Annotated in this window: 53 protein-coding genes and 2 pseudogenes (1 of these 55 running past the window's edge); 29 read left to right on the top strand and 26 right to left on the bottom strand. The window is 70.7% G+C overall.

The window, feature by feature from the left end; all coding sequences use genetic code 11:
- Positions 1-2,328: the 5' portion of a DNA topoisomerase (ATP-hydrolyzing) subunit A gene (locus GVL05_RS10280; protein ID WP_159573090.1), read on the bottom strand. Its footprint begins 159 nt before the window's first position; 2,328 of the gene's 2,487 nt are visible here — the first part of the coding sequence; the start codon lies at positions 2,326-2,328; the stop codon falls past the left edge of the window.
- Positions 2,329-2,389: 61 nt separating this feature from the next.
- Here GVL05_RS10280 and GVL05_RS10275 point away from each other — a divergent pair, with 61 nt between their 5' ends.
- A complete protein-coding gene (locus GVL05_RS10275; protein ID WP_159573089.1) occupies positions 2,390-3,556 on the top strand; it encodes an alkaline phosphatase family protein in 1,167 nt (388 codons plus the stop codon).
- 48 nt (positions 3,557-3,604) lie between these two features.
- Here the strand turns inward: GVL05_RS10275 and sepH are convergent, their stop codons facing one another.
- Complete coding sequence (gene sepH / locus GVL05_RS10270; RefSeq protein ID WP_159573088.1) at positions 3,605-4,630, bottom strand: septation protein SepH; 1,026 nt, start codon at positions 4,628-4,630, stop codon at positions 3,605-3,607.
- 276 nt (positions 4,631-4,906) lie between these two features.
- Here sepH and GVL05_RS10265 point away from each other — a divergent pair, with 276 nt between their 5' ends.
- A complete protein-coding gene (locus GVL05_RS10265; RefSeq protein ID WP_031263038.1) occupies positions 4,907-5,206 on the top strand; it encodes a DUF4193 domain-containing protein in 300 nt (99 codons plus the stop codon).
- Positions 5,207-5,305: 99 nt separating this feature from the next.
- On the opposite strand, the gene GVL05_RS10260 is transcribed toward GVL05_RS10265, so the two are convergent.
- Positions 5,306-7,408 carry an acyltransferase family protein gene (locus GVL05_RS10260; RefSeq protein ID WP_268839437.1) on the bottom strand — a complete coding sequence of 701 codons (2,103 nt, stop codon included), beginning with the start codon at positions 7,406-7,408 and terminating at the stop codon, positions 5,306-5,308.
- A gap of 29 nt (positions 7,409-7,437) precedes the next feature.
- Positions 7,438-7,875 carry a DUF3093 domain-containing protein gene (locus GVL05_RS10255; RefSeq protein ID WP_123938171.1) on the bottom strand — a complete coding sequence of 146 codons (438 nt, stop codon included), beginning with the start codon at positions 7,873-7,875 and terminating at the stop codon, positions 7,438-7,440.
- 66 nt (positions 7,876-7,941) lie between these two features.
- On the opposite strand from GVL05_RS10255, the gene dut reads away from it, so the two are divergent.
- The 6 genes from dut to GVL05_RS10225 all read left to right on the top strand — a co-directional run bounded on the left by dut (position 7,942) and on the right by GVL05_RS10225 (position 15,885).
- Positions 7,942-8,433 carry a dUTP diphosphatase gene (gene dut, locus GVL05_RS10250; protein ID WP_111086382.1) on the top strand — a complete coding sequence of 164 codons (492 nt, stop codon included), beginning with the start codon at positions 7,942-7,944 and terminating at the stop codon, positions 8,431-8,433.
- The gene (locus GVL05_RS10245) at positions 8,430-9,167 is read left to right on the top strand and encodes a DUF3710 domain-containing protein (protein ID WP_228505736.1); all 738 of its coding nucleotides are present in this window, start codon (positions 8,430-8,432) and stop codon (positions 9,165-9,167) included. The genes dut and GVL05_RS10245 overlap by 4 nt, the downstream gene beginning before the upstream one ends.
- A 46-nt stretch (positions 9,168-9,213) precedes the next feature.
- Entirely contained in the window at positions 9,214-10,005 is a 792-nt protein-coding gene (locus GVL05_RS10240; RefSeq protein ID WP_159573086.1) for a DUF3159 domain-containing protein, read from the top strand.
- Positions 10,006-10,134: 129 nt separating this feature from the next.
- Positions 10,135-12,951 (top strand): aconitate hydratase AcnA, encoded by a 2,817-nt coding sequence (gene acnA / locus GVL05_RS10235; RefSeq protein ID WP_159573085.1) that lies wholly within the window; start codon positions 10,135-10,137, stop codon positions 12,949-12,951.
- A gap of 199 nt (positions 12,952-13,150) precedes the next feature.
- A complete protein-coding gene (dxs, locus tag GVL05_RS10230; RefSeq protein WP_159573084.1) occupies positions 13,151-15,082 on the top strand; it encodes a 1-deoxy-D-xylulose-5-phosphate synthase in 1,932 nt (643 codons plus the stop codon).
- Between the two features lie 68 nt (positions 15,083-15,150).
- Positions 15,151-15,885: a hypothetical protein gene (locus GVL05_RS10225; RefSeq protein WP_131846896.1), complete on the top strand. Its 735-nt coding sequence runs from the start codon at positions 15,151-15,153 to the stop codon at positions 15,883-15,885.
- 7 nt (positions 15,886-15,892) lie between these two features.
- Here GVL05_RS10225 and GVL05_RS10220 read toward each other — a convergent pair whose 3' ends face one another.
- From GVL05_RS10220 to GVL05_RS10200, 5 genes are all read right to left on the bottom strand, one after another.
- Positions 15,893-16,255 (bottom strand): hypothetical protein, encoded by a 363-nt coding sequence (locus GVL05_RS10220; protein ID WP_159573083.1) that lies wholly within the window; start codon positions 16,253-16,255, stop codon positions 15,893-15,895.
- A 131-nt stretch (positions 16,256-16,386) separates the two neighbouring features.
- Positions 16,387-18,531, bottom strand: a complete 2,145-nt coding sequence (locus GVL05_RS10215; RefSeq protein WP_159573082.1) for a 3-hydroxyacyl-CoA dehydrogenase NAD-binding domain-containing protein — start codon at positions 18,529-18,531, stop codon at positions 16,387-16,389.
- Positions 18,528-19,748 carry a thiolase family protein gene (locus tag GVL05_RS10210; protein WP_159573081.1) on the bottom strand — a complete coding sequence of 407 codons (1,221 nt, stop codon included), beginning with the start codon at positions 19,746-19,748 and terminating at the stop codon, positions 18,528-18,530. The genes GVL05_RS10215 and GVL05_RS10210 overlap by 4 nt, the downstream gene beginning before the upstream one ends.
- Before the next feature lie 127 nt (positions 19,749-19,875).
- Positions 19,876-21,057 carry an HRDC domain-containing protein gene (locus GVL05_RS10205; protein ID WP_159573099.1) on the bottom strand — a complete coding sequence of 394 codons (1,182 nt, stop codon included), beginning with the start codon at positions 21,055-21,057 and terminating at the stop codon, positions 19,876-19,878.
- Positions 21,058-21,128: 71 nt separating this feature from the next.
- Positions 21,129-21,710: a DUF3000 domain-containing protein gene (locus tag GVL05_RS10200; protein WP_123938166.1), complete on the bottom strand. Its 582-nt coding sequence runs from the start codon at positions 21,708-21,710 to the stop codon at positions 21,129-21,131.
- A 23-nt stretch (positions 21,711-21,733) separates the two neighbouring features.
- On the opposite strand from GVL05_RS10200, the gene GVL05_RS10195 reads away from it, so the two are divergent.
- The gene (locus GVL05_RS10195; RefSeq protein WP_159573080.1) at positions 21,734-22,957 is read left to right on the top strand and encodes an alpha/beta fold hydrolase; all 1,224 of its coding nucleotides are present in this window, start codon (positions 21,734-21,736) and stop codon (positions 22,955-22,957) included.
- 129 nt (positions 22,958-23,086) lie between these two features.
- On the opposite strand, the gene GVL05_RS10190 is transcribed toward GVL05_RS10195, so the two are convergent.
- From GVL05_RS10190 to GVL05_RS10145, 10 genes are all read right to left on the bottom strand, one after another.
- Entirely contained in the window at positions 23,087-23,620 is a 534-nt protein-coding gene (locus tag GVL05_RS10190) for a hypothetical protein (protein ID WP_134193712.1), read from the bottom strand.
- A complete protein-coding gene (locus tag GVL05_RS10185; RefSeq protein WP_159573079.1) occupies positions 23,617-24,342 on the bottom strand; it encodes a hypothetical protein in 726 nt (241 codons plus the stop codon). Before GVL05_RS10185 ends, GVL05_RS10190 begins: the two co-directional genes overlap by 4 nt.
- Entirely contained in the window at positions 24,339-24,755 is a 417-nt protein-coding gene (locus GVL05_RS10180) for a DUF6188 family protein (protein WP_134193716.1), read from the bottom strand. The genes GVL05_RS10185 and GVL05_RS10180 overlap by 4 nt, the downstream gene beginning before the upstream one ends.
- Entirely contained in the window at positions 24,752-25,162 is a 411-nt protein-coding gene (locus GVL05_RS10175; protein ID WP_159573078.1) for a DUF6188 family protein, read from the bottom strand. Before GVL05_RS10175 ends, GVL05_RS10180 begins: the two co-directional genes overlap by 4 nt.
- On the bottom strand, positions 25,152-25,751 hold the full coding sequence (locus tag GVL05_RS10170) for an Imm26 family immunity protein (protein ID WP_159573077.1): 600 nt from the start codon (positions 25,749-25,751) through the stop codon (positions 25,152-25,154). The genes GVL05_RS10175 and GVL05_RS10170 overlap by 11 nt, the downstream gene beginning before the upstream one ends.
- 210 nt (positions 25,752-25,961) lie before the next feature.
- Positions 25,962-26,426, bottom strand: coding sequence for a hypothetical protein (locus GVL05_RS10165; protein ID WP_131846886.1), 465 nt, complete (start codon positions 26,424-26,426; stop codon positions 25,962-25,964).
- 48 nt (positions 26,427-26,474) lie between these two features.
- On the bottom strand, positions 26,475-26,822 hold the full coding sequence (locus tag GVL05_RS10160) for a hypothetical protein (protein ID WP_159573076.1): 348 nt from the start codon (positions 26,820-26,822) through the stop codon (positions 26,475-26,477).
- 13 nt (positions 26,823-26,835) lie between these two features.
- Positions 26,836-32,175, bottom strand: coding sequence for a DUF6531 domain-containing protein (locus tag GVL05_RS10155; RefSeq protein WP_159573075.1), 5,340 nt, complete (start codon positions 32,173-32,175; stop codon positions 26,836-26,838).
- Positions 32,176-32,320: 145 nt separating this feature from the next.
- Positions 32,321-32,779, bottom strand: a complete 459-nt coding sequence (locus GVL05_RS10150) for a SufE family protein (RefSeq protein WP_111086363.1) — start codon at positions 32,777-32,779, stop codon at positions 32,321-32,323.
- Positions 32,776-33,681, bottom strand: coding sequence for a sulfurtransferase (locus GVL05_RS10145; RefSeq protein ID WP_131846882.1), 906 nt, complete (start codon positions 33,679-33,681; stop codon positions 32,776-32,778). Before GVL05_RS10145 ends, GVL05_RS10150 begins: the two co-directional genes overlap by 4 nt.
- A 136-nt stretch (positions 33,682-33,817) precedes the next feature.
- Here GVL05_RS10145 and zapE point away from each other — a divergent pair, with 136 nt between their 5' ends.
- The 3 genes and pseudogenes from zapE to GVL05_RS10130 form a co-directional block, all read left to right on the top strand.
- Positions 33,818-34,837 (top strand): cell division protein ZapE, encoded by a 1,020-nt coding sequence (gene zapE, locus GVL05_RS10140; RefSeq protein WP_159573074.1) that lies wholly within the window; start codon positions 33,818-33,820, stop codon positions 34,835-34,837.
- Positions 34,838-35,042: 205 nt separating this feature from the next.
- Positions 35,043-36,317: an ammonium transporter gene (locus GVL05_RS10135; protein WP_111086361.1), complete on the top strand. Its 1,275-nt coding sequence runs from the start codon at positions 35,043-35,045 to the stop codon at positions 36,315-36,317.
- Positions 36,318-36,371: 54 nt separating this feature from the next.
- Positions 36,372-36,998, top strand: a pseudogene (locus GVL05_RS10130) (tyrosine-protein phosphatase); the annotation flags it as partial.
- 139 nt (positions 36,999-37,137) lie between these two features.
- Here the strand turns inward: GVL05_RS10130 and GVL05_RS10125 are convergent.
- A complete protein-coding gene (locus GVL05_RS10125) occupies positions 37,138-38,109 on the bottom strand; it encodes an aldo/keto reductase (RefSeq protein WP_123338347.1) in 972 nt (323 codons plus the stop codon).
- A gap of 166 nt (positions 38,110-38,275) precedes the next feature.
- Here GVL05_RS10125 and GVL05_RS10120 point away from each other — a divergent pair, with 166 nt between their 5' ends.
- Positions 38,276-39,244: a beta-ketoacyl-ACP synthase 3 gene (locus GVL05_RS10120; RefSeq protein WP_159573072.1), complete on the top strand. Its 969-nt coding sequence runs from the start codon at positions 38,276-38,278 to the stop codon at positions 39,242-39,244.
- Between the two features lie 78 nt (positions 39,245-39,322).
- On the opposite strand, the gene GVL05_RS10115 is transcribed toward GVL05_RS10120, so the two are convergent.
- Entirely contained in the window at positions 39,323-40,216 is an 894-nt protein-coding gene (locus GVL05_RS10115; protein ID WP_200849196.1) for a hypothetical protein, read from the bottom strand.
- A gap of 38 nt (positions 40,217-40,254) precedes the next feature.
- Here GVL05_RS10115 and GVL05_RS10110 point away from each other — a divergent pair, with 38 nt between their 5' ends.
- On the top strand, positions 40,255-40,884 hold the full coding sequence (locus tag GVL05_RS10110) for a hypothetical protein (RefSeq protein ID WP_159573071.1): 630 nt from the start codon (positions 40,255-40,257) through the stop codon (positions 40,882-40,884).
- A 35-nt stretch (positions 40,885-40,919) separates the two neighbouring features.
- On the opposite strand, the gene GVL05_RS10105 is transcribed toward GVL05_RS10110, so the two are convergent.
- From GVL05_RS10105 to GVL05_RS10085, 5 genes are all read right to left on the bottom strand, one after another.
- Entirely contained in the window at positions 40,920-41,843 is a 924-nt protein-coding gene (locus tag GVL05_RS10105; protein WP_159573070.1) for a hypothetical protein, read from the bottom strand.
- A 279-nt stretch (positions 41,844-42,122) separates the two neighbouring features.
- Entirely contained in the window at positions 42,123-42,491 is a 369-nt protein-coding gene (gene fliW / locus GVL05_RS10100) for a flagellar assembly protein FliW (protein ID WP_111086356.1), read from the bottom strand.
- Positions 42,488-43,369, bottom strand: coding sequence for a flagellar hook-associated protein FlgL (gene flgL / locus GVL05_RS10095; RefSeq protein WP_123292714.1), 882 nt, complete (start codon positions 43,367-43,369; stop codon positions 42,488-42,490). Before flgL ends, fliW begins: the two co-directional genes overlap by 4 nt.
- Positions 43,370-43,371: 2 nt before the next feature.
- Positions 43,372-44,793 carry a flagellar hook-associated protein FlgK gene (gene flgK / locus GVL05_RS10090; RefSeq protein WP_159573069.1) on the bottom strand — a complete coding sequence of 474 codons (1,422 nt, stop codon included), beginning with the start codon at positions 44,791-44,793 and terminating at the stop codon, positions 43,372-43,374.
- Positions 44,794-44,797: 4 nt separating this feature from the next.
- On the bottom strand, positions 44,798-45,283 hold the full coding sequence (locus GVL05_RS10085) for a flagellar protein FlgN (RefSeq protein ID WP_159573068.1): 486 nt from the start codon (positions 45,281-45,283) through the stop codon (positions 44,798-44,800).
- A gap of 455 nt (positions 45,284-45,738) precedes the next feature.
- On the opposite strand from GVL05_RS10085, the gene GVL05_RS10080 reads away from it, so the two are divergent.
- The 15 genes and pseudogenes from GVL05_RS10080 to GVL05_RS10010 form a co-directional block, all read left to right on the top strand.
- Complete coding sequence (locus tag GVL05_RS10080; protein ID WP_123938152.1) at positions 45,739-46,557, top strand: sigma-70 family RNA polymerase sigma factor; 819 nt, start codon at positions 45,739-45,741, stop codon at positions 46,555-46,557.
- Between the two features lie 117 nt (positions 46,558-46,674).
- On the top strand, positions 46,675-47,514 hold the full coding sequence (locus tag GVL05_RS10075; RefSeq protein WP_181437623.1) for a flagellin: 840 nt from the start codon (positions 46,675-46,677) through the stop codon (positions 47,512-47,514).
- Between the two features lie 92 nt (positions 47,515-47,606).
- Positions 47,607-49,007: a flagellar filament capping protein FliD gene (gene fliD, locus GVL05_RS10070; RefSeq protein WP_123671884.1), complete on the top strand. Its 1,401-nt coding sequence runs from the start codon at positions 47,607-47,609 to the stop codon at positions 49,005-49,007.
- A 10-nt stretch (positions 49,008-49,017) separates the two neighbouring features.
- Positions 49,018-49,491, top strand: a complete 474-nt coding sequence (gene fliS / locus GVL05_RS10065) for a flagellar export chaperone FliS (protein ID WP_123671835.1) — start codon at positions 49,018-49,020, stop codon at positions 49,489-49,491.
- Positions 49,481-49,837, top strand: a complete 357-nt coding sequence (locus GVL05_RS10060) for a hypothetical protein (protein WP_159573067.1) — start codon at positions 49,481-49,483, stop codon at positions 49,835-49,837. Before fliS ends, GVL05_RS10060 begins: the two co-directional genes overlap by 11 nt.
- A 219-nt stretch (positions 49,838-50,056) precedes the next feature.
- Entirely contained in the window at positions 50,057-50,401 is a 345-nt protein-coding gene (locus GVL05_RS10055) for a flagellar basal body protein (RefSeq protein ID WP_123292719.1), read from the top strand.
- The gene (locus GVL05_RS10050; RefSeq protein ID WP_235035933.1) at positions 50,398-50,793 is read left to right on the top strand and encodes a flagellar basal body rod protein FlgC; all 396 of its coding nucleotides are present in this window, start codon (positions 50,398-50,400) and stop codon (positions 50,791-50,793) included. The genes GVL05_RS10055 and GVL05_RS10050 overlap by 4 nt, the downstream gene beginning before the upstream one ends.
- A complete protein-coding gene (fliE, locus tag GVL05_RS10045) occupies positions 50,793-51,128 on the top strand; it encodes a flagellar hook-basal body complex protein FliE (protein ID WP_123338355.1) in 336 nt (111 codons plus the stop codon). Before GVL05_RS10050 ends, fliE begins: the two co-directional genes overlap by 1 nt.
- Positions 51,128-52,801: a flagellar basal-body MS-ring/collar protein FliF gene (gene fliF, locus GVL05_RS10040; protein ID WP_131879951.1), complete on the top strand. Its 1,674-nt coding sequence runs from the start codon at positions 51,128-51,130 to the stop codon at positions 52,799-52,801. The genes fliE and fliF overlap by 1 nt, the downstream gene beginning before the upstream one ends.
- Before the next feature lie 8 nt (positions 52,802-52,809).
- A complete protein-coding gene (gene fliG / locus GVL05_RS10035) occupies positions 52,810-53,868 on the top strand; it encodes a flagellar motor switch protein FliG (RefSeq protein ID WP_132100467.1) in 1,059 nt (352 codons plus the stop codon).
- Entirely contained in the window at positions 53,861-54,523 is a 663-nt protein-coding gene (locus GVL05_RS10030; RefSeq protein WP_131920274.1) for a hypothetical protein, read from the top strand. The genes fliG and GVL05_RS10030 overlap by 8 nt, the downstream gene beginning before the upstream one ends.
- Entirely contained in the window at positions 54,520-55,863 is a 1,344-nt protein-coding gene (locus GVL05_RS10025; RefSeq protein ID WP_159573066.1) for a FliI/YscN family ATPase, read from the top strand. The genes GVL05_RS10030 and GVL05_RS10025 overlap by 4 nt, the downstream gene beginning before the upstream one ends.
- Positions 55,863-56,294, top strand: coding sequence for a flagellar FliJ family protein (locus tag GVL05_RS10020; RefSeq protein ID WP_123292724.1), 432 nt, complete (start codon positions 55,863-55,865; stop codon positions 56,292-56,294). The genes GVL05_RS10025 and GVL05_RS10020 overlap by 1 nt, the downstream gene beginning before the upstream one ends.
- The gene (locus GVL05_RS10015; RefSeq protein WP_159573065.1) at positions 56,291-57,025 is read left to right on the top strand and encodes a C40 family peptidase; all 735 of its coding nucleotides are present in this window, start codon (positions 56,291-56,293) and stop codon (positions 57,023-57,025) included. Before GVL05_RS10020 ends, GVL05_RS10015 begins: the two co-directional genes overlap by 4 nt.
- Positions 57,022-57,671 (top strand): annotated as a pseudogene (locus tag GVL05_RS10010) (hypothetical protein); the annotation flags it as partial. The gene GVL05_RS10015 and the pseudogene GVL05_RS10010, both read left to right, overlap by 4 nt.

Here is a 57,671-nt window from a genome sequence, read left to right as displayed (position 1 = left end):
CGCCCAGCCCACGGTGAGCCCGTCCTCGCCCTTCAGGAACGCGTGCGCCCGGACACCCTGGGTCGCCCGGCCCTTGGCGGGGAACTCGGACAGGGCGGAGACCTTGGCGCGACCGGAGTCCGTTCCGGGCAGTGCCGTGGAGGTCGTGGACACGGTGGCGACCACGGCGTCGTCGGACCGGGCGACGGACCCGAACCAGATCACCGAGGACCCGGACGCCAGCGCCATTCCCGCGACACCGCCGGCCGGCAAGCCCTGGGCACGGACGCCGGACGCGGGGAAGCGCAGGAGCTGGGCGTTCGAGCTGATGAACACCAGGTCGTCGGACTCGGGTGCCTGGGCAGCGCCGATCACCGCGTCGCCGGGCTTCAGGCCGATGGCGACGAACTCGGGCTTGTCGGGCCAGGCTCCGGGGACGACGCGCTTCACGACGCCCTGCGCGGTACCGATGGCGAGGGAGTCCGACGACGCGCCGGACAGGTCGACGAGTGCAACGACCGTCTCGCCCTTGGTGAGCACCAGGAAGTCGGTGACCCGTACGCCGGCGTCGAGCCGGACCGCGGCGGGCGGCACCGCCGGGACGTCGACGGGGGAGAGCCGCAGGACCCGCCCGGTCGAGGTCAGCGCGCCGACCTGGCCCCGGACGGTGCTCACCACGGCGGACCGGACGGCGTCGTGCTTGGAGCGCTTCGGCACGCGGACGATGCTGAGCTCCGACGTCGGGATGTCGACGCGGATGAGTCGTCCGGTCGTCGAGAGCAGCACGCGGCACGGCGAGTCGGCGACCTGGAGGGACTCCGGGTCGACCGCGGCCTTGCGCCCGCCCTTGACGGGGGCGTCGGCCTCGGTGAGCAGCGTGCGGCGCGGGGTGGCGAACTTGTCGGAGACCTCGGTGAGCTCGAGTGCGACCTGGGCACGGAGCCGTTCATCGGACGCCAGGAGTTCCTCGAGGGCAGCGATGTCGGCGAGCAGCTGGTCACGCTCGGCCTCGAGCTCCATGCGCGAGAACTTCGTCAGGCGTCGGAGCCGCAGTTCGAGGATGTACTCGGCCTGCACCTCGGACAGGTCGAACACGTCACGGAGCCGGCTCCGTGCGGCTTCGGAGTCGTCCGAGGTGCGGATGACCTGGATGACCTCGTCGATGTCGAGGATCGCGATGAGCAGTCCCTCGACCAGGTGCAGCCGCTCGCGACGACGCGCGAGTCGGTACTCCGACCGCCGGGTGACGACCGACAGCCGGTGCTGCACGTAGACGTCGAGCAGCTCGCGCAGCCCGAGCGTGCGCGGGGACCCGCCGACGAGCGCGACGTTGTTGATGCCGAATCCGTCCTCGAGCGGGGTGTGCTTGTACAGCTGCTCGAGCACCGCGGTGGGGTTGAAGCCGCTCTTGATGCCGATGACGAGCCGGAGACCGTGGTTGCGGTCGGTCAGGTCGTTGACGTCCGAGATGCCGACGAGCTTCTTGGACTGGACGCCGTCCTTGATCTTCTCGATGACGCGCTCGGGGCCGACCAGGTACGGCAGTTCGGTGACGACGAGCCCGACCTTGCGCGGGGTGAGGTTCTCGACGCTCACCTTCGAGCGGGTCCGGAACGTGCCGCGCCCGGTGGCGTAGGCGTCGCGGACCCCGGAGAGCCCGACGATGGTGCCACCGGAGGGCAGGTCCGGCCCCGGGACGAACTCCATCAGCTCTTCGAGGGTCGCCTGCGGGTTCATCAGCAGGTGCTTCGCGGCCTCGACCACCTCGCCCAGGTTGTGCGGCGCCATGTTCGTGGCCATGCCGACCGCGATGCCCGACGCACCGTTGACGAGCAGGTTCGGGAACGCCGCGGGCAGGACGCCGGGCTGCATGATCTGGTTGTCGTAGTTCGGGACGAAGTCGACGACGTCCTCGCCGAGGCCCTCGGTCATCGCCATCGACGGTTCGGCCAGGCGGGCCTCGGTGTACCGGGCGGCAGCGGGACCGTCGTCGAGCGACCCGAAGTTGCCGTGGCCGTCGACCAGCGGCACGCGCATCGTGAACGGCTGCGCCATCCGCACCAGCGCGTCGTAGATCGCGCCGTCGCCGTGCGGGTGCAGCTTGCCCATCACCTCGCCGGTGACGCGGGCACTCTTGACGTGCCCCCGGTCGGGCCGCAGGCCCATCTCGGCCATCTGGTACAGGATGCGCCGCTGGACGGGCTTCAGGCCGTCGCGCGCATCGGGTAGCGCCCGCGAGTAGATGACGGAGTACGCGTACTCGAGGAAGGAGCCCTGCATCTCCTCGGAGACGTCGACGTCCTCGATGCGCTCACCGTCGGGCAGGCCGACTGCGTCCGTGCGTGCCATGGCACCTTTCTGGAAGACCGGAGTCGTCTAGGAGACTCTGTCGTCTGGGAGACTCTGTGGAATGGGAACAAGCGTACCGACGGCCCCCGACGCCGCCGCGAACCTCGCCGACGTCTTCCCGAGTTGCCTCGTGGCGCTCGGGGCTGCGGACGGCGCGTGGTCGCGTGACCACGGCCTGGAGGCCCGGATCGCCCTCCGTCCCGCCCGTTCCGCGATCGTCGTCCTGGTCGACGGCCTCGGGAGCGTCGCGCTGTCGGCTCGCGCCGGACACGCCCGCTGGCTCACGGCCGCCAAGGGGTCCGGCACCGCGAAGAAGCTACGCAGCGGGTTCCCGACCACGACAGCCGCGGCGCTGAGCACCCTGACCACCGGACGGTCGCCCGGCACGCACGGCGTCGTCGGCTACAGCGGCTGGAACCCGGACACCGGCGCCGTGATGAACCTCCTGGGCGGGTGGGACACCGAGGTCCCTGCGGACTGGTTCCTCACCGAGACGCTCTTCACCCGTGCCGCGGAGCTCGGCGTCGACCCCGTCGTCGTCGGCCCCGACCGGTACCGGGCGTCGGGCATGACCGCGAACGTGCTCGGCGGCGCGCGGTACGTGTCGGCGGACACGATCCCGGAGCGCATCGACGCCGCCGTGGCCGAGACCGCCACCGGTCGGTCACTCGTGTACCTGTACGTGCCGGAGCTCGACTCGATCGGCCACAAGTCCGGGTGGCAGTCCGACCGGTGGACGGCCACGCTCGAGCTGCTCGACGGTGAGCTCGCGCGCCTCGATGCCCGCGGTGCGTCGGACGTGGGTGTCCTGGTCACCGCGGACCACGGTGTGCTCGACGTGCCCGACCACGCGAACATCGCCATCGACCCGCTCCTGTTGACGGACGTCGTCGGGGTGGCGGGCGATCCGCGGTGCCGCCAGCTCACGGTGGCACCGGGCACCGACGTGCGCGGGCTGGTCGGGGCGTTCCGGGCGCGCTACGGCAAGAAGGCGTACGTCGCGAGCCGCGACGAGGCGATCGCCGCCGGGTGGTTCGGTGCGGTCTCGCCGCAGGTGGTCCCGCGCATCGGCGACGTGATCGTCGTGGCGCGCGGGTCGTGGGCGTTCAACGACGACCGCGCGCTGCGTGACGGCGAGGTGCCGAAGCGCATGATCGGCCAGCACGGCGCGATGACCGACGAGGAGACGTTCGTCCCGCTGCGGCTCGCCGGGGCGTTCGCGCAGTAGCAGCCGGCCGCGACCGACCACGCGGTCAGCGCCAGCCGGACGGTCGGCTCAGGCCGGGTCCTCCGGGCGGGTGCCGAAGACGATCTCGTCCCAGCTCGGCATCGACCGACGGTTGCGCTTCTTGCGCTCCGCACGGCCCTCGGCTTCGGGCGCCGATGCCGGACGGGCGTCGGCGGACGGCGGGACGGTGTCGCCCTCGGGCTCGTCGTCGAACCCCTGCAGCGGGATGTCGACGACGCTGATCGAGGTGCCGCGGGCCGGCTCGTCGCGCTGCTCGCCGAACGAGGCGGCCTCGCGCTCCCCGCGGCGGCGACGGAGGGCCTCGAGCAGGTCGGCGGTCTCGTTGCCGGGTGCGCGCTCCTCGACGGCCGCCTGGCCGATCCGGGGCAGCGGTGCTCGGAGCGGCGCGCGGTCGGGGACGTCGGGGTTCGTGACTGCCTCGTCCTCTTCCTCGACGCGGAAGGCGCCGGAGTCGAAGCGGGTGCCGTCGTCGTGCTGCTGCTCGTACTCCACGGCACGCAGTCGGGGAGCGATGCCCTCGTCGTCGGTGTGCGAGAGCCGGTGCGCGTCGCCGTTGTCCGGCACGAGCGTCGAGGTCTTCGGGTCGAACCGCCACTGGGCGTCGTGCTCGACCTCGGCCGCGGTGTAGCGGACCCGGACCTGCCAGCCGCTCTCCGGGTGCTTCCACGAGCCCCAGCTGATCGCGGTGGCCTCGCCGGCTTCGAGCTTCGCGGTGATCGCCGCGCCGAACGTGTCGGGGGCCTCGTCGTCGACCGGGGTCACCGGGACGCGGTGCGAGGCGTCGAGGACGAACGCGCGCTCGGCGAGCACCGGGCCCTCGAAGCGTCGGACGTACTCGACGTCGACGTCGAGCGCGGCCGCGACGTCGGCGGCGTCGGCACCACCACGGATGCGGGCCTGGACGTCCTTGGGGGAGACCCGCTTCTGCGGACCGGCGTCCGGGTTGGCCTGACGCACCTGCCCCGGCAGCGAGGACGTGACGGGCAACCGGAACTCAGTACCGCCGTCGGTCGCCAGGAGGAGTGCGCCTGCCTCGACTCCGATGACTCTCACGTCTTGCATGGTCCAGCCTTCCCAGCGTCGCGTACGGTCGTGCGTCGTACCCCGTGAGTATGCAGTGGTCGCGGACGGTTTCCACGGAGGCGCACGGGCGTGCCGCGGAGTCTGCGCATCAGTGGCGACGGGTGTCGGGAATGTCCCGATCCGGTCACGGGTTGCAGCGCCGTGACGACCCGCCGCAGATCTCGGTTTGCACTCTGGCGGGACGTAGTGCAAACTGTCGCCGCCGATCACCCGGCGACGACCTCTCGATACGAGAAATGGATGGGCATGGCCACCGATTACGACGCCCCCCGGAAGACCGATGACAACTCCGATTCGGAGTCGATCGAGGCCCTCAAGGAGCGCGTTCCCGACAAGATGTCGGGGGTCGTCGACGATGATTCGGACAACCCCGGCAGCTTCGAACTCGCCGGGCAGGACCTGAGTGACGTCGACCTCGACGTCGTGGTGCTGCCCCCGCAGGTCGATGAGTTCACCTGCGTCGAGTGCTTCCTCGTGAAGCACCGCTCCCAGCTCGACCACGAGTCGAAGCTCGGGCCGGTCTGCGCGGAATGTGCAGCGCTCTAGACGCACTGATGACCGAAGGCCCCGCATCCTCCAGGATGCGGGGCCTTCGTCGTACGGTGCGGTGCGGACGCGCGCCGGGCCTCCCGTCAGCTGTGCGTGTCAGCGTCGCAGCAACGCGTCCCAGTCGACTGCGCGACGCAGCACCGGGACCAGGCGGTCCGCGAACGCTCTCGTGGTGTGCACCTGGTCGACCCGGACGAGCGTGTCGTCGATCACCGCGGGGCACGACGAGCCGTCGCTGCTGCACGACCACGCGGCCATGTCGACGTACGCCGCGCCCGGCCCGCTCGAGCGGACCGCGGCGGCCTCCGCGGTGCGTTTCGCTCGGGCGTCCGGGGTGACCGAAGCGGCGCACGGTCCGAACCCGTGGATCCGGTCGGGGCACGTGGATGTGTCCGGACCGTACTGGGGTGCGCTGAGCACGAGCACGCGGCGGTGGTCGCGGCGGAACGCGCGGATCGTCTCGGCCATCGACCGTTCCCAGAGCGCGGCTGCACGGCCCGCTGGGAGGTCGCCGAGGTGCTCCCGGTACTCGCCCGTGACGGCGCTGATGACCACGAGTCGGGGGTCAGCCGCTGTGACCGCCCGGTGGAGGGCCCGTTTGGCCGTCAGACAGGCATCGGACCACCGGTGCCGCACCGCGCGTGTCGGGATGACGGCGCTGCAGCTCGCCACGCCTGTCACGCCGATGGCGGTACCCGTCGGTAGCGCTCCGACGACGGTCGGCGACCACGCGACGGTGGTGGAGTCGCCGACCACGAGCACATCGGCCCCGGTCGTCGTGCCGCACGTCCGGAGGGGCTCGCCGACGCCGACGAGGCAGCCGCGGTCCCGCATGGCGGGCGGCAGGGAGGCGCGGGTGGCACCGGCGGCGAGTGCTGTGGCGTCCGGGTGCCCGTCGACGGCCACGGCGGTGCGGAGTGCGCGAGCGTCCGCGAACGGGAGTCGCTCGGGGGCGTTCGTGGGTGGTCGCTCGAGCAGCCGCGCCGCGGAGGCCGGATCCCCGACGGTCATCGTGGCGACCGACAGTGTGACCACGATCGCCGGGACCACCAGTGGGAGCCGTCGGAGCCGTCGGAGGCGCTGTCGGTGTCGTGGCCGGTGCCCGACGGGACGTCGGGTCCGGAGCGGCTCCTCGACGTACCGCGTCGAGAGGGTGGCGAGCACGAGTGTGACCGTCACCGCAGCCGCCGTGCCCATCGCCCCGGGGGCGACGACGGCGGCGAACACCAAGAGCGGCCAGTGCCAGAGGTACGCCGAGTAGGAGACCCGACCGAGCGCGACCACGGGCCGGACCACCCACCGCACCGCGGGGAGCCGGAGCTGCAGGTCGCCGGCCACGAGCACCAATGCGGTCCCGACGACGACCGGGACCGTCGGGAACGGCGACACGGGGGCGAGGAGCACCCCGATGATGACGCCACCCGCGCCGACCGATCCGAGCCCGACGGTGACGGCTGTCGGCAGTGCCCGCGGCGTCGGGTGCGCGGTCACGGTCGACCGCGTCGCCACGGTCGGCAGCGTCGCCACGGTCGCTCCGAGGAGGAGCTCCCATGCCCGGGCCCAGGTCTGGAAGTAGGCAGAGTCCGTGACGGGACCGGCACCGACGGCGACGACGGTCCCGACGGCCGTGAGTGCGGCGACCACAACAGGGACCAAACGAGCGCGCCGACGTCCGCAGACCGCCAGGACGGCGAGCAGGAGCACCGGCCACACGGCGTAGAACTGCTCCTCGACGGCCAGCGACCAGAAGTGCCGGAGCGGCGAGGCCGCGGTCTCGGCGAAGTAGTCGGCATCCTGGCGGACGAGATGCCAGTTCATCGTGCCGACGAGCGCCGCGAGGGCGTCGCCGAGCACGGACACGAACCTGGGCCGGAACCAGAGCGCCGCCGAGACCGACATGGTGACGACGACGACCACGAGCGCGGCGGGGAGGAGACGCCGGATCCGACGCACCGCGAACCCGACGAGGTCGATGCGGCCGGTGCGGACGTGCTCAGCGAGCAGGCTCCGCGTGATCACGAACCCGGAGAGGACGAAGAACACGTCGACTCCGAGCCACCCGCCGGCAGGCATGCCGAGCGCGTGTTCGGCGATCACCAGGGCGACCGCGACGCCGCGCAGGGCCTCGACATCGATCCGCTTCGTACTGGGTGGTTTCGTACGGGGTGGTTTCGTACGGGGTGGTGGAGAACGATCCATCACCCCAGACTGGCATGTGAGATACCAGGTCAGCGCGTATGTTGCATGGCCTCGACCACCTTCGTGGGCTGCCGGACGCTGACCAGCCAGTAGGGCGTCGGGTCGGCGTCGTCGCGGACCTCGACCTTGACGACCCCGCGCACGTAGCCGCGGAAGAGCGTCCACGCTCGTGCGTCGAGCTTCGGGCCGCGCTGCGTGGTCGCCTCGGCGCCTTCGAACGCCTCAACGCTGCCGACGAGTGCGCGGGGGAGGTGCGCCTTGCCGGCGCGGAACTCGCTGTCCGTGACCTCGATGGTGGGTGCGAGTGCCCACAGGAGCACGAGGACGCCGAGCTCCATGCCGATCGCCACGAGCACACCGGCGAGCACGCTGATGGGCAGGAACACGAGCAGGGTGGCGGGGATGACGAGCGCCGTCGCCAGGTACAGGGCGGGCGGGGCCCAGAGTCGTTCGCGGTACAGGGTCACGGGTCCATTCGACCACGACTCGGAGCAGGTCACGGTCGGGTCACGTCTCTGCACTACCCTCGACACGTGACCGAACCAGTCGACGTCCTCTGGACCGGGGAGAACCGCCCCGGACACGCCCACCCCGGCGACGCCGGTGCCGACCTCGTCTCGACCGAGGCCTTCGTGCTGCAGCCGGGCGAGCGCCACCTGGCCGCGACCGGGCTGCGGATCGCGCTCCCCGAGGGGTACGCCGCGTTCGTGGTCCCGCGCAGCGGGCTCGCCGCCAAGCACGGCATCACCATCGTCAACAGCCCGGGCACGGTCGACTCCGGGTACCGCGGTGAGATCAAGGTCTCGCTGCTCAACACCGACCGGTCCGAGCCGTACGAGGTGCACGTGGGTGACCGGATCGCACAGCTGATCGTCATGCCCGTGCCGCGGGTGACGTACACGCACGTCGAGGAACTCCCCGACAGCGTCCGGGGCCAGGGTGGCTTCGGCTCGTCCGGCTACGGTGACCGGAGCGGTGCCGTGACCGGCGCCGCCGATGATGTTCAGGAAGGAACGCGCGCATGAAGTTCGGTCGACGCAAGCGTGACGAGGGCGAGGTGGCCGAGGTCGAGGTGGCCGAGGCCGTCGCCGACGAGGTCGAGATCGCGGACACGACCCCCGAGGTCGACATCGCGACGGACGCCGACGCGGACCTCGACGAGGTCGACGGGGTCGCCCCGACGGACAAGTCCGCACCCGAGGACCGTGCCGAGAACGGCCCGCACGACGAGACCGAGGCGAACCTGGTCCGTCCGTACGTCGACCTGGGCGGCGTGAAGGTCCTGCCGCGCGAAGGCCTGCACCTGCGCCTCGAGGTCGAGGAGGGCTCGCAGCGCGTCGTCGCGGTCGGGCTCGACTACGACGATTCGACGCTGCAGGTCCAGCCGTTCGCCGCACCCCGCTCGACGGGGCTGTGGCACGAGATCCGCGCACAGATCGCCGAGCAGATCGAGCGCCAGGGCGGTGTCGTGACCGAGGTCGACGGCCCGTTCGGCCCCGAGCTCCGCGCGTCCGTGCCGGTCGCGGTCGACGGCGACGGCGGCACCGCCGGCGTCCGGCCGGCCCGCTTCGTCGGCGTCGACGGCCCGCGCTGGTTCCTGCGCGGCGTGATCGCCGGCAAGGCCGCCGAGCAGCCCGACGACGCGAGCGAGATCGAGGAGCTGTTCCGCAGCGTCGTCGTCGTGCGCGGCACGACGCCGATGCCGCCGCGCGACCTCATCCCGCTGCACATGCCGAAGTCGACGCAGACCGCGATCTGACCAGCGGCCGCCTGACGACCTGACGACCGACCTGCCTGGAGGCACGGTGCCGGAACACGACGACACCCACCGACCCGAAGCGGCCGGGTCCGAAGCCGTGCCCGCGTCCGCTGGGATCCCTGACAATGCGTCGGCTGCGCCGTCGTTCTCGGCGCAGTTCCGCGACGCGGTGCAGAACGCGGGCATCGCCCGCGTCGCCCCTGGCGAGGCGCCCTCCGGGCGCGCGCTGCTCGGAGCGGTCGGCGGGATCCGTGGGCTCGCCGAGTCGGTGCTGCCCGGGTTCGCGTTCCTCGTCGTCTACGCGATCACGAAGGAGCTCGTGCCGAGCGTCGTGATCCCGGTGGTCGTCGGCCTGGTGTTCGTCGTGCTCCGCCTGGTGCAGCGACAGTCGCTGACGATGTCCTTCGCCGGGATCCTCGGCGTCGCGGTGTCGGCCGGCCTCGCCCTCATCACCGGACGCGCCGAGAGCAACTTCATCCCGGGGATCATCATCAACTCGGTGTGGTTGGTCGGGCTCCTCGTGTCGCTGGCCGTCCGCTGGCCGCTCATCGGTCTGGTCGTCGGGTTCCTGCTGCCGGCGAACGAGGACGGCTCGCACGTCGACTGGCGCGCCGACCCGGTCAAGCGCCGCGTGCTGACGGTCGCCACCTGGATCTGGGTCGGGCTCTTCGCCCTCCGCCTGGCCGTCGAGGTGCCGCTCTACCTCACCGCCCAGGTCGAGCTGCTCGCCGGCCTCAAGCTCATCCTCGGCGTCCCGCTCTACGCCGCCGTGCTCTGGGTCACCTGGCTGCTGGTCCGCACCGTGTTCGTGCGGAGGGACGACGCCGCCACGGTGTAGAGTTGTCTCGACATCAAGAGACTTTCCCGTCCGGCGCTCCGGCGTCAGCGGGATTAGGTTTGCCTTGCTGGTGGGACGGACCACGGCCCGCGATGATGAGGGCAAACCGATCAGTAGGGAGGCGGCACGGTGGCTGCAGTCAATAGCTTCGGCTCGAAGGACACACTGTCGGTTGGGGGTGTCGACTACGCGATCCACCGGATCGACACGGTGCCCGGGCACGAGAAGCTCCCGTACAGCCTGAAGGTGCTGCTCGAGAACCTCCTCCGCACCGAGGACGGCAAGAACGTCACCGAGGCGCAGATCCGCGCGCTCGGCTCCTGGCGCCCCGACGCCGACCCGGACACCGAGATCCAGTTCTCGCCGGCGCGCGTCGTCATGCAGGACTTCACGGGCGTGCCGTGCATCGTCGACCTCGCCACCATGCGCGAGGCGATGGCGGACATCGGCGGCGACCCGAACAAGATCAACCCGCTGTCCCCGGCCGAGATGGTCATCGACCACTCGGTCATCGCCGACCTGTTCGGCAGCACGGACGCACTCCAGCGCAACACCGACCTCGAGTACGAGCGGAACGGGGAGCGCTACCAGTTCCTCCGCTGGGGCCAGACCGCGTTCGAGGACTTCAAGGTCGTCCCGCCGGGCACCGGCATCGTGCACCAGGTCAACATCGAGTACCTGGCGAAGGTCACCTACACGCGTGACTTCGACGGCGAGACCTACGCCTACCCGGACACCCTCGTCGGCACCGACTCGCACACCACGATGGTGAACGGGCTCGGCGTGCTCGGCTGGGGCGTCGGCGGCATCGAGGCCGAGGCAGCGATGCTCGGCCAGCCGGTGTCGATGCTCATCCCCAAGGTCGTCGGCTTCAAGCTCTCCGGTGAGATCCCGGCCGGCGTGACCGCGACCGACGTGGTGCTCACCATCACGCAGGAACTCCGCAAGCACGGTGTCGTCGGCAAGTTCGTCGAGTTCTACGGCGAGGGTGTCAGCGCCGTCCCGCTCGCGAACCGCGCCACCATCGGCAACATGTCGCCCGAGTTCGGCTCGACCGCTGCGATCTTCCCGGTCGACGACGTCACGCTCGACTACCTGCGCCTGACCGGTCGTGACGAGGCGCAGATCGCCCTGGTCGAGGCGTACTCCAAGGCCCAGGGCCTGTGGCACGACGCCTCGGTTGAGCCGGCGTACTCCGAGTACATGGAACTCGACCTCTCCACGGTCGTGCCGTCGATCTCGGGGCCGAAGCGTCCGCAGGACCGCATCGAACTGTCCAAGGCGAAGGACCAGTTCGAGGTCGACCTGAACAACTACACGACCCCGAGCGAGCAGACCGACCTCGACGACGCGGTGGAGGAGACCTTCCCGGCCTCCGACCCGATCGCCGCGGGCTCGACCAACGAGGACACCAACCTGCACGAGCACGTCTACGTGTCGAGCGCCCCGTCGACGGCCTCGGCCCCGACGAAGGTCGCGATGGACGGGGCCGACCCGTTCACGATCGACCACGGTGCCGTCGCGATCGCCGCGATCACCTCGTGCACGAACACGTCGAACCCGTCCGTCATGATGGCGGCCGGCATCCTCGCGCGGAACGCCGCCGCCAAGGGCCTCACCTCGAAGCCGTGGGTCAAGACGACGCTCGCGCCCGGGTCCAAGGTCGTCACCGACTACTACGAGAAGGCCGGTCTCACGACCTACCTCGAGCAGCTCGGCTTCTACACGGTCGGCTACGGCTGCACCACCTGCATCGGCAACTCGGGCCCGCTGCCCGAGGAGATCTCGCAGGCCGTGCAGGACAACGACCTGGCCGTCACCGCCGTCCTGTCGGGCAACCGCAACTTCGAGGGGCGCATCAACCCCGACGTCAAGATGAACTACCTGGCGTCTCCGCCCCTGGTCATCGCGTACGCCCTCGCCGGGTCGATGCACTTCGACTTCGACAAGGACGCCCTCGGAAAGGACCAGGACGGCAAGGACGTCTACCTGCAGGACATCTGGCCCGACGCGGCCGAGGTCCAGCAGGTCATCGACGAGTCGATCGACACCGAGATGTTCACCCACGAGTACGGCTCCGTGTTCGAGGGCGACGACCGCTGGAAGAACCTGCCGACCCCCACGGGCGACACCTTCGAGTGGGACCAGGAGTCGACCTACGTGCGGAAGCCCCCGTACTTCGAGGGCATGACCATGCAGCCCGACGCGGTGTCCGACATCTCCGGCGCCCGCGTGCTGGCGAAGCTCGGTGACTCGGTCACGACCGACCACATCTCGCCCGCCGGCTCGATCAAGGCGGACAGCCCGGCCGGCAAGTACCTGGCCGAGCACGACGTGGACCGCAAGGACTTCAACTCCTACGGCTCGCGTCGTGGCAACCACGAGGTGATGATCCGCGGCACGTTCGCGAACATCCGCCTGCGCAACCAGCTGCTCGACGGCGTGGAGGGCGGTTACACCCGTGACTTCACGACCGCCGACGGCGAGCAGTCGTTCATCTACGACGCCTCGCAGCACTACCAGGAGCAGGGCATCCCGCTCGTCATCTTCGGTGGCAAGGAGTACGGCTCGGGTTCGTCGCGCGACTGGGCGGCCAAGGGCACGAACCTGCTCGGCGTCCGCGCCGTCATCACCGAGAGCTTCGAGCGGATCCACCGCTCGAACCTCATCGGCATGGGCGTCGTCCCGCTGCAGTTCCCGGCGGGCGAGACGGTCGAGTCCCTCGGGCTCGACGGCACCGAGGTTGTCTCGATCTCGGGCCTGACCGAGCTCAACGAAGGCCGGACCCCGAAGACCGTGCACGTCACCGCGACGCCGAGCGAGCACTCGCCCGCCGGCAAGCAGCCGGTCGAGTTCGACGCGGTCGTCCGCATCGACACCCCGGGTGAGGCCGACTACTACCGCAACGGCGGCATCCTGCAGTACGTGCTCCGGTCGCTCGTCTGAGCGAGCCGCGCACGGGTCGCTGACGCGACCACATGACGGACTGGAGGCCCGTGGCGACACCGCCACGGGCCTCCCGCGCGCTCCGCATGATGCGACGCGCCAGCGGCGCGCGGCGCCAGCGCCGACCGAGCCTGCGAGGTCGGTTGAATGGGAGTCCACGAGAATAGAGTGGGCCGACAGCCCCACGAAAGGAGCGCCCGTGAGCCTGCTCAGCAGCATCACGTCGCCGCGCGACCTGAAGCGTCTCTCCGACGTGCAGATGACCGAACTCGCCGCCGAGATCCGCCGGTTCCTGGTGGCCGAGGTCGCGAAGACCGGTGGACACCTCGGGCCCAACCTCGGTGTGGTCGAGTTGACGCTCGCGATGCACCGGGTGTTCGACTCGCCGAACGACCCCTTCGTGTTCGACACCGGGCACCAGTCGTACGTGCACAAGCTCGTCACCGGGCGGCAGGACTTCTCGAAGCTCCGCGAGCGGGGCGGCATCGCCGGCTACCCGCAGCGGAGCGAGTCCGAGCACGACATCGTGGAGTCCTCGCACGCGTCGTCGTCGCTGTCCTGGGCTGACGGGATCTCCCGCGCGTTCGGGCAGACCGGACAGACCGACCGCACCGTCGTCGCGGTGGTCGGTGACGGCGCCCTCACCGGTGGGATGACGTGGGAGGCGCTCAACAACATCTCGGACGACAACGACCGCCGCCTGGTCATCGTCGTCAACGACAACGGCCGCTCGTACGCTCCGACGATCGGCGGCATGGCGCGGTTCCTCAGCTCCATGCGCACGCGGCGTGAGTACCGGGCGCTCTACGAGACCTCCCGGGCCGTGGCCGACCGCTTCGGCGCTCCCGGCCGGGCCGTGTACCGCGGGATGCGCGGGGGTCTGCACGGGTTCCTGTCGCGCTTCACGAACAACGAAGCGCTGTACTCGAACCTCGACATCAAGTACATCGGGCCGGTCAACGGACACGACCAGCGTGCGATGGAGGCAGCGCTCCGGCAGGCGAAGGCCTACGGCGCCCCGACGATCGTGCACGCGATCACCGAGAAGGGCCACGGGTTCGAGCCGGCCCTGCGCGACCAGGCCGACCAGTTCCACGCCGTCGGGCACATCGACCCGGAGACGGGGGAGTCGCTCGACGCCGCGTCGGGTCCGTCGTGGACCTCGGTGTTCGCGTCGACCCTGGCTTCTGTGGGCGATTCGGACCCCCGTGTCGTCGCGATCACGGCAGCGATGCTCCGACCGACCGGACTGCACCTGTTCCAGGAGCAGCACCCCGACCGCGTGTACGACGTCGGCATCGCCGAGCAGCACGCCGTGACGACCGCCGCCGGTCTCGCCTACGGCGGCCTGCACCCCGTGGTGGCGCTCTACGCGACCTTCCTCAACCGCGCCTTCGACCAGGTGCTGATGGACGTCGCGCTGCACAAGGCCGGCGTGACGTTCGTGCTCGACCGCGCCGGCATCACCGGACCGGACGGGCCGTCGCACCACGGCATGTGGGACCTTGCTTTGCTCCAGGTCGTGCCCGGCATCCGGATCGCCGCACCCCGTGACGCAGCGACCCTGCGCGAGGAGTTCCGCGAGGCGATCGCCGTCGACGACGCCCCCACCGTGCTCCGGTGGTCGAAGGGCCAGGTCGGGCCGGACATCCCCGCCGTCCGTCGTCTCCCCGACGGTGTGGACGTGCTGCACGCCGCTGCGGACGGCGTCGAGGACGTGCTCTTCGTGGCCGTCGGCTCCATGGTGCCGACGGCGCTCGAGGCCGCGGCGCTGCTCGAGGCGCAGGGCATCGGCGTCACCGTCGTCGATCCACGCTGGGTGGTCCCGATCCCGGGCTCGCTCATCGAGCTGTCGCGGAGGCACCGGCTCGTCATCACGATCGAGGACGGCGTGCGCGTCGGTGGCGTCGGGACCCGGCTCCGGCAGGACCTGCGGGCCGCCGGGGTCGACACGGGTGTGAACGAGCTGGGGCTGCCGGACGAGTTCATCGACCACGCGACCCGGTCGCAGATCCTCGCCGACGTCGGGCTGACGGCGCAGGCGATCGCCCGCGACGTGATCGACCAGGTCGTCGGGACGAAGTTGCCGCAGGCGAAGCCCGCGCGGTCGCGGGAGTCCGCCGACCGCTAGGCGGGTCGCGGAGGGTCACGCATGCCGACAGGGGCATGTCCTTCGGGGACGTCTGGCAGGATCGCCGCATGCGACGGGGGTTCAGGACGACGGCGGTGGCGATCGGTCTCGCGGTGGTGGCGCTGTCCTCAGGGTGCGCAGCGATGAACGACGGCACGGTCACGCCGGAGCTCGGTGCAGATGCCCGGGTCGGCGCCAGACAGACGATGCACCGTGTGGTCGACTGGGAGGGCACCGCCGCAGTCCACCGGGTTGATGCCACCTGGACCGACTCGTGCGGCCACGCGAGCAACTCCGGGTTCTTCCAGCCCGCTTCGGGCACGACGTGTCGGATCGACGCCGGAGCGGTGTACACGATCGACGGTGCAACCACACCGGTCGACGCGGTGCGCATCGCCGGACCGGCGCTGCGCACGGGCGGCCTGACCGACGAGGACCTCGTGGCACAGGCAATCCAGCCGGACGGATCGACACCGTACTTGGTCGACATCGGTGGGCGGCAGTCGATCGCACTCGGCAACGACCTCGGGCAGGACCGGTTCGCGGTCGTGCGGGTCCGCGGTTGGGACGGGTCACTCGGATTGTGGCAGTCGGAGGGATCGTCCGTCGTGCAGTCCGCACCGGGTCTCGGCGTCGACCGACGCGACGGCGCTGTCCGGGCGAGCGGGGCGGACTACGTGCTCGTCGTGACGCACAGCGCCGCGTACTTCACGTCGTACGACAACGAGCCGCCCGAGCCGCCGGCACCACGGCCGTCGGTCCCGCCGTGCTTCAGCGGCAGCAACGACTGCGTGGGCGGCTGATGGCGGCTCACGATGGGGGCGCTGCCGTGTCCTGTGCAGCTGCCGACCGCAGTGCAGCGAGGATCGCGCGCGCCATCGGCGTCACCCAGAGGACCTGGCCGGAGTCGAGGCCGTCGCGGCCCTCGCGGAGGATCCGGACGCGGGACGAGGACGGCGACTCGCGCAGGAAGGTCAGGACGATGTTCTCGGCCCGCAGCGCGAACGAGGTCCGGCGGGCGATGACGGCGCCGTCGTCGCGGATCTCCATGGCCGCGGCACCCGGAACGGCGTCGACTGCTCGCCGGAGCAGGGCCGGTACAGCGTCGAGCGGGACCGGCAGGACCACGGACGGCCCTGCGGCGGTCTTCGGTGCCCACCACTCCTGCGTCACTCCTGCACCGTACGCCAGGGCGGGCGTTCCTGAGGCCGGCGCTCCATCCCGGCACACAACCGAAGTCACCCCGAACCACGGCGATCTGCGGTTCGGGGTGACTTCGGTTGTGCGAGACGGACTCGCGCCGGCTAGCGCGAAGCCGGGCCGACGATCAGCGGGTCGTGGAAGCTCCCACCGAAGACGCGCTCGGACGCACCGCTGCGGTCGAGGTACGGGCTGATCCCACCGGCCTGGAACGGGTAGCCCGCACCGAGGATCAGGCCGAGGTCGATCTCCTCGACGTGCTGGACGACCTCGTCTTCGAGCATGCGGTGCAGCTCGTCGGCCAGGGCGTCCTCGAAGCGCTGCTGCATCGCTGCGGCGTCAACGGGCTCCGCGTCCTTCTTGGACGGCGCGACGAGCTTGACGGCGGCGGGGTCGTACCCGGTCGCGTTGCCCTTCTTGTCGCGGGTGAGGATCTTCCCGTGCTCGGCGATCTTCTTCAGCCCGTCACCGGGGTAGAAGCGCTCCGGCCACGCGGCGTGGTGCGAGTCGAGCACGTGCGCCCCGACCGGCAGACCGACGAGCTCGAGCAGCTCGAACGGCGACATCGGCAGTCCCAGCGGCGCGGCACCGGCCGCCACGACGTCGAACGAGGTGCCCTGCTCGACGCCACGCATCGCCTCACCGAGCACCCGTGCGAGCACGCGGTTCACGACGAAGCCCGGCTGGTCGGCCGTGATGATCGCCGTCTTCTTGAGCGTCTTCGCGACGGCGAGTGCCGTGACGAGCGTCTCGTCGGAGGTCTCGGCGGTGCGGACGACCTCGAGCAACGGCATGACGGCGACGGGGTTGAAGAAGTGGAACCCGACCAAGCGCGACGGGTCGGACAGCACCGAACCCATCTCGGAGACCGACAACGACGAGGTGTTCGTCGCGAGGATGGCATCCGGGGCGATGACCTGCTCGATCTTCCGGAAGACCTCCTGCTTGACGGTCATCTCCTCGAAGACGGCCTCGATCACCCAGTCGGCGTCGGCGAAGGCGCCGTAGGACACCGAGCCGCTGACGAGGGCCGTGATGCGGTTGGCGTCGTCGGGGGAGATCCGGCCCTTGTCGAGCAGCTTCGCGACCTCGCCACGGATGCGCTCCACGCCGGCGTCGACGCGGGACTGGTCGACGTCGGTGATCACCACGGGGACGCCGAGGCGTCGGGCGAAGAGCAGCGCGAACTGCGACGCCATCAGCCCGGCGCCGAGGACACCGACCTTCGTGATCTTCTTCGGCTCGACGCCCTCCGGAGCACCGACGGGCTTCTTCGCACGCTTCTGCACCAGGTCGAACGCGTACATCGACGCGGCGAACTGGTCACCGGAGAGCAGGTCGGCGAGGGCGTCGTCCTCGTCGGCGAACCGTTCGTCCAACGAGCCGCCGCGAGCCGCGGCGACGAGGTCGAGCGCTCGGAACGGCGACTTCGGCACGGTGCCGATCTTCGACGCCACCTGCCCCCTCGCGACCTTGACGACGGTGCCCCAGGCAGCCTTCTCGAGCATGCCCGGCTCGTTCTTGCGCACCACCTTGGTCGCGCCGGTGATGACGCCGTCGGCCCAGGCCACCGCTGCGGGAAGGAACGTCACCGACGGGATGAGCACGTCGCCGATGCCGATCTCGACAGCGGCCGGGCCGTCCATCAGGCGGTTGTTCTTGAGCGGGTTCTCGACGATGACGCGGAGCGCTCGTTCGGGGCCGATCAGGCGGGGGAGGAGCGTCGCGCCACCCCAGCCGGGGATGATGCCGAGGAAGACCTCGGGCAGGCCGATGCCCTGCGCGGCGGACGAGAACGCCCGGTAGGTGCAGTGCAGGGCGATCTCGAGCCCACCGCCGAGGGCCAGGGTGTTCACGAAGGCGAACGACGGCACCCCGAGGTCGGAGAACTTGCGGAGGGTGGCGTGCCCGAGAGCGGCCAGGTCATGGGCGGCCTCGCGTGAGGGCACCGCGGCGGCCTGGGACAGGTCGGCCCCGGCGGCGAAGCAGTACTCCTTGCCGGTGATCGCGACGCCCTGGATCGTCCCGGCCGCCGCCTCGGTCTTCAGGGTGTCGAGCACCCCGGAGAGTTCCTGCAGCGTGCGCGGCCCGAGGGTGTTCGGGCGCTTGTAGTCCTTGCCGTTGTCGAGCGTGATGAGTGCCAGTGTGCCGCCGGAGGCCATCGTGACGTGCTTGACAAACGAGTGCGTGACGACCTCGTCCTCGCTGAGTTCGGACAGACGGTCCGTGTCGACGGTGGTCATGCTCATGCCCCCTTCCGAGCCGAACGTGCTGCGGACTTGCTGAAACCGGGGTTCTCCCAGATGACGGTGCCGCCCTGCCCGAGCCCGATGCACATCGTGGTGATGCCGTACTGGACGTCCGGACGCTCGGCGAACTGCGCCGCGAGCTGCGTCATCAGGCGGACACCGCTCGATGCCAGCGGGTGGCCGACGGCGATCGCGCCGCCCCACGCGTTGACGTTCGCGGAGTCCTGGGCGATGCCGTAGTTGTCGAGGAACGCGAGCACCTGCACGGCGAACGCCTCGTTGATCTCGAACAGGCCGATGTCGTCGATGGACAGGCCGGCCTTCGACAGCGCCTTGTCGGTGGCGGGGACCGGTCCGACGCCCATGACCTCGGGCTCGACGCCGGCGAAGGCGAACGAGACCATCCGCATCTTCGTGGGCAGGCCGTGCTCCTTGGCGCCTTCGGCCGAGGCGAGCAGGCTCATCGTCGCGCCGTCGTTGAGGCCGGCGGCGTTGCCGGCGGTGACCCGTCCGTGCGGGCGGAACGGCGTCTTCAGCGCGGCCAGCGCCTCGAGCGTCGTGCCCGGACGCGGCGGCTCGTCGGTGCTGATGACGTCCCACCCGTCGCCCTTGTTCACCTCGACCGGGATGACGTCGGGCTGCAGCTTGCCGGCGGCCCACGCCGCGGCGTAGCGCTGCTGGGACTGGACGGCGTAGGCGTCCGTGCGGTCCTTCGTGATCGCCGGGAAGCGGTCGTGCAGGCGCTCGGCGGTGGACCCCATCACCAGCGCGTCGCTCGACACCATGCGTTCCGCGATGAACCGCGGGTTCGGGTCCGAGTTGAAGCCCATCGGGTGGCGTCCCATGTGCTCGACGCCACCGGCGATCGCGATGTCCGCGGCACCGAAGGCGATGGCACCCGCGAGCGTCGTGACGCTCGTCATGGCCCCGGCGCACATGCGGTCGATCGCGTACCCGGGGACCGACTTCGGCAGGCCGGCCAACATGCCGACGGTGCGGCCGAGGGTCAGCCCCTGGTCACCCTGCTGCGTGGTCGCCGCGACGGCGACGTCGTCCACCGCTGCGGTGTCGAGCGAGGCGTTCCGGTCGAGCAGTCCGCGCATCGCGTGCACCGCGAGGTCGTCGGACCGGGTCTTCCAGAACACCCCCTTCTCGCCGGCTCGTCCGAACGGTGTCCGTACTCCGTCCACGAACACGACGTCTGATGCCTTTGGCAATCCGGGCCTCCCAGATCCTCATCGATCGGGCCGGAACGCTGGTCGCTCCGGCCGGCCGGGCCTCGCCCGGCGACGCTCCCGACGCTATGCCCCCAGGCTGGGCGGCCGCATGCCGGTTGGGCGGTTCCTACGACTCGACGTCATCCGTCGGCGCGGGCTGCTGTGCAGCAGCGACAAAGGCCGACGCGATGATCGAGGAGAGTTCCTCCACCTGCCAGGGGCGGGCCTCGTGTGCGGCGAGGGCGGCCCCGACCAGCTCGGTCGACGACGGCGACGGCGGTGCCCACGAGACCACACGCAGGGTCTCCGGCGTGAGCAGGTTCTCGAGCGGGATGTCGAGCTCCTCGGACCGCTTCGTCACCGCGGCCCGTGCGGCCTTGTACCGGCGGTCGGCCGCGGGGTTGCGGTCGGCCCAGGCGCGGGGCGGCGGGAGCGTCGCTTCACCGGAGCCGCGGAGCTTCGGCAGGTCCTCGGTCGTCAGGCCCTCGTCGACCGCGGCCCACCAGCGGTCGAGCTCGGAACGGCTGGCGCGACCCATGAACGCCTTCAGGCCGCCGAGTTCGGCGCGCGACGACGGTGCGGCGGCTGCCGCTGCGACGATCGCGGCGTCGGGGATCGTGCGCCCCGGAGCGATGTCGGCCGCGCGGGCGTACTCGTCACGGGCGACCCAGAGCGACCGGGCGATCGCCAGTGCGCGGGCACCGCGGAGGGCGTGCATGCCGGACAGCCGGCGCCACGGCTCGGCACGGACGGGCTTCGGGGCGCGGTGCAGCACCGCGTCGAACTCCTCTTCCGCGATCCGGGACTTGCCGGCCTCGTCGAGCGTCGCGGCGAGGGCGTCGCGCAGATCCGGCAGGAGCTCGACGTCGAGCGACGCGTACACGAGCCACGACTGCGGCAACGGCCGGGTCGACCAGTCCGCTGCCGAGTGCGCCTTGGCGAGCGTGATCCCGAGCAGCTGCTCGACGACGGCGCCGAGACCGACGCGGGGGAACCCGGCGATGCGGGCTCCGAGTTCGGTGTCGAAGATGCGGGTCGGGACGAGACCCACCTCCTGCAGGCAGGGCAGGTCCTGCGAGGCGGCGTGGAACAGCCACTCCTCGTCGACGATGGCCGCCTGCAGTTCGGAGAAGTCGCCGATCGGGATCGGGTCGAACAGGAACGCGCCGGCACCGCGACGGAACACCTGGATCAGGTAGGCGCGCTGCGAGTAGCGGTAGCCGCTGGCGCGCTCGGCGTCGACGGCGACGGGCCCGTGACCGGCGGCGATCGCCGCGACGGCGTCGAGGTAGTCGTCGCGCGAGTCGATGACCTTGACGGCCTCGTGCGAGTCCTCGAACGCGGGGTCCGGTGCACCGGGGGTCGAACTGGCGGGGTCGGTCACTTGGCGAGCCTCCTCGGGGCCAGCAGGGTCACGCCGTCCGAGGCAGGAGGCAGACCGGCGAGCATGGCGACGATGTCCTGCCATGCCTGGACGTGTGCGGTGAGGTCGTCGCCGCGGGGCGTCCACGACGCGCGCAGTTCCAGCTGCGCGCCGTCGCCCTGTGCGGCGAGGTCGCCGTACCCGCGCGAGATGATCTTGGTGGCCGTGCCCGAAGCGTGGTCGTACTCGGCACCGTGCGTCTCGAGCGCGTCGACGAGCCAGCTCCACGTGACGTCGGCGACGAACTCGTCGACACCGATCTCGGGTTCGAGTGGTGCTTGCGCGAACGAGACCACCCGGAACGCGCCGCCCCAGCCCTCGGGTTCTTCGGGGTCGTACAGGGCGATGAACCGTCCGGTGCCGAGGTCCGACTCGACGCCGTGCGCGGTGCCGGACACGTCCGCCGCCAGGGCGATCGAGAACGGTGCGATCCGCGTGGGCGAGGGGATCTCGGTGACGGTGGTCTCGGAGCGGCTGCTGCCGGAGGACACGAACGCGCGGAGCCGCGCGAAGGCGTCGGGCTCTCGGGTTTCGGACACACATGCAGACTAGGCTCCGGGCCATGTCCCGATCCGCGCGACCCGCCGAGGACGCCGTCCAGGAGACCGCACGATCGGCCGGCTTCATCGCCCTCGGTGCCGGTCTGGCCGCCGCCGCGGTGGGGACGGCCGTCATCGGTGGCTTCGTCGCCGCCGTCGCCCGCGCCGTCGTCACCCCGGACCGCAAGCGCACCGAACGCGTCCCGATCCACGCCGTCGATCCGGTCCGGATGACGGTGACCATCGAGCGGACCGCCGACACCGAGCTGCAGGGTCGCTACTCGCTCTGGTTCGGCGCCGGCACCGGGCACATGCGCGTCGGAGAGGTCCTCGGCACCACCGACACCACGGTGACGCGCCGCATCATCGCGATCGACGCCGGCGACCCGACCGCTGCACGCCGCGGGCGCTGGGGCGGTTGGTTCTACCTGACCCCCGGCGAGCTCGACGTGCCCGTCGAGGACATCGACATCCCCACCCCGAACGGGCCCGCACCCGCCTGGGTCGTCCGTGCCGACGACCCGGACGCCCCGTGGGCCGTCCTGGTGCACGGCCGCGGGGTCACCCGCGCCGAGACCATCCGCGCCGTCCCCGTCTTCCGCGCCGCCGGCTACTCGGTCGTGCTCGCGTCGTGGCGGAACGACGGCGTCGCACCACCGAGCGTCGACGGCCGCTACGGCCTCGGCAGCACCGAGTGGGAGGACATCGACTCCGTCCTCCGTTGGCTCAGTGCCCAGAACGCGCAGAGCGTCGTGCTCATGGGCTGGTCGATGGGCGGTGCCGTCGTGCTCCAGACCCTGTTGCGCTCACGCTTCGCCGGCCTCGTCGACGGTGTGGTGCTCGAGTCACCCGTGGTCGACTGGCACGCGGTGCTCAAGTCGCAGAGCCAGCTCATGGGGTTGCCGCGGCCGGTCCGCAAGGTCGCCCAGCGCCTGCTCCGTACCCCGGTGCTGCACCGGCTCGCTGGCCTGCAGCAGCCGGTGGACCTGCGCGAGCTCGACATGGTCACCCGGTCCGCCGAGCTGACGGTGCCGATCCTCCTGCTGCACAGCGACGACGACGGGTTCGTCCCGTCCTCGGCCTCGCACGACCTGGCACGCGCACGGCCCGACCTGGTGCGGCTCGAGGTGCAGACCACGGCCCGGCACACCAAGCTCTGGAACCACGACGCCGACTGGTTCGACGCCCGGATCCTCGCGTGGCTCACCGAGGTCGTCCAGCGGCGCGGGGCGGCCAGCGCGCGGTAGACGGGACCGAAGGGCGGACGGGAGGCGCGGTTCCAGCTGGCACCGCGCCTCCCGTCCGTCCTTGCGTCCGTTCGGTCGCATCGTGAGCAGAAATGGTCGGGTCACCGTCCGACACCCGACCATTCCTGCTCACGAAGCGGGTGGTCCGGCATTCGTTCCGTTCGTCGTCTGCTGTCGCGGCCCGAACTCCTCGAGACGAGTCGCCGGTCGGCCGAGCTGCGCTGGGCCGTGCGTCCGGTCGAAGGCATCGCTCATCGTCGTGAGCGGCGGTCGGACCGTCACGGTCCATTCGCCACTGTCGAACGCGTCGATCCGGACGACCAGGTTCGACTCGTCGGTCAGGTCCGAGCCGGGGAGGTAGCCGAGGAACTCGCCGTCGATGAGCTGCCGCATGCTGTCAGCGATCTCCATCGCCTCGGCATGGCTCAGGATGAGCCCGGGTTCCGCCGCCGCGTCGACGCGGCGTTCGAGTGGGAGCGCTTGGACCGGCTTGTCAGGGGACGTGACGGCGTACAGGGTCGTGAGGACCCAGACGAGCTCTGGTGAATCGAGCTCTGATGTTTCGAGCTCTGAGAAGAACTGCACCAGGTCGGGCAGCACGATGCGAGCAGCGGCGATCCGGTAGGTGACCATCCCCAGGTCGCCCGGCACTGTCGTGGTCATCCGTTCTCCTCGGTCGTCTCGGTCTGGGGCGAGAGGCCGCCCACGCTCATGGCAGCGAGGACGTCGGTCCTGCCGGGCGTGAACGCCGTGAATCCGACCCATGTGTCAGCCTGCACGATGCAGAACCGAGGCTGTTCGTCGCCGAGCGGCACGAGCGCACGGGCGAACTCGTCGAGTCCGCGGACGTCGAAGCCCTTCTCGGCGGCCATCGTGTACTTCGTCAGGAAGGTCCGTGCCGTCGCCAGCGCGCCCTGATCGAAGACACGGAGCCGTTCCTCGGCCGCGCACTGCGATGCCACCTCGAGCGCCAGTTCGGCCCCCGGGGCGTCTGATGTGCGCAGGCGCGAGCACAGCTCCTGGACGGTGATGTGGACGAGTCCGATGGATCGGTCGATCGCCGTGGCCGCCACGAGCGTTCGGTCCGTCGCGCGCAACACGACCGTCACGAGTTCGTCGGCGTGCTCTACCTGACAGGTCAGGACGAGCTCGTCGCCGAGGGCTTCGAGTGGGTCGATGAACGGCGCGAGGTTCGGCTCCTGCTTCGAGTAGGTCCGCCGGATGACCGCTGCGAACGAGCGTGCGGACACGTCGGAGACGAGCACATCCGTGTCCGGCCCGACAGTGGCGAGGACCTCGACGACACGGTCCGGGAGCTCCACGGTCGATTCATCGGTGACCGCTCGGAGATGGTGGATCGAGATGGCCGGGGGCGCGTCCGTCACCGTCGGATCTCCGCGGACGACGGGCCCTGTCGGTACCGGACCTCGCCGTCGGGCAGGACGTCGATGTCGACCCGTGCGCGCCCCGGTTCGCTGTAGTGCCAGGACGGACCTCGGCGGTTCGACCAGCCCTCGAGCAACTCACCCGAGGCGAACCGGATGGCGATCCGCGCGCCCGTGACTGCACCGTCCGAGACGACCTTGTTGTGCAGGGCAAGGAGGTCGAGCAGGGACGGTTTGTCGCCGGGATCGAGGAACGCGTGCTCCCCGTCAGAGCCTGTCAGCGCGAAGTCGGTCTCGAACCGGAGCGAAGCACCGCTCGAGAAGCGGATCGTCACGTCTGGTCCGATGCTGATGAGGTCGACGGTGTCGCCGGCGATGTCCAGCGCGAAGGGCTGGCGCGGAACGCCGCTCATCCTCGATCTCCTTCCGTGCCCGTGCTCGTGCTTCCGGTCGGCGGCTCGGTGCGGGCCGGGCGACCCTTCGGCCCGGAGACCTGCCAGGACTCGAACTCGGTATCGGGACCGGCGACGAGGGTGTCCCCGCCGTCGAAGATCAGCGTCAGTACGCCGTTCTCGGTCGAACTCCGAACGAGCTCGACACCGAACAGCCGCAGGATCGGGGCCAGTGCGTCCTTGCTTTCGGGATCGACGACCGCGGTGCTTCCGGACCGGTCGGTGACGGTGCACTCGGATTCGAGCTGGACGCGGTAGCCGTTGCCGAACCCCAGCTCAAGCCGGAAGTCGACGCCTATGAGGTCGAGCGTGCCCGCGCGCTCGACGGTCATCGCGCCCCCGGTGGGGTCAGCGGTGTCAGCGACCATGATCGTTCCCTTGTACGGATTGCTGTTCAGGAGCTGCCCTCGCTGAGTCTGCTCGAGCAGATCGAGATTCTCCGAAGAGTTCCCATGACGTCGGAGTGGGGCGGTACCGGAGGTCGTCGTACACCGGCCGCCGCGGTTCCAAGCCGTGGTGGGCACGAACCGCTTTCCCCACGTCCATCGGGGAGTCGACGGTCAGATGCGGAACACGGCGGGCATCGTCAGCCGTCGCCCTCCGCATCCTCGACCCGTCGAAGTTCGTGACGTGCACACCGTCGTAGTCCTCCGATCCGTGGCTGAACGCGGGCAGGAACCGGCGATGATCGGGAATGCTGTTGCCCACGATCTGCCACATGCCCGGTCGGAATCGCGCATCCAACGTCATCCGCGCGAGAAGGGGAGTCGCTGCCGTCACGTCGCTGAAGTGGAGGGTCTGCACTGACCTGACGGGCGCGACGAGGTCGAAGATGATGACGTAGAGCGCCTTCGTGTACTTGCCGATCACCTGTCCGAGCACCACCTTGCTGTCATCGAGCGGCACGGTGAAGACGTCACCGACCGCAACTGGGTAGATCTGTTGCTGTGAACTCAACGTGGTCCTTTCAGGCTTTGGTTGCACACGTCACAAGTGCGATCGCGGGGGAGCTTCGCCCCAACTCCGATGGGCAACTCGACCCTGACGGGTGATGCTGTTCACGGATGGGGAGCCATCCCCGCGTGGACCGGTGGACTCAAGAGAGCACGTTTCGTTCTCGTGGGCCGGTTGCTCTGTTTCTGCTCAAGGCTCGCGACCGTGCGGTGTTCACGGTGGCATTTCGGTCGAAGGCCCGGTGGTGCGGGTGGTCATCGCCGGCACTCGCGTTCCCGGCCCGAATGCCCGGGCAAATCCGTCCCGAATCTCGACCCGATCTGTGTCGATGATGATCGTCCACAACGAGCCGTCACTCATGTCGAGGCGGATGACTGCTCTGTCGATATCACCGACTTCGGATGGGTTGAATCCGACGAACTCGCCATCGATGAACTGCTGCGTGGTTTCGGTGAGTCGCATGAACGAGGCATTGTCGAGCACCGGATTGGGCAAGTGGGGCGCGCTCGAGAGCTGCTCCAGTTCGGCAACGTCCAGTCCGGGATCTCTCGACACGTTCACGAATATGTCCTCGGCCGTCCATGAAAGCTGCGGCAGATGAAGGGAGGACACGACGTCGGCGAGGTCGAACCACCCGCTATCGCCCTGTTCAGATTCACGGGTAAAAAGTCGCAGCATCGGATCCGATTCAACCTCGCCTTGTCCTCCGCTTGAAGACGCTGGAAATCATTCGTCAAATAGCAGTTGTTGAGCGCTGGGAATGTTTCTTGGCATCAAATCCGTGAACCACGGAAGCTCTAGACTGTCAATCCTCCCGTTCTTCGTCCAGATAAGAACTTCGCCTGCAACTTCAGAAGATTCATCTGCATAAGAGGCTTCGATCGGAAGGGGCTGGTCCGGCAAGCTGACGGCGGGTGAGTCGTCAAGGTCTATCTGCCAGATCCGTGGACCAGTCGCTCGGAATCCTCGAATTGCTTGCGCTTGGTCCTGCAATGGTCCTGATTCAGGTAGGAGTAGGTGATCCAAGCAAGTGCGGACGAGATCGTGCAGACGTGATTCGTCTTCTGTCTTCATGTTGCCCCAATCTTCAAGGTGTGTCCCTTGGGATGAACATTGTACCGACACGAGGGGTGTCCTCTACATTGGATCCACGTACGCGAACAGTAGCGTCGCTTATCGGTACATCTTCAACAAATTTGCCGGGGGGTAGATCTTTTTTGTCGAGGTGATGGGCAACGGCCTCGATGACCGGACGCTTCCCTCCCATCGAGTCGACGAGCGGATCAAGTCCGTGTTCCTTCTTGTCGAAGATGTGCCCCATCTTGTTCGGATCTTCGAGAACCTTGTCTGCAATTCGCTGGGCGCGCTCACCGAGTCCTGTCGGAGGTAAAGGAGCGACGTCGGAAAGCCTGTTCACCGCGGTCGGCAGGTGCACTTTCGACATCGTGCCGCCGGTGGCCGCCGACGTCGCGGCACCCTCGGCAGCGTTCCGGAGCATTCCACCGGGGGTCACCGGCTGGCCGCTCACGGCGTAGTTCGCGACGTTCTCGACCGCGCCCTCTGCGGCGTTGCCCAGCAGGTGCTTCCCGATCAGGGCACCGGCACCACCGCCGACCGCACCGAATGCCCCGCTGACGGCGACCTGGCCCCAGTTCACCTCGCCGGTCGTGGCCTTCTGGATGATGGTGTCGGCACCGGCGCTGATGAGCATCATGCCGACCGGACCGCCGACGCCGGTGGCGAGAAGCACACCGCCCGCGACGACCATCGCGCCGCCGGCGACGTACTCCCAGTTGTCCGCGAACCAGTCACCGGTGGCCGCAGCGGCCCGGGCGAGCGGACCCTGTTCGGCCGCCGCGTAGGCCTCCAGTTCCGCGTCGGTAACGGGCGCGAGACCGAGCGGGTCGATGGCGTGCAGCGGATCGTTGCCGGCGAACGAGTAGGGGTTGCCTGCCCAGGCTGCTCCGGCGGGCGCGCTGACCGGGTCGATGGACAGGAAGCCGCGCGACGACGAGTCGTACGCGCGGGCACCCATCCACTCCAAGCCGGCGACCTGCAGCGAACCGTCGGCGCCGAGCGCGATCCCGCCGGGCAGGCCGGAACCGCCGAGGTCGATGAGCGTCTGCCACGGGTCGGCGTCGTCGGCTGCTCTCGTCGTGCGCCGACCGCTGGTTGCCCACCCGTCGCCCACCCCGGTGAGACCACCGGGAGCGCGGACGACCGGGGTGTCGCCGACAGCGAGGAGCGTCGGCGCGAACGCGGCGGTGTCCCAAGCGATCGGGATGCCGTCGACATCGGCGAGTTCACCGAGGGCGTCGACGTGCAGGTCGGTCGTGGTGGTGCCTGCCGCGGTGGCCTCCGCCACCGCGGTGAGGTGACCCTGCGGGGTCCAGCCGTACGTGGTCGTCACCCCGTCGGCTCGGAGCGCCTCCACCCGACGACCAGCGCCGTCGTAGGCGTACTCCGCCTCGGGCACCCCGTCCGGAGCGTCGACCCTGGTCAGCTGTCCGGCGGCGTCGTACGAGAACCGTCGGGCCCCGGAGTCCGTTCGTTCCTCGACCAGGCGACCCGCTGCGTCGTAGACCCAGCCCGTGCGACTGCCGTCCTGGACGGACGCCACCAGCTGCGCGGCATCGTCGTGCTCGTAGGTGGTGCTCCCGCCGGGTCCATCGACCCGGGTGATGCGCCCGTCGGCGTCGCGCCCGATGGTGCTGAGGTGCGTGCCGTCCGAGTCGATGCGCGTGTGTCGGACGACGTGTCCGTTCGCGTACTCCCAGGTCTGCAGCTGGTCGCCGGCGCGGGCCTCCAGGAGCCGCCCTGCCGCGTCGTGCTCGTACCGAACTTCGCCGAAGGCCGAGTGGTCGACGCGGACGACCCGTCCGGTGGCGTCGTGCTCGTACCGGGTCGTGGACCCGTCAGGGGACTGCACCGAGGTGCGGAGTCCGTCGGCATCGTGGGTCCACCGGGTCTCGCGCGTGCCGGTGGCACGTCGGACGAGCTGGCCCAGTCGGCTGAACTCGAGGACGTGGGAGGCAGGGGAGTCCGCACGGGTCTCGTCGGTGATCGTCACCGTGCGGGCGCGGGCATCGCGGTCGATGCGGCCGAGCAGACGGTCGTCGGCGTACTGCGCGGATTCCCGACCGGCTGCGTCGTACTCCCACCGCAGCACGGTGCCGTCCGGATCGGTCTGGGTGAGCTGTCGTCCGGCGGCGTCGTAGGTCGCCGTCGTCGTGCGCCCGAGCTGATCCGTGGACGAGGCCACCTTGTCGAGCTGCGTGTACGTCCGGACGGTCACGCCACCCAGCGGATCGACGGAGCGGACGAGTCGTCCACGCTGGTCGTACTCGTAGCGGGTCGTACCCCCGAGACCGTTCACCGCGGCGACGAGCTGTCCTGCGGCGTCGTACCGGAAGGTCCGCTGGCCGAAGCGGGTGTCCCGCGCCGAGACCACGCGACCGACTCGGTCGTACCGGTACCGGACGGTGCCGACCCCGGGGACGTCGGCGTGGACGACTCGACCCTGGCGGTCGTACTCGGTCCGAGCGACCTCGCCGGTCGGCAGGGTGCGCGCGACGACCCGCGAATCCGCGTCGTAGGTCAGCGTGGTGCGTGCGCCGGCGGGATCGATCGCGGAGACCGGTCGGCCGCACGCGTCGTACTCGTACCGGGTGGTGCGGCCCGCCGGGGTGGTGACGGCGACGACGCGTCCGGCGAGGTCACGTTGGATGCGGGTGAGCCCACCGTCCGGGTCGACGAGCTCGACCGGGCGGCCGCAAGCGTCGTACGTCGTCAGCTCAGCAGAGGAATCCGCGTGCTCGAGCCGGGTCGGACGCCCGAACTCGTCGGTCGTGACGGACACGGCGTCGAAGGCGTCGCGGACCGTGGAGACGCCGTCCGTGCGCGATTGCCCCACCTCGGTGCGGACACCGGTCGGGTCGACGGTGGCGCCGAGGGCTCCGACCGCGTTGTACTCGCGTCTCCAGGTGCCGCCGGCCGGGTCGACCACGGCTTCGAGCCGCGAGAGCGCGTCGTGGACGAACGCCCACTCGGCACCGCCGGGCAGGGTCATCGTCGAAACGTTGCCGAACGCGTCGAAGTCCTTCGTGACGACGCGACCGAGGGGGTCCGTGGTGGACACGACCTCGCCGTGTGGACCGTGGGTGACTTCCGTGCGGGCACCGGTCGGGTCGATCGTCGCCGTTACCCGACCGCCGTCGCCGTGCTCGAACCGCCACAGTCCGCCGTCCGGATCCTCGCGCGCGGTGAGCAGCCCGGCGGCGTCGTAGCGGTACCGGGTCCGGTGGCCGAGCGGTGTGACGGCCTCGACGATCCGGCCTCCGGCGTCGCGGACCAACCGCGCGGTGTCGCCGACGGCGTTCTCGGCGCCGACGAGCTCACCGGACGCGTCGTGGTGGAACGTGACGACGACGCCCGTCGGATCGGTGGTGCGGACGAGCACCCCGTCCTGCCAGTCGAGCAGCGTGCGTCCGCCGACGGGATCGACGACGGCCGACGGGTTCCGGTCGTCGCCCGTGTACTCGTACTCGGCGACCCCGCCGTTCGCGGTGACCACCGTGGTCATGCGGTCCTGCTCGTCGTACCCGAAGGTGATGTCGGCGCCCTCCGGCGTCACGGTCCGGACCCGACGCCCGCGGTCGTCGTACCCGTGGACGGTCACCTGACCATCGCGCTCGGTCACCGAGACGAGGTTGCCGTGCGGGTCGTACGACATCGACTGGCGCTGCCCGTCGGTGTCGATGATCCCGACGACGCGGCCCTTCCGGTCGGCGATCCAGGTGTTCGCGTGGTCCCCGTCGACGTCGGAGACCGAGGTGACCCGACCCGGCAGGTACGTGAACCGGACCCGTCGACCGAACGGTGTGCGCTGCTCGATGACCCGGCCGCGGTCGTCGTAGGTGTTCTCGCACTCGACGACCCCGGTCGCCGCGGTCACTCGGTCGATCAGCCCGTCCGCGTTCCAGCGGTACCGACGACTGCCGACGGCGTCCGTCGCACGGACGAGTCGACGAGCACCGTCGTAGTGGTACTCCATGCGGCGTCCGTCCGAGGCGGTCGTCGACGCCACACGGTCGCCCGCGTACTCGACGTCGATGAACCGTCCGAACACGTGCGACAGGCGCGTGATGCGGTCCTGCTCGTCACGCCGCACGGCCACCGTGGTGCCTGCTCCACGTCCGCTGCGCAACCACAGTCCGGACGGCGTGAACTCCCAGCGACCGCCGGCGTTGTCCTGGACGACGAGGGAGTCTCGCTCGGCCCGGAGCCACAGGTCTTCGCCGACCGCGCGGTCCCAGCCGTCGCCCTGCCGCGGGAAGTCGACCTGCCGGCCGTCGTCGAGCACGACCGACGCGGCGTCGTCGGTGATCTCCAGCCGGGTGTCGAGGATCGAGGACCACCCGAGCCCGAACACCCCGGAGCGGCCGTCGAGTGAGTTGTACATGCGGGTGAGCCGGAGCGACGCGGCCTGCCCCGCGAAGGACAGGTCGGTCTCGGGCTCGAGGAAGTTGCCGGTGGCCGTGTTGACCGGGTCGTCGGCGAACCCGTTGGTCGGGGGCGTCCCCATCGCCGAGAACGGCCCGATGGTGAAGTCGTCCCGACCGGCGTCGATCCCCGCCGACGACAGCGCGGCCGCGATCGCCGCGTCCGACAGCGTCGCGGGCCCGGCACCGCCACCGGCGGCCTCGAACTGCGCTGCGACGGTGCCCGCCCAGTCGGCGTCCTTCCCGTTCGCCGTGAGCCAGTCGTTCACCGCGGTCAGCAGCGACTGGGCGTTCAGGGTGCCCCAGCACGGGTTGCACTCGGCCTCGTAGTCGCTCAGGGCGTTCCGGAACGTCGAGACGGCGCCGGACAGATCGGCGTCGAGCGTCCGGGTGGTCGCCTCGAAGGAGCGGAGGTCCGCGGGGACGGCGGACGACGTCCCACCGCTGGTCCCGCCGCCCGCCGGGAACTCCCGCCCCGTGACGCTGACCTCGTCCGCCTGCAGTCGTGGCTCCGGCTCGGGCTCCGGCGGCTTCGGGTCGTCGCCCCCGCCGAACCACGTCGAGATCTCGTGTCCTGCGGCGACGAGGAGGTTCTCCTCGCGTTCACGCTTGCGGGCGGTCCACTCCTTCGCCTGCTTCCGCCGGTCGTCCTCGTCCTTCGCGGCGTCGCGGAGCTGCTGCACGAAGCCCGACAGGCTCTGCAGCGACTCGACGAGCTTCGTCGCGCTGCGCGAGGCGATGTCGGCGTTGTCCGCGAAGACCTCGGAGAAGTAGCCCCGGAACTCCGCACGCGCAGTCGTCACCGATGGCGACCGCGACCCGGACTGGCCGCCGATCGACGACGCAAGCGCCGTCGAAGCCGACTTGAGCGCATCCGCCGCGCTGTACGAGTAGCCGGTCGGATCGTTCCCGTGGATCTTCGCCATCGTCATTCCCCCCTGGTGCTGACCGCACCATCCTGGCACGGGTCCGGACTGAAATTCCAGAGGACGGCATGCGTGCCGAGGGGGAGATGGACGGGAGGCCCGTGGCGGATCCGCCACGGGCCTCCCGTCTGTCAGAAGGTCGCGTCTACGACACCGCAGCCTGCACCTGACGCTGCACGCGTCCGAGCATGCCCACCATGCCGCGGATCCGCAGCGGGCTGACCGCCTCGGACAGGCCGATCGTCAACGGGTAGTCCGCCGGCACGGCGAGCACCTGCGCTGCCGTCAAGCCGCTCAGGCCCTGCGCCAGGATGGAGGCGAAGCCGCGCGTGGTCGGCGCCTCGCGCGGGGCGGTGGCGTGCATGCGGACGACGTCGGGTGCGTCGCCGTCCTCGCCCACGGTCACCGTGATGAACACGGGGGACTGGCACTCCTCGACCCGTTCGAGTTCGTCCTCGTGCCCCTGCAACCGTTCGGGCAGCGCGGGCAACTCGTTCGAGAACTCGAGGAGGAGCTGCAGGCGGTCCTTCTGGCCCAGGGCGAGGAAGTCGTCGCGGATCTCGGCGAGGGTGGCGGGGAGGGTGGCCTCGGTGCTGTCGTTCATCGGTTCGGAACTGTACCCGGCTCCGCGCCCTGCACGATCGGGACGCGGACGGCGCTGCCCCACTCGGTCCACGAGCCGTCGTAGTTGCGGACGCTGTCGTAGCCGAGCAGGTGCTGCAGGACGAACCAGGTGTGGCTCGACCGCTCGCCGATTCGGCAGTACGCGATGACCTCGTCGGCGTCGCCGATGCCGGCGCCCTCGCGGTAGATGGCGTCGAGTTCGGCGCGCGGCTTGAACGTGCCGTCCGGTGCGGCGGCGGTCGCCCACGGGATGTTCACCGCGGTGGGGACGTGGCCGCCGCGCAGTGCACCCTCTTCCGGGTAGTCGGGCGCGGTGGTTCGGGAACCGTCGTACTCGCCCGGGCTGCGCACGTCGATGAGGGGCTTGCCGAGGTGGGCGAGCACGTCGTCCTTGTAGGCACGGATCTCGGTGTCGATCCGGTCGACGACCGGGTACTCGGCCGGCGTGACGACGGTCTCCTCGGTGGTGAGTGCGCGGTCCTCGGCGATCCACTTCGCACGGCCGCCGTCGAGCAGGCGGACGTCCTCGTGGCCGAACAGCGAGAAGACCCAGAGGGCGTAGGCGGCCCACCAGTTGTTCTTGTCGCCGTAGAGCACGACGGTGGTCTCGCGGCCGATGCCCTTGCTGCCGAGCAGTTCGGCGAACGCCTCGCCGTCGATGTAGTCGCGCTGCACCGGGTCGTTGAGGTCGGTGTGCCAGTCGATCTTGACCGCGCCGGGGATGTGTCCGGTCTCGTAGAGCAGGACGTCCTCGTCGGACTCGACGACGACCAGGTCGGGGGTGTGGGCGTCCAGTTGTTCCTGCAGCCACTCGGTGGAGACGAGACGCTCCGGGTGAGCGTAGGCGGTGAACTTCTCGGACGGGTCGACCGGTGCGGTCATGGTGAGCTACCTCCAGGTGGTCATCCGGCACCGGACTAGGATCGGTCGTCGGTGCCTGTGGGCAACGGTACGCGGACGTACCGTGCCCCAGCCGCAACGTGACACCGCACGACTTGCTTCCCGGAAGGGTTCCTGATTGTCCACGAACACCGCGCCAGCGCACCTCGTCGACCGTGACCCCCAGGTGACCCCGCAGCAGATGGCCGCGGCACTGGTGCCACCGCCCCAGTTCGCGGCCGCCTCGTTCGACTCGTACCGCCCGGACCCGGACTACGCCTCGCAGGCCGACGTGCGCGACGCCGTCGCCGCGTTCGTCGCGGCCGGGCCGACCGAAGCGCCCCGTCGCGCCCTGTTCGGCCGCCGCAAGCAGCCGGTCGAGCCCGCTGCGAAGTCGGGCGTCTACCTGGACGGCGGGTTCGGTGTCGGCAAGACCCACCTGCTCGCGGCGGCATACCACGCGGCCTCCGGGCGGAAGACGTTCGGCACGTTCATCGAGTACACGGCGCTGGTCGGCGCGCTCGGGTTCCAGGGCACGGTCGACCTGCTGCGGGGGACCGCGCTGGTCTGCATCGACGAGTTCGAGCTCGACGACCCGGGCGACACCATGGTCATGACTCGCCTGATCAAGGAGTTGACCGAGACCGGCACCCGCTTCGCCGCCACCTCGAACACACCTCCGGGCGCGCTCGGCGAGGGACGGTTCGCGGCCCAGGACTTCCTGCGGGAGATCCAGGCGATGTCCGACCGGTTCGACACGATGCGGATCGACGGGCTCGACTACCGCCGCCGCGCGGTCGACGAGTCGGCGGGTGTGGTGTCCGACGTGGCCGCGGCACTGCCCGCCGGCACCGTCACGCTCGACGACTTCTCGGCCGTGGTCGCGCACCTCGGCTCGGTGCACCCGTCGAAGTACGTTGCACTCGTCGAGGACCTCGACGCCGTCGGGCTCACCGACGTCCGGGCGTTCACGGACCAGACCGACGCGCTCCGGTGGGTCGCGCTCGTCGACCGGCTGTACGACGCCCAGGTCCGGATCGTGGCCTCGGGCACGCCGCTCGACCAGGTGTACCCCGACGCCATGCTCGACGGTGGCTACCGCAAGAAGTACCTGCGCGCAGCGAGCCGTGTCGTGGCCCTGAGCCGCGCCCAGGACTGACCCCCACCGCCCGGGGTATCCGCTGACCGGTCGGTGCACCCCCTGTCCAGGGGGCATCGGGCCGTGCGAAACACGACGTTTACAAACCGCGCCGTCGCGTTACATCCGCGAAACACATCGTGCCCCCTCGTGAAACGTCACCTCGCCAGACTCGGTGTCACCCGAGGCGGTCCAAGAGCCGCTCGTGCAATCGAGAGGTGAACAGATGCTTGATCAGGGCAACACGACGTTCGTGTTGGTCATGGCGGCGCTGGTGTTGTTCATGACACCCGGCCTGGCCTTCTTCTACGGCGGTTTGGTGAAGGCCAAGTCCGTCATCAGCATGATGATGATGTCGTTCGGTGCGATCGCACTCGTGAGCGTCCTGTGGGTGCTCTACGGCTACGCGATCGCCTTCGCCAACCACGGTGACGGCACGGCGGTCTCCGGTGTCGTCGGGTTCTTCAGCATCGACTGGAACCAGATCGGCCTCGGCCAGGCCTTCGAGGAGGCGCAGTCCTCGAACATCCAGGCGGCGTACCCGTCGATGGCGTTCGTCGGCTTCCAGGCCACGTTCGCGATCATCACGGTCGCGCTCATCTCCGGCGCCATCGCCGACCGCGCCAAGTTCGGCGCCTGGATGGTCTTCGCGGGCATCTGGGTCACGGTCGTCTACTTCCCGGTCGCCTCGTGGGTCTTCAACCTGACCTCGGGTTGGGCTGCCACGTGGGGGGTCATCGACTTCGCCGGTGGCACCGCGGTGCACATCAACGCCGGTGCAGCAGGTCTCGCCCTGGCGCTCGTCCTCGGCAAGCGCGTCGGCTTCGCCAAGGGTGCACACAAGCCGCACAACCCGCCCTTCGTCCTGCTCGGTGCCGCCATCCTGTGGTTCGGCTGGTTCGGCTTCAACGCCGGCTCCGAGGGCGCCGCTGACGGCATCGCCGCGATCGCCTGGGTCAACACCCTCGCCGCACCGGCCGCTGCCATCCTCGGCTGGCTGCTCGTCGAGAAGCTCAAGGACGGCAAGGCCACGTCGGTCGGCGCCGCCTCGGGTGCCGTCACCGGTCTCGTCGCGATCACCCCGGCGTGTGCCAACCTGACCCCGGGCTGGGGCATCCTGCTCGGTTTCGTCGCCGGCATCATCTGCTGCTTCGCCATCGACTGGAAGTACCGTCTCGGCTTCGACGACTCGCTCGACGTCGTCGGTGTCCACCTGGTCGGCGGCATCGTCGGCACGCTGTACCTCGGCTTCTTCGCCAACGACACCGGCCTGATCTACTCCGGTTCGTTCGAGCAGCTCGGCAAGCAGGCCACCGCGGCCCTGGCCGTCGGCATCTACTCCTTCGTCCTGGCGTTCGTCATCGGCTTCCTCATCGAGAAGACGATCGGCTTCCGCGTCAAGACCGAGGACGAGGTCGCCGGCATCGACACCGCGGTCCACGGTGAAGAGGGCTACGTCCTCTACGAGCAGACCGACGACTCGCCGGTCTCGGTCCGCTAGCCAGCAGACACCAGCTCCACCAGCACCACCCGCACGACGACGTCGACCCTCACCAACCTGCGCGAGGTCGGGGGACCGGGCTTGCAGGACGCCCGACCCCGCACCGTGTACCGCGCCAACACCGAACGCGTCGGTGCCGACGCCTACCCGCACGGACTCGCGGCCGTGGTCGACCTGCGCCGTGACGACGAGGTCGCCCGCGTCCCGCACCCGCTCGGCACAACCGACGGCTACCGGCTCGTCCCGCTGTTCGACCCGTCGACCGTCGAGTCCGGCGCCCAGGCCGTGCAGCTCGAGGAGCAGTACATCGACTGGCTCGAGCGCCACCGCACCGGGATCGCCGCCGCGTTCCGCGCCATCGCCCGGTCCGACGGCGACGTGCTCGTCTGCTGCTCCGCCGGCAAGGACCGCACCGGCGTCGTCAGCGGACTGCTCGCCCGACTCTGGGGCGCATCGATCGAGGCCGTCGGCGACGACTACGCCGCCAGCGCTGTCGGGCTGGCCGATCGGTTCGCCGCAGAGCGTGCGGTGAGCACCGACCCCGAGGCGACCGCTGTCGCGCAACGGTGCGTGCCGGAGACCATGACCACCGTGGTCCGGCACGTCGAGGCGCGGTGGGGCAGCGTCACCGCGTACCTGCGCTGGGCCGGGCTGACGGACGCGGAGATCGCGGCGCTCTGACGGGCGTGCGTCGTCCTGGCGGCTCGCCACGGGCAGTGGCGGCGACGTCAGACGGGAGGCACGGTGCGCGTCCGACGCGCACCGTGCCTCCCGTCCGTGGTCCTGATCGCGGGCCGTGGTTCCGGCCCGTTCCGTCAGCTCACCAGGCGTAGTCCTCCGGTGAGGTCTTGTGCCCCGGGAAGATCTCGTCGAGCCGGTCCAGCGCACGCTGGTCCAGGCGGATGTCGACGGCGCGGACCGCGGACTCCCACTGCTCCATCGTGCGGGGGCCGGTGATCGGCGCGGTCACACCGGGCTGGTGGAGGAGCCACGCGAGGGCGAGCTCGCCGGGCGTGTGGCCGAGCTCCTCGGCGAACGACTCGTAGGCCGTGAGCTGGTCGCGGTGCCCCTCGACGTACTCGGCGCTGCGACCCGACAGACGGCGGGAGCCGTTCTCGGTCTTCTCGATGACACCACCGAGCAGACCGCCCTGCAGCGGCGACCACGGGATGACGCCGAGGCCGTACTCGCGGGCGGCGGGCAGGACCTCGCGCTCGATGTCGCGCACCACGAGGTTGTAGATCGACTGCTCGCTCACCAGGCCGAAGGTGTGGCGGCGCTTCGCGGCCTCCTGCGCCTGGGCGATGTGCCAGCCGGCGAAGTTCGACGACCCGACGTACAGGACCTTGCCCTGCTGCACGGCGACGTCGATCGCCTGCCAGATCTCGTCCCACGGGGTCGCACGGTCGACGTGGTGGAACTGGTACAGGTCGATGTGGTCCGTCTGCAGGCGCTGCAGGCTGGCGTCGAGCGACTGGCGGATGTTGAAGGCGCTGAGCTTGCCGCCGTTCGGCCAGTCGATCATGTCGCCGTAGACCTTCGTCGCCAGGACCGTCTTCTCGCGACGGCCGCCGCCCTTCGCGAACCAGCGGCCGATGATCTCCTCGGTGGCGCCCTTGCCCACCGAGCCGCCGTAGCCGTTGGCGGTGTCGAAGAAGTTGACGCCGAGCTCGTGGGCCCGGTCCATGATGGCGTGCGAGTCGTCTTCAGTGGTCTCCGGGCCGAAGTTCATCGTGCCGAGCACTGCTCGTGAAACCGACAGCCCTGTCCGTCCGAGGTGTGTGTAGTCCATGACTCCGGTCTACGCGCTCCGAGGGGCACCCTGCCAGGCCCTGGGAGTACCGGTTCTGCATGCTGGGGTGCATTGTTCTGCTTGCTGGGTGCATTGTTCTGCATGGTGCGTGGCTGCATGCCGTCCGGGGCATGTCCGCGCTCCGGGGAGGAGTACCGTGACGACGGTGAACACCCCAGCACTCCGTGGCAGCCGGATCCTCGGGTTCGGTCACCACCAGCCCGAACGCATCCTGACCAACGACGAACTCTCGACCATGGTCGACACCAACGACGAGTGGATCCGCACCCGGACCGGGATCCAGACCCGCCACATCGCCGGGCCGGACGACAGTGTCACGTCGATGGCGATCGAAGCGGGCCGCAACGCCCTCGCCGACGCCGGCGTCTCGCCCTCGGCCGTCGGACTCGTCATCGTCGCCTCCACCACGCACCAGGACCGTGCGCCGTACACCGCCGGTCGGGTCGCCGCCGCGCTCGGGATGACGGACGGTCCGGCGCCCATCGACATCAACACCGCGTGCAGTGGGTTCGAGTACGCGCTCGCCCTCGCCGACCAGTCGATCCGCGTCGGGTCCACCGACGTCGCGCTCGTCATCGGGTCCGAGACCCTCTCCGCCATCGCCGACTGGACCGACCGGTCGACGTGCGTGCTCGTCGGTGACGGGGCCGGAGCCGCCGTGCTCGGCGCCGCCGACGTCCCCGAGATCGGGCCCGTCTCGTGGGGCAGCGTGCCGCACCTGCTCGACGCGGTGCGGGTCGAGGGGACGCCGGGTCGGTTCAACCAGGAGGGCCGATCGATCTACCGCTGGGCCATCACCGAGGCCGAGGGGCACGCCCGCAAGGTCGTCGAGGCCGCCGGGCTCACCATGGACGACATCGAGGTGTTCGCGTTCCACCAGGCGAATCTGCGGATCATCGAGCCGCTCGTCACCGCACTCGGCGGGGAGTCGAAGTTCGTCATCCGCGACGTCGTCGAGTCCGGGAACACCTCGGCCGCCAGCGTCCCGCTCGGGTTGTCGAAGGCGTGGGCGCGTGGCGACCTGCCCGAGGGCGTCCCCGCGCTGTTGTTCGGCTTCGGCGGCGGGTTCGCGCACGCCGGCCAGGTCGTCAGGACGCCGGTGCGGTCGTTCTGATCGGGCGTCGGTCGTTCTGATCGGGCGTCGGTCGTTCTGATCGGGCGTCGGTCGTTCTGATCGGGCCTGCCGCCCGGCTCAGCGCTCGGGCGTCTCCGACCAGAGGTCCTCGTCCTTCGCGGAGCCGCGGCGCCAGCCGAGTTGCTTCTGCTGCTTGGGCTGCTTCAGCTGCTTGTCCTTGGGCTGCTTCTCGGGCTTCGCGGGCTTGGGCTCGAGGATGATCGGGAAGTGTGCCGACGGCGGCCCGAACCCGGTCCGCGAGGCCTGGATGACCTTCCGCCCGAGCGCGTGGTTGCCGAGCCCGCCGACGGCTGCGCCGATCCCGAACGGCAGTGCACGGCCGAGCACCGACGTCCCCTGACGCACTGCGAACCGCTTGATGAACTGGTCGCGGACCTGCCCGCCGAGGCCGTTGACGACCTGCTTCGGCAGGGACGAGGTCACCATCTCGCCCCAGAACGCCGTGCGCGCCTGACCGCCGGCGATCTGCCCGCCGAGCTGCTTGATGAGCTGTGTGCCCGGAGCACCGAGGATCATCGCCATCACCAGGGTCCGTGCCCGTTCGGGGTCGTCCAGGGCGATGCCGTGCACCTCGGTCACCGACTGGGCGAACAGCGCGGTGGTCTCGAGGAACCCGACCGTCTCCGCGCCGCTCAGCCCGAGGGCGGCCACCATCCCGACGCCCGGGATGACCGCGCTCGCACCGACTGCTGCGCCACCGGTGGTGACCGCGGTGAGGTACTGCCGCTCGAGGATCTGGATGACCTCGGCGGGGGTGGCGTCCGGCTTGCGTCGGCGGATCGCGTTGACGTGCGCCACGACCACCGGGCGCTGGACGCTGATGGCACGGTCGAGCCACTTGACCCACCCGCCGGGTTGTTGCGGCTGCGGGGTTCGGGAGTCGTCGGGCATGGGGGAGACCTGGGCGTTCGGCAGCGGCACGATCGCCTGGTCCTTCGGGGAGCGGGCCATGCGCTCACCGTACGCCGGGCATGTGGGAGGCTCGCTGGATGGACATCGACGGCGCGCCCGGTCCGGCTGACGACGCTCGTCGGGCCTCCGGGTTCCTGACGGTCGCCGAGGTGCGCGGCTTGCTGCCCGAGGTCGTGGTGCTCGACCCCGGCTCCGTGCTCGTCGGCGCGGACGTCACCCTTGCAGCCGGGGTGGTGCTGTACCCCGGAGTCGTGCTCGAGACGCGTGCCGGGGGTTCGATCGCCGTCGCATCCGGCGCGCGGCTCGGTCCGGGGCAGGTCACCGTCGTCGCCACCGCGGCCCGGGTGACCATCGGTTCCGCTGCCGAACTGGGCCCGGGGCCCGTCACGATCACGGCCACCGGGGCGGACGTGCTCGTGGGGGACGGCGCTCGGTTGTCGGGCGGCTGCCTCGTCGAGGGCCCCACCGAGCTCGGTGCCGGTGCGCAGGTGCTCGGGACGGTCGCCGTCCGTGACGCCGAGCTCGCAGCCGGGGGCGACCACCGCGAGCCCGACCCCGATCGCCGTGCCGGTGTGGTGAAGGGTGTCGGGCGGGTCCACGGCGTGCGGGTCGGTATCGGCGAAGTGATCGTCGGCGGTGGCGTGCCGAGTGCACCGCTCGTGGTCGAACGGCAGCGCGAACACCACCCGGAGGCGCCGCGCCACTGACCCCGGCCGGCCCCTCGGAGCCGCTCGCCTGTTCGTCACCGGCACGGGACACCCGCCCGGCGGAGTGCTGCACGCACGCGGTCGGGCTGCATGAGGTCGGCCCACGACAACCGGACGACGAACCGGACCTCGGGGAACGAGCGGACGAAGTCCTCGCGACGCTTCTCCTGCCAGTGCGCCTCGGCGGTGCTCCGCCCCTCGAGCATCGTCGGGTCCTCGTACTTCGCGCGGCCGTCGACCTCGACCACGACGCCCTGATCGGGGAACCAGAAGTCCACGACGGCCGTCCCACCTCCGGTCCGTCGGAACTCGTGCTGCTGCACCGGCTCCGGCGCCCCGACCTGCCGGAAGCGCACCCGGCACACCGACTCCGCCGGCGACCCCGACAGCGCCGACCCCATCTCGATCGCCACCCCCGCCTTTGCCTGCGCCGAGCCCCGCAGTTCGAGATCAGCGGCCAGCGCCTCGGGCGTCGTGCGCCGATCGGCGAGCAGCTGGTCCACGACCGGCAGCGACTCGAGCAACGGACGGGTCGCAGCGACGTCCACCGCGCTCCGCGCCCACCCGGTGGTCCGCAGTCCGCCGGACTCGATGTACGCGGTCGGTGGCCGGGCTGCGGTGCCGTGCCGGACGAACCAGGCGGTCACCCGCGTGTGGGTGGTCGTCGGGTCGGACACGTGGACCTTCATCGGAGCTTCGCCGACGAGCGGCAGCCCGAGCACAGCGCACGCGGACTGGTGCGACACGAGGTCGCTGACGCGGATGCGGTGGAGCGATGCTCGGACGAGCACGTGGTGTCGTTCACCAGGGTGGAGATGGTCGAGCGCCCCGGGCCGGACCAGGACGCCGGGGCGGATCCGTTCGAGGACCCCGCGGTGGACATCGCGCTCGAGCGCCCGGCGTTCGGGATCCGGAAGGCCGGTCGTGCGGATGAGTTCGATGTCGTTCGCTCTGCCCATGCCCCACAGGCTGCGGGAAGCGAGTCGGAGCGAGGGCCCTACCGCGACGATCTGTGGACAGTCGAGCGCAACCGCCCTGTGTGGAGGAACGAGGGCGCTCCATTCGTTTGCACCTTGCGACGATGCACGTGTTGATCACCTCGTGCTTTGTCGACTCATGCACACGCAACAGGTGCGTGCGCATGTTCCGACGAACCACGCGCCGATCGACTCGTGGATTGTTGCAAAACGGGTGCGGGGAGGCCAGCCAGCCAGCCAGCCGCCAGCCCCCCACAGCACCTACGCCCGCGCGAGCTCCGCCCGCAGCGGCAGGTCCTGGTCCTCCAGGATGAGCTGCGCGCCCACCGCGGTCCTGGCGTTCACGACGATCGGCGCGAGCAGGTTGACGGTCGTGCCGGACGCGCCGGGGTTCGCCACCACGAGCAGCATGGCGTCGGCGGGGTCGGTCAGCTCGAGCCCAGCGGCCTGCTCGTCGGTGAGCTCGGGCGAGTACGACGGCAGGTGCACCGCGGCGTCGAGCACGAACAAGCGCGAGGAACCCCCGACGAGGGTGAACAGGCCCTCGGCGCCGTCCACCGGGGTCAGCGTGAAGACCGGTGCGGGGGACAGGCCGAACGGCGGGACGGCGAAGGTCAGGGAGATGCTCATCGGAGGTAGTCCATCAGGGTCGGCTGCAGGACCTTCGCGGTGACGGCGAGGGCTGCCTGGTAGTTGGTCTGCTGCACCTGCAGGTCGAGGACGGCCTTGGCGAGGTCGACGTCCTCGATGCCGGCGCGGCGGTTCTCGAGCGAGACGGCCGCGGTCTTCAGCGAGTCCTGGGCAGCGAGGGCGGTCGCGTGCCGGACACCGACGTCGGCCTGGGCACCGCGGACGGCACCGAGCGCGCCGTCGACGTCGTTGATCCGCGCGTTCACGTTCACCCCGTTCTGCAGGTCGCTGACGATGGAGTCGAGCACCCCGAACACGGACGACGCGCCGGTGCCGAAGACGTCGGCCCCGGCGGTGTCGACGCGCACGGTGGTGCCGTCGCCGATCCGGCGGGAGACGTCCGTGCCGGAGGCCGCCCACCCGGTCGCCGGGTCGTACGCGGCGGCGGCGGTCGAGGCGCCGGCGAAGACCGAGCGGGTGCCGTAGGTCGTGTTGGCCCGTGCCTCGAGGTCGGACTTCAGCGACTGGAACTGCGTGATGAAGGCGTCGCGGTCGGTGTCGCTCATGGTGCCGGAGTTCGCCGCCTGCACGGTCAGGTCCCGCACGCTGTTCAGCACCGAGTAGACGCTGGACAGGGCGCTGTCGGTGGTCGCGAGCCAGGCCACGGCGTCGTTCGCGTTGCGCGTGTACTGCGCGGCGGCGGCCTGTTCCTTGCGGACCTGCATCGACGACGCGGTGCCGACCGGGTCGTCGGACGGCTTCTGGATCGCCTGCAGCGTGGTGGCCTGCTCGGTCAGCTGCGCCACGCGCGCCGCACCGGTCTGCAGCCGTGCCGAGGCCGCGGCCATCGACATCTGGGTGGTCACCCGGGTGATCACGATCAGCCCCTCCCGACGAGTCCGACGCGGTTGATGATGGTGTCGAGCATCTCGTCGACGGCGGTCAGGACGCGTGCCGCGCCCTGGTACGCGTGCTGGTAGCTCAGCAGGTTCACGTTCTCCTCGTCGAGGTCGACACCGGCGCTCGACTGCTGCTGGGTGCGCGCGTTGGTCAGGGCGAGTCCGGTGAGCGTCGACTCCGTCGCGGCCGACCGGGAGGCGGTGCCCACCCCCGCCACGAACGTCGCCCAGGTCGTGTCGGCGGCTCCAGGGCCCGTGCCGAGTCGCGAGAGCGCGTCGGCGAACGAGTCGTCGAGCTGCCCCGCCGCGTTCCGCGTCGCCAGGCCGCTGCCGTCCGTCGGGACGACCGACAGGCCCTGCGCTGCCGGGACGCCCGCCGCGAGGGCGAAGAACGCGGTGCCGGTGGTGCCGGCGGGGGTCGTGCCGGTGGCGTGCACGGCGTTGACCGTCGCTGCGAGCTGGGTCGCGACGGTGTCGTAGGACGCGGCGGCCTGGGCGAGTGCGCCGCCCGTGCCGTTCCCGTTCGCCGGGGCGAGGACGGCGAGGGCGCCACCGATCGACCCGCCGCTCAGGGACACCGCGCCGGCGCTGCCGGAGGTCCAGGTCAGGGTGACCGCGGCGCCGTCGGCGAGGCGTTCGCCGCCGCCGAGGGCGACGGCGCGGGCATCGGTGCCCTGCACGAGCGGGTTGCCGCCGAGCAGCACGTCGACCGTGCCGTCCGCGTTGGTGCGGGTCGTCCCGCCGGCGAGCGTCGCGATCTGCTCGGTGAGCTGGTCGCGCTGGTCGAGGAGTTCGTTGGCGTTGCCGCCGGAGGCCAGTGCGGTGCGGATCCGCCCGTTCAGGTCGGCCACCTGCTTCGCGGCGTCGTTCAGCTGGGTCACCTGGCCGGCCGCGGTGCCCCGGACCGAGGACCACTGCGCGTCGACGGCCTTCGACCCGGCGGCCAGGGCGGAGGCGACGGTGCCCGCTGCGCCGAGGACGGCGCTGGCGGCACCCGGGTCGTCGGGGTGACTGGCGAGTTCGCTCCACGACGACCAGAAGGCATCGAGCTTGGCGCTCAGGCCGTCCTTGCCGGGCTCGTGCAGGCCGGTCTCGAGGGCGGACAGTGCCGTCGCACGGGCATCGGCGTAGGCGGAGGACCCCGCGGCGACCCGGACGCCGACGTCGAGCGTCAGCGATGCCAGGCGGGCGATGCCGTCGACGGAGACGCCCTGACCGGCGAGGGCGGCGGTGCCGCGCATGAACCCGGTCTGCGTCGCGGGGATCGAGTTCTGCGTGACGCGCTGCCGCGTGTACCCGGCGGTGCCGGCGTTCGCGATGTTCTGGCCGGTGACGTCGATGCCGGCGCGGGCCGCGGCGAGGCCGGAGTACGCGGTGGCGAGGGAGCCGAAGGTGCTGACCACGGGGTTACAGGGTCCCCTCGAACAGGCGAGCGCCGTCGGAGCCGGGACCGGAGATGCCCGAGGCGTCGTAGGTCGCGGCGGTCGTCACGGTGCCGGCGAGGGTCTCCTCGGTGGCCTGGGCGGCGGTGCGCAGGAAGCGGTCGTTCTCGTCGCGCAGGGCGCCGATCTGGGTGGTCAGCTCGACCATCGCGGTCAGGTGCGCGGCGAGGATCTCGCCCCACGGGCCGTTCGGCGCTGCGGCGACGACGTCGCGCAGGGGTGCATCGGCGGGGACGCCCCACTCCTCGGCGACCTCGGCACTCGACGCGGCGCGCTCGAGTCCGGTGCTGCGGAGTCGTTCGAGGACCTGCTCGACCTCGCGGCTGGCGTGCGACACCCAACGGGAACGGCCCGCGGTGAGCAGGAGCTGCTCCTCCTCGAGCTTGAAGGTGAGCAGCTCGAGCAGTTCGCGTTCGCGCCAGAGCACGGCGGACAGGTCGTTCACGCTCATCAGCTCCTCCCGTGTGGGTCGTCGTCGGGTGTTCGGGTCCACCATCCGGCGGACACCGAGACCTATCGACCCGACGGCGGTGGTCGTAAGCGGCGGGGGACGTGACCTGCGAGGCGGACGTCCCCCGGGCCTCCCGGACAATCGGGAAACGCACCCCGTCCGGGGGACGGAAACGGTCGTTCTACGCGCTGGGTCCCCCCAAATGCCGACCGGGAAACACCGCGAATGCCCCCGCACTGGGGACGGATGAACCCCTGTTCAGGACATTGCCAGCCGATACATTCAGAACGCACCACGAGGGCGACCTCGAACCGCGCCACAGGGGCGCGGGGTGCACCGCTCGGAGGGAACCGGGCGGGTCTTCGGCGTACGCACCGGCCATCCGAGGCCGGCGTCCGTCGTGCCCAGGGACGGGTGAGTCGAGACAGTCACGTCAGGTCGATCAGGGGATCAGCATGGACCGCACCGCACGCAACGCGATGATCGTGGAGCACCTCCCGCTCGTGGGCTACATCGTCGCCGACGTCCGCTCCCGTGCCACGCACCTGGACCGCGACGACCTCGCCGCCGTCGGCTCCCTCGCCCTCGTGGCCGCTGCCGACGCGTTCGACCCCACCCTCGGCGTCCCCTTCGGCGCCTACGCCCGGACCCGGATCGCCGGAGCCCTCGCCGACGACATGCGCTCGGCCGACTGGGCGTCCCGCGGCACCCGGAAGCGGATCCGCGAGACCCTCGCCACGCAGGAGGCCCTGTCCGCCCGACTCGGCCGGAGCGTCGGCGTGCAGGAGATCGCGGACGCGATGGGCGTCGACCGGCAGACCGCCTCGGACGCCATGAGCGACGCGGCCCGCATCGTCGCGCCGCTCGACGAGACCGTGCACGACCTCGTCGCCGCCGACCTGCCGTTGCCCGGCGACGACCTGCTCGAGACCGAGAAGCGCCGCTACCTGCGCGCAGCCGTCGAGGCACTGCCCGAGCGGATGCGCTTCGTCGTCGAGGCCGTCTACTTCGGGGACCGCTCGGTGACCGACGTCGCCGCGGAACTCGGCATCACGCACTCCGCCGTCTCGCAGCAGCGCTCCGAGGCGATGCGCCTGCTCCGCGACGGACTGGCCGCCCACTACGGCGACGGCGGTGCCGCCGCCGAACCCGCCTCGCGCACCACCGCGGCCCGCCGGAGCGCCTACCTCGCACGCGTCGCGTCGAACGCCGCCGCCGGCGTCGCACGTGCCGTCCACGACGCGACCGCGCCGGTCGCCGTGGCGGCGAGCTGAACCATCGACGGGTATTTCCGTCGATTCCCTAACGACTCCCGGCACCCGGTCGAGAGTCATCCACGTCAGCCCACGGACGGGCTGTAGTACGACCCAGCATTCACGGAGGAAACCACCATGGGTATGTCCATCAACACCAACCTCTCGGCACTCAACACGTACCGGAACCTCAACTCGACGCAGAACGACCTGTCGAAGTCCCTCGAGAAGCTCTCGTCGGGTCTCCGCATCAACCGTGCTGCCGACGACGCGGCCGGTCTGTCGATCTCCGAGGGGCTGAAGTCCCAGGTCGGTGGCCTCACGGTCGCCGCCCGCAACGCGCAGGACGGCATCTCCGTCGTGCAGACCGCTGAAGGTGGCCTCACCGAGACCCACTCGATCCTCCAGCGCATGCGCGACCTGGCCGTCCAGGCCGGTAACGACTCGAACAACGAGGACTCGCGCAAGGCGATCACCACCGAGGTCGGCGAGCTCACCAAGGAGCTCACCCGCATCTCGCAGTCGACCAACTTCAACGGCATCAACCTGCTCGACGGCTCCGCCGGCACCGCAGGCGTCCTGAAGTTCCAGGTCGGCGCCAACGGCGACGCGGCGAGCCAGATCGACGTCGACCTGTCGAAGTCCAACGTGGAGTCCGTGTCGACCGCTGTCGGCGCCCTCACCTTCGACAGCGCGACGAACGCTCAGGCCGCCATCACCGCGATCGACGAGCAGATCAAGTACGTGTCCTCGGCACGTTCGAGCATCGGTGCTGTCCAGAACCGCTTCGACCACGCCATCAACGTGACGAACGTGGCCAAGGAGAACCTCACCGCTGCCGGTTCGCGCATCACCGACGTCGACATGGCCGAGGAGATGGTCAAGTACACGCGCGACAACATCCTCAGCCAGGCCGGCACGTCGATGCTCGCGCAGGCGAACCAGAGCACGCAGGGCGTGCTCTCGCTCCTGCGCTAGCACCCACGACGCCGCCTTCCGGGATCGTTCAGGCTTCCCGGGAGGCGGCGTCGCCCTCCTGACCATCCCCACGACGCCAGGGAGTGTCGACGATGTCATCGTCCGTGTCCTCGAGCACCAGCCTCGCGATCGACGGGCTCGTCAGCGGGCTCAAGACGACCGACCTCATCAACTCGTTGATGAGCGTCGAAGGCGTGCCGCAGACCCTGCTCAAGAACAAGCTCACGAGCACCAACTCGTTCATCTCGTCACTGCAGACGATCAACGGGTTGGTGCAGGCCCTCGCGACCAAGGCGAAGGACGCCGCCAAGGCGACCTCGCTCGACCTGTTCACGGCCACGAGCTCGTCGTCGGGCGTCACCGCCGTCACCGGCACGAACGCGAGCGCCGGGTCGCTGACGTTCAGCGTCGGCTCGACCGCGTCCGCCCAGGTCGGGGTCACCGCCGCGATGTCCACGTGGTCGGCCGCTGCCGAACCGATCACCCTGGTGGGTGCCGACGGCACGAAGACCACCGTCACGCCGTCGTCGGGCTCCCTCGACGACACGGTGTCGGCGATCAACAAGTCCGGGGCCGGCGTCACCGCCACGAAGGTCGCCGCGGGTGCGGCCGCCGACGGCACCAAGCTCTACCGGCTGCAGCTGACGTCCGCCAAGACCGGGGCCGCGGGGGGCTTCGAGGTGTACCGGGGGACCGCCGACCAGGTGACCGCGGGCACCGCGACGAACGTGCTGACCGAGGTCGGCGCCGCGGTCGTCGCCCAGGCGAAGGACGCCAGCGTCACGCTGTGGGCCGGCACCGCCGCCGAGCAGACGATCACGAGCGCGACGAACACGTTCACCGACCTGGTCCCCGGGCTCAGCGTCACCGTGTCGAGGGCCTCGACGGACCCGGTCACGGTCGGCGTCGCGCAGGACACCACGAAGGCCCAGTCCGTGGCGTCCGGACTCGTCGACGCGATGAACGCGGTCTCGGCCTACTACAAGACGAACACCGCGGTGACGAGCAGCACGAGTGCCACCAGCGGGTCGACGACCACGACCGCCGGGGTCCTGATGGGCGACGGCACCACGCGCGACGCCGTGCAGCGCCTGGGCAGCACCATGTCGGCGCCCGTCGGCGGGAAGTCGCCGTCGTCGATCGGCATCTCGATCACCAAGGACGGCAGCTTCACCTTCGACGCCGAGGTATTCCAGAAGGCCCTCGCCACCGACCCCGAGGGCACGCAGGCGATGCTGTCCGGCGTCGCCGCGAACGTCGGTGCCGCCGCCACCGCGGCGTCCGACAAGTACGACGGGTCCATCACCACGACGATCACCGGCCAGCAGGCGGTCGCCAAGGACCTCAACACCCAGATCGACAGCTGGACCGACCGACTCACGATGCGCCGCGCATCGCTCCAGACGCTGTACTCGTCGCTCGAGACCAGCCTCAGCAAGCTCCAGTCCCAGTCCAGCTGGCTCGCCAGCCAGCTCGCGGCGACGACGAGCTGACGGGATCACCATGACCTTCGACTTCCAGGCCGCCGCCTTCCGCCAGGCCGCGCAGCCCCGCACCGTGACCGACCAGCGTCGCGCCCAGTACACGAACGAGGCCGTCCTGTCGGCCACCCCGGCGCAGCTCGTCACGATGCTCTACGACCGGCTGCTGCTCGACCTGCACCGCGCCGAGGCCGCACAGACCAGCGCCGACTGGGACGCCGCCCGCGAGCAGCTGCTGCACGCGCAGGCCATCGTCGGCGAGCTGTCGTCCACGCTGCGGATCGACGTCTGGGACGGCGGCGAGGGCCTGCTCGCCGTCTACAACTACGCGTCGACGTCCCTCATCACCGCGAACGTGCACCGTGACGTGCAGGCGACGCGCGACTGCATCCGGATCCTCGAACCCCTGCGGCAGTCGTGGCACGACGCTGCCGCGTCGCTGCCGGCGACGCCGGCCCGCCAGCAGCCGACGGGCGGAGCCCTCGGTGTCGCGTGAACCGGCACCGTCGCCTGAACCGGCACCGTCGCCTGAACCGGCACCGTCGCCCGAGCAGGTCGACCACCGCCTCGCCTGGGAGGCCCTGCTCGACTCCCTGGAGCACGACGCCGCCCGACAGACGGCCGACCCCACGGCCGTGGTGGGGTGGTCGGAGCCGGCCGGGCTGGGTCCGGTGCCGCGCGAGTTGGTGGGGCGTGCCTCCCGGCTGCTCGCTGCGCAGCGCGACCGCATCGCGGAACTGGAGTCGGACCGACGGGCGACGCTCGAGCACCTCGGTGCGCTGCGCGCGGTCGACGCGACCCGCGAGCCCCGTGGCGCGGTCTACCTCGACGCGTCCGCCTGACCGTCGCTCCCGCCACACCTGTTCCGCGACGAAGCACGCGTCGTTCGACGAGTGGTCTGTCGCAGAAGTGGTGCCACCCCCGTTCGGGGCGAGGGCTAACGCGGCCGGGGACGGGCACCGATAGCGCCACACGAGCACGGATCGCTCACCAGTTCGGCCACGGATCGGCCACCACCGCACGGCGACGTCCCACGGGCGACGCCTGACGAGGGGACCACCGTGTTCGATTCCGTGACGAGCGTCGCGCTGCAGAGCGCACTCGACGGCCTGTCGATGCGCCAGAAGGTGATCGCGAACAACATCGCGAACATCAACACGCCGAACTACCACGCCGAGAAGGTCCAGTTCGAGGACGCCCTGGCGAAGTCGATCACCGACGGCAGCGGGAACACCGCGCCGACGGTCGCCCGCAGCCTCGAGCCGACGAACACGAACGGCAACAACGTCAACCTCGACGAGGAGACGCTCTCCAACGTCGACACCGTGCTCCGGTACCAGTTCGCCACGCAGGCGATGAACTCCGAGCTCACGAGCGTCCGTGCGGCGATGCGGACGAACTCGTGACGACCTTCGACGCGATCGGCATCGCGAGCACCGGCATGACCGTGCACCGCAAGTGGCTCGACGCCGTCGCCGACAACATGGCGAACGCGAACACCGTGAAGTCGATGGACGACACCGCGTTCCAGGCCCGCTACGTCGAGGTCCAGGAGGGCAACGGCGTGTCCGGCGCCTACGTCAAGGGCGCCGCGTTCGGCAGCGCCGCCGGCCGCGTGACCTACGACCCGGACAACCCGCTCGCGAACGACGAGGGCTACGTCCGCATGCCGGACATCGACCTCGGCACGCAGATGGCGGACCTCATCATGGCCCAGCGCGGCTACCAGGCGAACGCCGCCGTGGTCGACCGTGCCAAGACCGCCTACGAGGCGGCACTGCAGATCGGGAAGAACTGATGCCCATCGACGCCGTCAACGGTGTGACCACCAACGCGATGACGAACGCACTGACCAGTGTGTCCGGCACCTCCAGCGACGTCACCGGCACCGCCGGTGCGACCAGCACCGACGGCAGCGGGTTCGCCGCCAGCCTCGGGAACGCCGTCGACGGCCTGCAGGCGCTGCAGAGCGACTCGAAGACCCTCGCGCTCAAGGCCGTCACCGGCAACCTCGACGACATCCACGACGCGACCATCGCCGCCACCCGCGCGCAGGTCACGCTCGAGCTCGTCTCCGCCGTCCGCAACAAGGGCGTCGACGCGTTCAACGAGATCATGAGGATGCAGGCCTGATGCCCGTCGCCGTCAAGAACGTCTTCGCGCGCCTGTCCGCGTACGTGAAGGGCTTCTCCGCCGCCCAGCGCACCATCGCGATCCTGGTGATCGCCGCGCTCGTGCTCGGCGGGATCGCCCTGGCGTCGTGGCTCGGCAAGGCGTCCTACGCGCCGCTCTTCACCGGGCTGGCCGCCGCCGACGCGAGCTCCATCACCGACCAGCTGCAGACCGACGGTGTGCCGTACCAGCTCACCGACGGTGGCGCGACGATCCTGGTGCCGCAGGCGCAGGTGTACTCGGAGCGTCTCAAGGCCGCCTCGAACGGGCTGCCGTCGTCGAACGAGGGCGGCTACTCCCTGCTCGACCAGATGGGCGTGACGAGCTCGGAGTTCCAGCAGGACGTCACCTACAAGCGGGCGATGGAGGGCGAGCTCGCCAAGACCATCGGCGCGATGGACGGCGTGCAGACCGCGACCGTGCAGCTCGCGATCCCGGAGAAGTCCGTGTTCGTGTCCGAGGAGAAGGACCCGACGGCGTCGGTGTTCATCGCCACCGACAACGGCACGCAGCTGAGCACCGACCAGGTGCAGGCGATCGTGCACCTGACCAGCGCCTCGGTCGAGGGCATGCAGACCACCGACGTCTCGGTCGTCGATGCCAAGGGGCAGACCCTGTCCGCCGTCGGGACCGGTGCGACCGGCAGCGGCGCCGACCAGGCCGCCGACTACGACGCCGCGACGAGCAAGAAGATCCAGGACCTCCTCGACACCACCCTCGGCGCCGGCAACGCGACCGTCGTGGTCTCCGGCACGATGAACCAGGAGTCCGGCACCCGGACGTCGGAGAGCTACACGTCACCGACCTCCGGTCCGGTCGCGCTCAACGAGTCGAGCACCACCGAGCAGTACGGCTCCGGCGCCGCGGGCGCGTCGAGCGGTGCGACCGGGGTCCTCGGCCCGGACAACATCGCCGTGCCGAACGGCACCGCCACGAGCGGCACCGGCGACGACGGCTACACCAACGAGTCGGCGACCAAGAACAACGCCGTCGACCACACCACCGAGACCACGCAGATCCCCTCGGGGTCCCTCGACCGGCAGACCATCTCGGTCGCGCTGAACTCGAAGGCCGACGCCGTGCAGAACGCGAACCTGCAGAGCATCAACGACCTGGTGTCGGCCGCCGCCGGTGTCGACCAGGACCGCGGCGACCAGGTCAAGGTCGCGATGATGGACTTCGACACCAGCGGCGCCGACCAGGCCGCGAAGGCCCTCGAGGCGCAGCAGAAGGCCGACCAGCAGGAAGCCCTGTGGTCGTCGATCCGCACCGCCGGCATCGTCATCGGCATCCTGCTCGCGCTCATCGCCGTCATGTTCGTCATCGCCCGTCGCAGCCGGAAGCAGGAGCGCGAGGCCGTCGACCTCGGCGAACTCGACGCCTTCGCCGGCGAGACGTTCCAGCTGCCCCTCGCGATGGACGGCGCCGCCGACCGCGCGACCCTCGGTGCCGGCGACGCCCCCACTGCCGTGCTGTCGACGATGCCCGCCGGTGACCCGCCGACCGAGGTGCTGACGACCGACGAGATCACGGCCGAGCGCCGCCGTCAGGACATCTCCGCGCTGGCCGAACGCGACCCGAAGCGCACGGCCGAGCTCCTGCGCGGGCTCCTCGACGACCGGGCACCGGTGTGAGCGCCCTGATGCCGAGCGGCAGCAACGGCAACGGCCCGGGCACCGGCAAGGGCTCGAACGACCGAGCGCTGACCGGCGCCCAGAAGGTCGCGCTCATCCTCATGCAGATGGACACCGACCGCGCGGCCGAGGTGATGAAGCAGTTCACCGAGATGGAGGCCGAGGAGATCTCGGCCGAGATCGTCCGGATGCGCCGCGTCGAGGACACCGTCGTCGACCAGACCATGTCGGAGTTCCACCGGATCACGATGAGCGGCCGACTGCAGAAGCGCGGCGGCAAGGAGACCGCGCTCGGGCTGCTCGAGGCGTCCTTCGGCGCCGAGCGCGCCGCCGGCGTGATGGACCGGCTCGCCTCGAACCTCGCCGGCCAGTCCTTCGACTTCCTCGACGACGCCGAGCCCGGGCAGGTCATCACCCTGCTCGAGGGCGAGCTGCCGCAGACCATCGCCCTCGTCCTGGCACACCTCAAGCCCGGTCAGGCGAGCGCCGTCCTCGCGGGTGTCGACGAGCGCGTCCGCACCGACGTCGCGCAGGCGTTCGCCACGATGGGCAGCGCGACCCCGGAGGCCGTCGGGATCGTCGCCGGTGTCCTGCGGCAGCGCGCCGGCGCCGTCGTGTCGCCGCGCGAGAGCGTCGAGGTCGTCGGCGGCATCGCGCCCCTGGTCGACATCATCAACCGCTCCGACGTCGCCACCGAGAAGGCCGTGCTCGACGGGCTCGAGGCCCGCGACCCGGAACTCGCCGAGGACATCCGCTCGCGCATGCTCACCTTCGAGGACATCGTGAAGCTCGAGTCCCGCGACATCCAGCAGGTGCTGCGCGGCATCGACTCGAAGCTCCTCGCGACCGCCATGAAGGGTGCGGCCGGACCCGTCGTCGAGACGATCCGCGCGAACGTGTCCGAGCGCAACCGCTCGCTGCTCGACGACGAACTGCAGGCCATGGGCCCGGTCCGCGTCTCGCAGGTCGAGGAGGCCCGCGCCGAGGTCGTCCGCTCCGTGCGCGAGCTCGAGGCGCAGGGCGTCATCACCGTGCACCGTGCCGAGGAGGACGAGCTCGTTGACTGACACCACGACCGCCGGCACCGTGCAGCGCATCGCCTTCCCCGCGATCGGCACCGCCGCCGCGACCGACCGTGCGTCGGGTGCCGACGTCCGCGGCCACGCCGCCGGCTACACCGCGGGACTCCGCGCCGCACAGGCCGAGACGGACGCCCTGCGCGCCCGCCTGCAGGCCGAGCACGCCGCGCTGACCGCGTCGCTGCGCGCGGACACCGTCCGCCGCATCGCCGTCCTCGACGCCGCGACGAACGCGATGCTGTCCACGGTCGCGCCCGTCCTGAGTGACGCCGAGGCGTCCGTCGCCAGCGCGGCCACGGACCTGGCCGAGGCGATCGTCGGGTACGAGATCCGTGCCTCCCGTCCGGCGGTCGGTACCGATGACGGACGGGAGGGGCGGATCACGTCCGGTGCCGAGACCACCGTCCGGCGGGCGCTCGCGTCCATCGACCGCAGCGTGCCGGTGGCCGTCCGGCTCAGCCCGGCGGATGCCGCCCGCGTCGCCGACGTCGACCTGCCGGTGCCCGTGGTCGCGGACCCCGCGCTGCGGGACGGCGACGCCGTCGTCGACCTGCCGGACGGCATCCTCGACGCCCGGATCGCCACCGCACTCGACCGTGCCCGCACTGCACTGGGTGTCGAGCTGCAGGGGGTGTCCGCGTGACCGCCACGCTGCTCCGCCCGCGCGGGCTCGACGACGCCCTGCGGCAGGCTGCACCCCAGCGGGTCGGCGTAGTCACGAGCGCCGTCGGCCTCGGGCTGACGATCGCCGGGCTCGACGCCCACGTCGGGGAGGTCGTCATGGTCGGACCGGAGGACGGCGTGCAGACCGCCGTCGAGGTCGTCGCGACCGACGCCACCGGCGTGCGCTGCATGCCCCTCGGACGCCTCACCGGTGTGACCGCCGGCACCCCCGCACGCCCCACCGGCCGGCCGGTGCTCGTGCCGACGGGTGCCGGGTTGTTCGGCCGTGTGCTCGACGGGCTCGGCCGGCCGATCGACGACCGCGGACCGCTCGTCGGTGCCGGTGGCGAGCCCGTCGACTGGGTGCCGCTCGACCACGCGACCCCGAACGCGATGGCACGCACCCGCATCGACACCCCGATGCAGCTCGGCGTGCGGGTGCTCGACACCCTCACCACGGTCGGCCGTGGCCAGCGCATGGGGCTCTTCGCGGGCTCCGGTGTCGGCAAGTCCTCGCTGCTGTCGATGATCGCTCGGGGGAGCGACGCCGCCGTCAACGTGATCGCACTGGTCGGGGAGCGTGGCCGCGAGGTGCGCGAGTTCCTCGAGGACGACCTCGGCGCCGAGGGCCTCGCCCGCTCGATCGTCGTCGTGTCGACCTCGGACGAGCCCGCCCTCATGCGCCTGCGCGCCGCGTTCATGGCCACCCGCATCGCCGAGTCGTTCCGCGACGCCGGCCAGGACGTCGTGCTCATGATGGACTCGCTCACCCGCGTCGCGATGGCGCAGCGTGAGATCGGGCTCTCGGTGGGGGAGCCGCCGGCCACCCGGGGCTACCCGCCGTCGACGTTCTCGGTGCTCGCCGGGCTGCTCGAGCGTGCCGGGACGGACCGCGTCGGCAGCATCACCGGCATGTACACCGTGCTGGTCGACGGCGACGACCACAACGAGCCGATCGCCGACGCCGCCCGCAGCATCCTGGACGGTCACGTCGTGCTCGACCGGAAGCTCGCGATCACCGGGCACTTCCCGTCCGTGGACGCCCTCGGCTCGGTGTCCCGTGTGGCCTCGAAGGTGACGGACCCGGCGCAGCGCGGTGCCGCGACGACCCTCCGCAAGGTGATGGCCGCACGTGCCGCCGCCCAGGACCTGCTCGACGTCGGCGCGTACCAGCGCGGCTCGAACCCGCTCGTCGACGCCGCCGTCGACCACCAGGATGCGATCGACGCGTTCCTGCGCCAGGGGATGGACGAGCGGGCGACCGCCGACGCGTCCTGGCAGCGACTCGGCGGTCTCGTGCAGCAGCTGGGGGTGTCGTGATGGCCCGCCGGTTCCCGCTCGCGGGGCTCCTGCGCCTGCGGCACACCGAACAGGACCGCGCCGCTGCCTCGCTCGCCACCGCGAACGAGCGCGTGCGCGATGCCGCCGACGCCCGGATCGCCGCGCGCCGCAGCCTCGCCGACGCCGAGGGCGCACAGCCGATCGAGGACGCCGCGACCCTGAGCGCCGTCGCCGCTGCGCGTGCCGCGACCCGCGGGATGCTCGAGGAGCTCGACGCCGTGGTCCGGACCCGCCGCGCGGACGCCGACCGGGCACAGGAGGAGTACACCGCCGCACGACGTGCCGCGGTCGGCCTGGAGAAGCTCGAGGGCAAGCACGCCGCCGAGCAGGCCGCCGAGGAACTCCGCACCGAACAGAACGCCCTCGACGAGATCGCGGCACGACGCCGCACGGAAGGTGGTGCCCGATGAGCGTCGAAGCGGTGCTCTCCCGGATCTCCGAGATCCGTTCCCAGATCGACACCCTGCGCGGTGGCTCGGCATCCGCGACGGCTGCGTCGTCGTCCACGGCGTCGTCGGCAGCTTCGTCGAGCGCCTTCGCCGATGCCCTGGCCACGGCGACCGGGAACACCGGCACCGGGACCGCGACCGCTGCTACCGCCGCTGCGGCGGCCACCAGCAGCGCGCCCGCCACGTCCGTCGACGCCGGCGCGGGCACGCTCGCGACGGGCAGCGGCGCCACCGGCTCCGACGTCGTCGCGGACGCGAAGAAGTACCTCGGCGTGCCCTACGTGTTCGGCGGCACCACGACCGCCGGCATGGACTGCTCGGGCCTGGTGCAGACGGTGTTCAAGGACCTCGGCGTGACCATGCCGCGGGTCGTGCCGGACCAGGCGAAGATGGGCGTCGAGGTCGGCTCCCTGAAGGACGCACAGCCCGGCGACCTGATCATCCCGAAGGGCGAGGGCCACGTCGTCATCTACGTCGGCGACGGCAAGGTGCTGCACGCGCCGCGCCCGGGCAAGGACGTCCGCATCGTCGACAACTGGTACTCCGACGCCGACATCGCCACCATCCGCCGCATCGTGCCGGCCCAGGCGTCCGCCACCCCGGCGACGACCGCGACCACGGCCGCGAGCAGTGCCACCGATCTGCAGACCGCCGCGCTGCTGTCCATGATGCAGACCGGGAGCGCCGCATGAGCCTGACCATCGCCACCCAGCCCGCGCCCGCTCCGGCGAGCAGCGCTCCGCCCGCCCGCGCCACGTCCGACCCCGGCGGTGCCGGTTCGTTCGACGCCGCCCTGTCCGCGGCCGCCGCGACCGATCGTCGTGCCGGTGAGCGTGCACCGGCGCGCCGGGACGACTCCCGCGCAGCCGACGACACCGGTTCGACCACGTCGCCGAACGCTGCCACGACCGCCACCGGGACGGACGTGGCGGCTGCCGCTGACGGCTCGGCCGCTGCCGCTGGGGAGGCCCAGACGCTCTCACTCCCGCTCCCACTCGCCGGGACGGTGCCTGCCCCGGTCGCTCCGATCGTGGTGACCCCTGCCGAGACGGTCACACCGGTGACGTCGACCGCGCCCGAGCCGACGGCGCAGGTCGTCACCGCGACGACGGTGGCCCCGACGCCCGCCCCGGAGGCGACCACGCCGACGACCTCTGCTCCCGTCCTCGCCGCTGCCACCGGGGCTGCCACTGCCACGGGGGCCGCGGTCCCGCTGCCGACCACGACGGCACCGTCGGCCAGCACCACGGCGTCCGTCGCATCCGCCGCCGTACCGGCGCCAGGCACGACCGCCGATCCCACCGACGGGTCCGCACCGTCACCGGCGTCGGACATCCC

Source organism: Curtobacterium sp. 18060, assembly GCF_902706105.1.
Classification (GTDB): domain Bacteria; phylum Actinomycetota; class Actinomycetes; order Actinomycetales; family Microbacteriaceae; genus Curtobacterium.
Note: the sequence above shows the minus strand (reverse complement) of the source record. Positions and strands in the feature narration are given on the sequence as shown.

Excerpts from the sequence above, each read along its gene's own strand:
- GVL05_RS10275 (WP_159573089.1), top strand. The coding sequence starts at position 2,390 with ATGGGAACAAGCGTACCGACGGCCCCCGACGCCGCCGCGAACCTCGCC.
- GVL05_RS10265 (WP_031263038.1), top strand. The coding sequence starts at position 4,907 with ATGGCCACCGATTACGACGCCCCCCGGAAGACCGATGACAACTCCGAT.
- GVL05_RS10260 (WP_268839437.1), bottom strand. The coding sequence starts at position 7,408 with ATGGATCGTTCTCCACCACCCCGTACGAAACCACCCCGTACGAAACCA.
- GVL05_RS10245 (WP_228505736.1), top strand. The coding sequence starts at position 8,430 with ATGAAGTTCGGTCGACGCAAGCGTGACGAGGGCGAGGTGGCCGAGGTC.
- GVL05_RS10225 (WP_131846896.1), top strand. The coding sequence starts at position 15,151 with ATGCGACGGGGGTTCAGGACGACGGCGGTGGCGATCGGTCTCGCGGTG.
- GVL05_RS10215 (WP_159573082.1), bottom strand. The coding sequence starts at position 18,531 with ATGAGCATGACCACCGTCGACACGGACCGTCTGTCCGAACTCAGCGAG.
- GVL05_RS10195 (WP_159573080.1), top strand. The coding sequence starts at position 21,734 with ATGTCCCGATCCGCGCGACCCGCCGAGGACGCCGTCCAGGAGACCGCA.
- GVL05_RS10190 (WP_134193712.1), bottom strand. The coding sequence starts at position 23,620 with ATGACCACGACAGTGCCGGGCGACCTGGGGATGGTCACCTACCGGATC.
- GVL05_RS10180 (WP_134193716.1), bottom strand. The coding sequence starts at position 24,755 with ATGAGCGGCGTTCCGCGCCAGCCCTTCGCGCTGGACATCGCCGGCGAC.
- GVL05_RS10175 (WP_159573078.1), bottom strand. The coding sequence starts at position 25,162 with ATGGTCGCTGACACCGCTGACCCCACCGGGGGCGCGATGACCGTCGAG.
- GVL05_RS10165 (WP_131846886.1), bottom strand. The coding sequence starts at position 26,426 with ATGCTGCGACTTTTTACCCGTGAATCTGAACAGGGCGATAGCGGGTGG.
- GVL05_RS10160 (WP_159573076.1), bottom strand. The coding sequence starts at position 26,822 with ATGAAGACAGAAGACGAATCACGTCTGCACGATCTCGTCCGCACTTGC.
- GVL05_RS10155 (WP_159573075.1), bottom strand. The coding sequence starts at position 32,175 with ATGGCGAAGATCCACGGGAACGATCCGACCGGCTACTCGTACAGCGCG.
- GVL05_RS10150 (WP_111086363.1), bottom strand. The coding sequence starts at position 32,779 with ATGAACGACAGCACCGAGGCCACCCTCCCCGCCACCCTCGCCGAGATC.
- GVL05_RS10145 (WP_131846882.1), bottom strand. The coding sequence starts at position 33,681 with ATGACCGCACCGGTCGACCCGTCCGAGAAGTTCACCGCCTACGCTCAC.
- GVL05_RS10135 (WP_111086361.1), top strand. The coding sequence starts at position 35,043 with ATGCTTGATCAGGGCAACACGACGTTCGTGTTGGTCATGGCGGCGCTG.
- GVL05_RS10125 (WP_123338347.1), bottom strand. The coding sequence starts at position 38,109 with ATGGACTACACACACCTCGGACGGACAGGGCTGTCGGTTTCACGAGCA.
- GVL05_RS10115 (WP_200849196.1), bottom strand. The coding sequence starts at position 40,216 with ATGGCCCGCTCCCCGAAGGACCAGGCGATCGTGCCGCTGCCGAACGCC.
- GVL05_RS10110 (WP_159573071.1), top strand. The coding sequence starts at position 40,255 with ATGGACATCGACGGCGCGCCCGGTCCGGCTGACGACGCTCGTCGGGCC.
- GVL05_RS10105 (WP_159573070.1), bottom strand. The coding sequence starts at position 41,843 with ATGGGCAGAGCGAACGACATCGAACTCATCCGCACGACCGGCCTTCCG.
- fliW (WP_111086356.1), bottom strand. The coding sequence starts at position 42,491 with ATGAGCATCTCCCTGACCTTCGCCGTCCCGCCGTTCGGCCTGTCCCCC.
- GVL05_RS10085 (WP_159573068.1), bottom strand. The coding sequence starts at position 45,283 with ATGAGCGTGAACGACCTGTCCGCCGTGCTCTGGCGCGAACGCGAACTG.
- GVL05_RS10080 (WP_123938152.1), top strand. The coding sequence starts at position 45,739 with ATGGACCGCACCGCACGCAACGCGATGATCGTGGAGCACCTCCCGCTC.
- GVL05_RS10075 (WP_181437623.1), top strand. The coding sequence starts at position 46,675 with ATGGGTATGTCCATCAACACCAACCTCTCGGCACTCAACACGTACCGG.
- fliD (WP_123671884.1), top strand. The coding sequence starts at position 47,607 with ATGTCATCGTCCGTGTCCTCGAGCACCAGCCTCGCGATCGACGGGCTC.
- fliS (WP_123671835.1), top strand. The coding sequence starts at position 49,018 with ATGACCTTCGACTTCCAGGCCGCCGCCTTCCGCCAGGCCGCGCAGCCC.
- fliE (WP_123338355.1), top strand. The coding sequence starts at position 50,793 with ATGCCCATCGACGCCGTCAACGGTGTGACCACCAACGCGATGACGAAC.
- fliF (WP_131879951.1), top strand. The coding sequence starts at position 51,128 with ATGCCCGTCGCCGTCAAGAACGTCTTCGCGCGCCTGTCCGCGTACGTG.
- fliG (WP_132100467.1), top strand. The coding sequence starts at position 52,810 with ATGCCGAGCGGCAGCAACGGCAACGGCCCGGGCACCGGCAAGGGCTCG.
- GVL05_RS10020 (WP_123292724.1), top strand. The coding sequence starts at position 55,863 with ATGGCCCGCCGGTTCCCGCTCGCGGGGCTCCTGCGCCTGCGGCACACC.
- GVL05_RS10015 (WP_159573065.1), top strand. The coding sequence starts at position 56,291 with ATGAGCGTCGAAGCGGTGCTCTCCCGGATCTCCGAGATCCGTTCCCAG.